General features: G+C 70.7%; 53 protein-coding genes (2 of these 53 only partly in view). 22 read left to right on the forward strand and 31 right to left on the reverse strand.

Translation table 11 applies throughout. From position 1 onward, the window contains the following. Nucleotides 1-455, forward strand: partial view of a SigE family RNA polymerase sigma factor gene (locus OWR29_RS21305; protein WP_267564796.1) — the 3' portion only. 46 nt of this gene lie to the left of the window's left edge; only the last 455 of its 501 coding nucleotides appear in the window; its start codon lies off the left edge, out of view; its stop codon occupies nt 453-455. Then, nucleotides 452-1,687, forward strand: a complete 1,236-nt coding sequence (locus OWR29_RS21310; protein ID WP_267564797.1) for a hypothetical protein — start codon at nt 452-454, stop codon at nt 1,685-1,687. The genes OWR29_RS21305 and OWR29_RS21310 overlap by 4 nt, the downstream gene beginning before the upstream one ends. Here the strand turns inward: OWR29_RS21310 and OWR29_RS21315 are convergent. After that, complete coding sequence (locus OWR29_RS21315) at nt 1,668-2,573, reverse strand: Gfo/Idh/MocA family protein (protein ID WP_267564798.1); 906 nt, start codon at nt 2,571-2,573, stop codon at nt 1,668-1,670. The two genes, OWR29_RS21310 and OWR29_RS21315, sit on opposite strands and share 20 nt — an antisense overlap. 70 nt (nt 2,574-2,643) lie before the next feature. Here OWR29_RS21315 and OWR29_RS21320 point away from each other — a divergent pair, with 70 nt between their 5' ends. Beyond that, nucleotides 2,644-3,009: a hypothetical protein gene (locus tag OWR29_RS21320; RefSeq protein WP_267564799.1), complete on the forward strand. Its 366-nt coding sequence runs from the start codon at nt 2,644-2,646 to the stop codon at nt 3,007-3,009. Further along, nucleotides 3,002-3,424, forward strand: a complete 423-nt coding sequence (locus OWR29_RS21325; protein WP_267564800.1) for a hypothetical protein — start codon at nt 3,002-3,004, stop codon at nt 3,422-3,424. The genes OWR29_RS21320 and OWR29_RS21325 overlap by 8 nt, the downstream gene beginning before the upstream one ends. 31 nt (nt 3,425-3,455) lie before the next feature. On the opposite strand, the gene OWR29_RS21330 is transcribed toward OWR29_RS21325, so the two are convergent. The 6 genes from OWR29_RS21330 to OWR29_RS21355 form a co-directional block, all read right to left on the reverse strand. Then, nucleotides 3,456-4,919 carry a glutathionylspermidine synthase family protein gene (locus tag OWR29_RS21330; RefSeq protein WP_267564801.1) on the reverse strand — a complete coding sequence of 488 codons (1,464 nt, stop codon included), beginning with the start codon at nt 4,917-4,919 and terminating at the stop codon, nt 3,456-3,458. Between the two features lie 2 nt (nt 4,920-4,921). Further along, entirely contained in the window at nt 4,922-5,326 is a 405-nt protein-coding gene (locus OWR29_RS21335; protein ID WP_267564802.1) for a hypothetical protein, read from the reverse strand. A 49-nt stretch (nt 5,327-5,375) separates the two neighbouring features. Then, nucleotides 5,376-6,140, reverse strand: a complete 765-nt coding sequence (gene fabG, locus OWR29_RS21340) for a 3-oxoacyl-ACP reductase FabG (RefSeq protein WP_267564803.1) — start codon at nt 6,138-6,140, stop codon at nt 5,376-5,378. 50 nt (nt 6,141-6,190) lie between these two features. Beyond that, nucleotides 6,191-7,837 carry an alpha-amylase family protein gene (locus tag OWR29_RS21345; RefSeq protein WP_267564804.1) on the reverse strand — a complete coding sequence of 549 codons (1,647 nt, stop codon included), beginning with the start codon at nt 7,835-7,837 and terminating at the stop codon, nt 6,191-6,193. Nucleotides 7,838-7,967: 130 nt separating this feature from the next. After that, entirely contained in the window at nt 7,968-8,894 is a 927-nt protein-coding gene (locus tag OWR29_RS21350; RefSeq protein WP_267564805.1) for a hypothetical protein, read from the reverse strand. Continuing rightward, nucleotides 8,891-9,223: a PadR family transcriptional regulator gene (locus OWR29_RS21355; RefSeq protein WP_267564806.1), complete on the reverse strand. Its 333-nt coding sequence runs from the start codon at nt 9,221-9,223 to the stop codon at nt 8,891-8,893. The genes OWR29_RS21350 and OWR29_RS21355 overlap by 4 nt, the downstream gene beginning before the upstream one ends. Before the next feature lie 129 nt (nt 9,224-9,352). Between OWR29_RS21355 and OWR29_RS21360 the strand changes: the two genes are divergently transcribed. After that, entirely contained in the window at nt 9,353-9,997 is a 645-nt protein-coding gene (locus OWR29_RS21360; RefSeq protein WP_267564807.1) for a DedA family protein, read from the forward strand. A gap of 24 nt (nt 9,998-10,021) precedes the next feature. Here the strand turns inward: OWR29_RS21360 and OWR29_RS21365 are convergent, their stop codons facing one another. The 3 genes from OWR29_RS21365 to OWR29_RS21375 form a co-directional block, all read right to left on the reverse strand. Further along, nucleotides 10,022-11,227 carry a carbohydrate-binding protein gene (locus OWR29_RS21365; RefSeq protein WP_267564808.1) on the reverse strand — a complete coding sequence of 402 codons (1,206 nt, stop codon included), beginning with the start codon at nt 11,225-11,227 and terminating at the stop codon, nt 10,022-10,024. Between the two features lie 29 nt (nt 11,228-11,256). Continuing rightward, nucleotides 11,257-12,537 (reverse strand): chitinase, encoded by a 1,281-nt coding sequence (locus OWR29_RS21370; protein WP_267564809.1) that lies wholly within the window; start codon nt 12,535-12,537, stop codon nt 11,257-11,259. Nucleotides 12,538-12,658: 121 nt separating this feature from the next. Next, on the reverse strand, nt 12,659-14,047 hold the full coding sequence (locus tag OWR29_RS21375; protein WP_438872632.1) for a carbohydrate-binding protein: 1,389 nt from the start codon (nt 14,045-14,047) through the stop codon (nt 12,659-12,661). A gap of 149 nt (nt 14,048-14,196) precedes the next feature. Between OWR29_RS21375 and OWR29_RS21380 the strand changes: the two genes are divergently transcribed. From OWR29_RS21380 to OWR29_RS21390, 3 genes are all read left to right on the forward strand, one after another. After that, on the forward strand, nt 14,197-15,360 hold the full coding sequence (locus OWR29_RS21380; RefSeq protein ID WP_267564811.1) for a carboxylate-amine ligase: 1,164 nt from the start codon (nt 14,197-14,199) through the stop codon (nt 15,358-15,360). Nucleotides 15,361-15,369: 9 nt separating this feature from the next. Next, nucleotides 15,370-16,740, forward strand: coding sequence for an FAD-dependent oxidoreductase (locus OWR29_RS21385; protein WP_267564813.1), 1,371 nt, complete (start codon nt 15,370-15,372; stop codon nt 16,738-16,740). A gap of 113 nt (nt 16,741-16,853) precedes the next feature. Continuing rightward, complete coding sequence (locus OWR29_RS21390; RefSeq protein WP_267564814.1) at nt 16,854-18,140, forward strand: polysaccharide deacetylase family protein; 1,287 nt, start codon at nt 16,854-16,856, stop codon at nt 18,138-18,140. Here OWR29_RS21390 and OWR29_RS21395 read toward each other — a convergent pair. Beyond that, nucleotides 18,118-18,930 carry an Fpg/Nei family DNA glycosylase gene (locus OWR29_RS21395; RefSeq protein ID WP_267564817.1) on the reverse strand — a complete coding sequence of 271 codons (813 nt, stop codon included), beginning with the start codon at nt 18,928-18,930 and terminating at the stop codon, nt 18,118-18,120. The genes OWR29_RS21390 and OWR29_RS21395 overlap by 23 nt on opposite strands. 58 nt (nt 18,931-18,988) lie before the next feature. Between OWR29_RS21395 and OWR29_RS21400 the strand changes: the two genes are divergently transcribed. Beyond that, nucleotides 18,989-20,371, forward strand: coding sequence for a chitinase (locus OWR29_RS21400; protein WP_267565110.1), 1,383 nt, complete (start codon nt 18,989-18,991; stop codon nt 20,369-20,371). Nucleotides 20,372-22,200: 1,829 nt separating this feature from the next. Here OWR29_RS21400 and OWR29_RS21405 read toward each other — a convergent pair. Beyond that, entirely contained in the window at nt 22,201-23,592 is a 1,392-nt protein-coding gene (locus OWR29_RS21405) for an MDR family MFS transporter (RefSeq protein WP_267564818.1), read from the reverse strand. Between the two features lie 57 nt (nt 23,593-23,649). Between OWR29_RS21405 and OWR29_RS21410 the strand changes: the two genes are divergently transcribed. The 3 genes from OWR29_RS21410 to OWR29_RS21420 are packed head-to-tail and all read left to right on the forward strand — an operon-like array spanning nt 23,650 to nt 26,184. Further along, complete coding sequence (locus OWR29_RS21410) at nt 23,650-24,234, forward strand: TetR/AcrR family transcriptional regulator (protein WP_267564819.1); 585 nt, start codon at nt 23,650-23,652, stop codon at nt 24,232-24,234. Nucleotides 24,235-24,259: 25 nt separating this feature from the next. Next, entirely contained in the window at nt 24,260-25,114 is an 855-nt protein-coding gene (locus tag OWR29_RS21415; RefSeq protein ID WP_267564821.1) for a patatin-like phospholipase family protein, read from the forward strand. After that, nucleotides 25,114-26,184 (forward strand): 1-acyl-sn-glycerol-3-phosphate acyltransferase, encoded by a 1,071-nt coding sequence (locus tag OWR29_RS21420; protein WP_267564823.1) that lies wholly within the window; start codon nt 25,114-25,116, stop codon nt 26,182-26,184. Before OWR29_RS21415 ends, OWR29_RS21420 begins: the two co-directional genes overlap by 1 nt. Here OWR29_RS21420 and OWR29_RS21425 read toward each other — a convergent pair. Continuing rightward, nucleotides 26,163-26,975: a hypothetical protein gene (locus OWR29_RS21425; protein WP_267564825.1), complete on the reverse strand. Its 813-nt coding sequence runs from the start codon at nt 26,973-26,975 to the stop codon at nt 26,163-26,165. The genes OWR29_RS21420 and OWR29_RS21425 overlap by 22 nt on opposite strands. Nucleotides 26,976-27,166: 191 nt before the next feature. Between OWR29_RS21425 and OWR29_RS21430 the strand changes: the two genes are divergently transcribed. Continuing rightward, nucleotides 27,167-28,318, forward strand: coding sequence for an FHA domain-containing protein (locus OWR29_RS21430; RefSeq protein ID WP_267564826.1), 1,152 nt, complete (start codon nt 27,167-27,169; stop codon nt 28,316-28,318). Here the strand turns inward: OWR29_RS21430 and rocD are convergent. The 17 genes from rocD to OWR29_RS21515 form a co-directional block, all read right to left on the reverse strand. Next, complete coding sequence (gene rocD, locus OWR29_RS21435; protein ID WP_267565112.1) at nt 28,315-29,514, reverse strand: ornithine--oxo-acid transaminase; 1,200 nt, start codon at nt 29,512-29,514, stop codon at nt 28,315-28,317. The two genes, OWR29_RS21430 and rocD, sit on opposite strands and share 4 nt — an antisense overlap. Nucleotides 29,515-29,525: 11 nt before the next feature. Further along, complete coding sequence (gene ddaH, locus OWR29_RS21440; RefSeq protein ID WP_267564828.1) at nt 29,526-30,332, reverse strand: dimethylargininase; 807 nt, start codon at nt 30,330-30,332, stop codon at nt 29,526-29,528. Between the two features lie 256 nt (nt 30,333-30,588). Further along, on the reverse strand, nt 30,589-31,215 hold the full coding sequence (locus OWR29_RS21445) for a hypothetical protein (RefSeq protein WP_267564830.1): 627 nt from the start codon (nt 31,213-31,215) through the stop codon (nt 30,589-30,591). A gap of 119 nt (nt 31,216-31,334) precedes the next feature. Beyond that, entirely contained in the window at nt 31,335-31,943 is a 609-nt protein-coding gene (locus tag OWR29_RS21450; RefSeq protein WP_267564831.1) for an ATP-dependent Clp protease proteolytic subunit, read from the reverse strand. A gap of 117 nt (nt 31,944-32,060) precedes the next feature. Then, the gene (locus OWR29_RS21455; RefSeq protein ID WP_267564832.1) at nt 32,061-32,705 is read right to left on the reverse strand and encodes a response regulator transcription factor; all 645 of its coding nucleotides are present in this window, start codon (nt 32,703-32,705) and stop codon (nt 32,061-32,063) included. 14 nt (nt 32,706-32,719) lie between these two features. After that, the gene (locus OWR29_RS21460; RefSeq protein ID WP_267564833.1) at nt 32,720-34,006 is read right to left on the reverse strand and encodes a sensor histidine kinase; all 1,287 of its coding nucleotides are present in this window, start codon (nt 34,004-34,006) and stop codon (nt 32,720-32,722) included. A gap of 10 nt (nt 34,007-34,016) precedes the next feature. Next, nucleotides 34,017-34,526 (reverse strand): hypothetical protein, encoded by a 510-nt coding sequence (locus OWR29_RS21465; protein WP_267564834.1) that lies wholly within the window; start codon nt 34,524-34,526, stop codon nt 34,017-34,019. 12 nt (nt 34,527-34,538) lie between these two features. Continuing rightward, entirely contained in the window at nt 34,539-34,787 is a 249-nt protein-coding gene (locus tag OWR29_RS21470) for a hypothetical protein (protein ID WP_267564836.1), read from the reverse strand. Beyond that, on the reverse strand, nt 34,784-35,509 hold the full coding sequence (locus tag OWR29_RS21475) for an ABC transporter ATP-binding protein (protein ID WP_267564837.1): 726 nt from the start codon (nt 35,507-35,509) through the stop codon (nt 34,784-34,786). The genes OWR29_RS21470 and OWR29_RS21475 overlap by 4 nt, the downstream gene beginning before the upstream one ends. 84 nt (nt 35,510-35,593) lie before the next feature. Further along, a complete protein-coding gene (locus tag OWR29_RS21480; protein WP_267564839.1) occupies nt 35,594-36,076 on the reverse strand; it encodes a hypothetical protein in 483 nt (160 codons plus the stop codon). Nucleotides 36,077-36,094: 18 nt separating this feature from the next. Continuing rightward, nucleotides 36,095-36,310, reverse strand: a complete 216-nt coding sequence (locus OWR29_RS21485) for a hypothetical protein (RefSeq protein ID WP_184955172.1) — start codon at nt 36,308-36,310, stop codon at nt 36,095-36,097. Between the two features lie 41 nt (nt 36,311-36,351). Continuing rightward, nucleotides 36,352-39,537, reverse strand: a complete 3,186-nt coding sequence (locus OWR29_RS21490; protein ID WP_267564842.1) for a cyclic nucleotide-binding protein — start codon at nt 39,535-39,537, stop codon at nt 36,352-36,354. 192 nt (nt 39,538-39,729) lie between these two features. Then, nucleotides 39,730-41,301, reverse strand: coding sequence for a S1C family serine protease (locus tag OWR29_RS21495; protein ID WP_267564844.1), 1,572 nt, complete (start codon nt 41,299-41,301; stop codon nt 39,730-39,732). 39 nt (nt 41,302-41,340) lie between these two features. Further along, a complete protein-coding gene (locus OWR29_RS21500) occupies nt 41,341-42,927 on the reverse strand; it encodes a sensor histidine kinase (protein ID WP_267564845.1) in 1,587 nt (528 codons plus the stop codon). 8 nt (nt 42,928-42,935) lie between these two features. Further along, a complete protein-coding gene (locus tag OWR29_RS21505; protein WP_221375767.1) occupies nt 42,936-43,649 on the reverse strand; it encodes a response regulator transcription factor in 714 nt (237 codons plus the stop codon). A gap of 68 nt (nt 43,650-43,717) precedes the next feature. Next, nucleotides 43,718-44,488, reverse strand: a complete 771-nt coding sequence (locus tag OWR29_RS21510) for a lysophospholipid acyltransferase family protein (protein WP_267564848.1) — start codon at nt 44,486-44,488, stop codon at nt 43,718-43,720. Further along, nucleotides 44,485-45,249 (reverse strand): GNAT family N-acetyltransferase, encoded by a 765-nt coding sequence (locus OWR29_RS21515; RefSeq protein WP_267564849.1) that lies wholly within the window; start codon nt 45,247-45,249, stop codon nt 44,485-44,487. Before OWR29_RS21515 ends, OWR29_RS21510 begins: the two co-directional genes overlap by 4 nt. A gap of 93 nt (nt 45,250-45,342) precedes the next feature. Between OWR29_RS21515 and OWR29_RS21520 the strand changes: the two genes are divergently transcribed. From OWR29_RS21520 to OWR29_RS21555, 8 genes are all read left to right on the forward strand, one after another. After that, the gene (locus tag OWR29_RS21520) at nt 45,343-45,999 is read left to right on the forward strand and encodes a hypothetical protein (RefSeq protein WP_267564850.1); all 657 of its coding nucleotides are present in this window, start codon (nt 45,343-45,345) and stop codon (nt 45,997-45,999) included. 41 nt (nt 46,000-46,040) lie between these two features. Then, nucleotides 46,041-46,961, forward strand: a complete 921-nt coding sequence (locus tag OWR29_RS21525; protein WP_267564851.1) for an ABC transporter ATP-binding protein — start codon at nt 46,041-46,043, stop codon at nt 46,959-46,961. Further along, nucleotides 46,958-47,782, forward strand: a complete 825-nt coding sequence (locus tag OWR29_RS21530; RefSeq protein WP_267564852.1) for an ABC transporter permease subunit — start codon at nt 46,958-46,960, stop codon at nt 47,780-47,782. Before OWR29_RS21525 ends, OWR29_RS21530 begins: the two co-directional genes overlap by 4 nt. An 88-nt stretch (nt 47,783-47,870) precedes the next feature. Continuing rightward, entirely contained in the window at nt 47,871-51,581 is a 3,711-nt protein-coding gene (locus OWR29_RS21535) for a multifunctional oxoglutarate decarboxylase/oxoglutarate dehydrogenase thiamine pyrophosphate-binding subunit/dihydrolipoyllysine-residue succinyltransferase subunit (RefSeq protein ID WP_267565114.1), read from the forward strand. A 58-nt stretch (nt 51,582-51,639) separates the two neighbouring features. Continuing rightward, nucleotides 51,640-51,816 (forward strand): DUF6104 family protein, encoded by a 177-nt coding sequence (locus OWR29_RS21540; RefSeq protein WP_251796793.1) that lies wholly within the window; start codon nt 51,640-51,642, stop codon nt 51,814-51,816. Beyond that, a complete protein-coding gene (locus tag OWR29_RS21545; protein ID WP_267564854.1) occupies nt 51,806-52,540 on the forward strand; it encodes an AAA family ATPase in 735 nt (244 codons plus the stop codon). Before OWR29_RS21540 ends, OWR29_RS21545 begins: the two co-directional genes overlap by 11 nt. Before the next feature lie 84 nt (nt 52,541-52,624). Continuing rightward, complete coding sequence (gene pta / locus OWR29_RS21550; RefSeq protein ID WP_267564855.1) at nt 52,625-54,700, forward strand: phosphate acetyltransferase; 2,076 nt, start codon at nt 52,625-52,627, stop codon at nt 54,698-54,700. Continuing rightward, the gene (locus tag OWR29_RS21555) at nt 54,697-55,812 is read left to right on the forward strand and encodes an acetate/propionate family kinase (protein ID WP_267564857.1); all 1,116 of its coding nucleotides are present in this window, start codon (nt 54,697-54,699) and stop codon (nt 55,810-55,812) included. Before pta ends, OWR29_RS21555 begins: the two co-directional genes overlap by 4 nt. A gap of 8 nt (nt 55,813-55,820) precedes the next feature. Here OWR29_RS21555 and OWR29_RS21560 read toward each other — a convergent pair whose 3' ends face one another. After that, complete coding sequence (locus OWR29_RS21560) at nt 55,821-55,985, reverse strand: hypothetical protein (RefSeq protein ID WP_267564858.1); 165 nt, start codon at nt 55,983-55,985, stop codon at nt 55,821-55,823. 178 nt (nt 55,986-56,163) lie between these two features. Here OWR29_RS21560 and OWR29_RS21565 point away from each other — a divergent pair, with 178 nt between their 5' ends. Next, nucleotides 56,164-56,882, forward strand: partial view of an alpha/beta hydrolase family protein gene (locus OWR29_RS21565; RefSeq protein ID WP_438872633.1) — the 5' portion only. It continues 202 nt past the right edge of the window; only the first 719 of its 921 coding nucleotides appear in the window; it begins with the start codon at nt 56,164-56,166; its stop codon lies off the right edge, out of view.

A 56,882-nucleotide genomic window follows, 5' to 3' on the forward strand; every position in this document is an offset into this window, starting at 1 on the left:
GGACACCGGCACTGCGGCGCATGGCCTTCCTGCTCGGCGGCGACGAGCACCAGGCCGACGACCTGGTGCAGGAGACGATCACCAAGCTATACGCGAAGTGGCCGCGGGTGTCGAAGGTCGAGAACGTCGACGCCTACGTGCACACCATGCTCGTCCGCGCCTTCCTCGACGAGAAACGCCGGGGCTGGTGGAAGGTGAGCCTGCGGGACGCGCCACCCGAGAGACCGGCCCCGGCGGAGCCCCCGTCGGAGGAGAAGGCGATCCTGCGGGCCGCCCTGAACCGGATTCCCGCCCGTCAGCAGGCCGTGCTGGTGCTGCGCTTCCTGTGCGACCGGTCGGTCGCCGAGGTGGCCCAGTTGCTCGGCTGCTCCGAAGGCACCGTGAAGAGCCAGACCTCGCACGGGCTGAACGCCCTGCGCCGGATCCTGGGCGACCGCGTCGGAGGTGTGCTGTGAACGACGACGAGTACGGATCTCAGTTGCTCAGCCCCCTGCGGGGCGAACCGGCCGGGCCGCCCGCCGTCGACGTGGTCCGGGCCATGCGCGAGGGCCGCCGGATGCGCCGCCGCCGCTGGTGGACCGGTGGCTCGGCCCTGGCCGCCCTGCTCGCCGCCGGGTTGACCGGTGGCTTGCTGGTGGCGAACCGGGAGCCGGAGCCGAGCCCGATCCGGCCCGCCGCCTGCACGGCCGCCGCCCTGCCGATCGGGAAGCACCGGGACGTCGAGGTGACCGGGGCCGACCCGAGCGGCGCCTGGATCGTCGGCACCTCTGCCTACAAAGAGGGCGGGCCCACCCCGACCTCGATCCTGGTGTGGCACAACGGCGAGCTGGTGACCGATCTGAAGCCGGCCGGGCTGCGCAAGGGCAGCGACGGGGTCCGGATGGCCGACGTCAACGCCTCCGGTGTGGCGGTCGGCGGCAACACCGACGGCTACCCCGACCCGTACGTCATCGAAGGGGGAAAGATCCGGAAGCTGGCCGGCGGTCCCGGCGAGGCCGATGCGATCAACGACGCCGGGGTGATCGTCGGCAAGGCCGGGCCGCCCAACCAGGAACGGCCGGTGCGATGGGCCTCGCCCGACGCCGATCCGGTGCCGCTCCCGCTGCAGGACGACCCCCTTTCCGTCCGATCGACGGTCACCGGCATCACGCCGGACGGCACCGTCTTCGGGACGATCAACTGGAAGGCGTACCTGTGGCGACCCGACGGCACCCACGGGTATCTCGAGACGCCGGCCGTCGAGGGCCGACGGGTCAACGGCTTCACGCCGATGGTGCAGCGGGAAGGCTGGCTCTACGGCGCTCTCCACACGGCCGCGCCCGGCTCGAAGACGCCACCGCTGCCGCCGAACGGCAGGGCCGAGGTCTATCGGTACGAGCTGACGACCGGCGCTTGGCAGAAGGTCACCGACGACTGGAAACAGGCGCAGCTCGCCGGCGCCGGCCCCGAAGGGGAGAACCCCCTGCAGGCCGAGCCGAAGATCTACGTCGGCCAGTCGGTGCTCGACCTGCCGCCGCTCGCGCCACCCGCACCGTTACCGGCCTCGGCACCGGCCGGCCTGTCCCCCGGTGGCAGCCGGGTCGATTTCCTCAGTGACGACGCCCGCGTCGCGGCGGGCACGGCGACGGACTTCAGGGGCAAACTCAGCGACCGGAGGTCCGTGCCGGTCATCTGGCGCTGTCGATAGCCACCGTACGACCCGAGGCGACCGCTTCCTGCGCGGCGACCAGGATGGCGGTCACCTCGGCGCCGAACTTCACGTCGAGCTCGACCGGCGGCCCTCCGGCGGCCGCGGCGATCAGCTGGTCGATGGCCACGCCGAGGGCGTCGGTGGGCGACCACGGCGCGTCCGGCACCGGGCGCACGCCGGCCCCGCCCGCGAACTGGGCGTCCTCGCGCTCGGCGGCCGTCGGCGCGTCCACCGAGAGGGTGAGGTTGCTGATCGTGCCGCTCGCGTGGCGCAGCAGCAGGTGGGTCATGTCGCGCGGGCCGGCCATCCCGGCCACCTCGGTCACCGGGCCCAGCACCGGCAGCACCAGCGCCAGGGCGTGCGGGCCGACGTCCCACAGGCCGCCGCTCTCTTTGCGCCAAGCCGACGCGCCGAACGGGTTGTCCTCGGTGAAGATCGAGCCGAGGTGGTCGACCCGGCCCTCGGTCCAGCCGCCGACCGCCGCCGCGTCGGCCACGAACTCGGCGATCTGCGGGAACAGGCGGCGGGTGAAGAAGACCACCGAGGCCAGGTTGCGCTCGGCCACGGCGTCGACGATCGCCGCCGCCTCCTCGTTGGTGAACGCGACCGGCTTGTCGAGCAGCAGGTGCTTGCCCTGCTGGGCGGCCTTCAGGGCCAGCGGCGCCTGCACGTTGGGCGGCAGGGCGACCGCTACGGCGTCCACATCGGCGAGCAGTTCGTCCTGATCGGCGTACGCGCGGACGTTGAACTCACCGGCAAGTTCGGCCGCCTTGTCGGGATTGCGGCCCCAGACCCCCACGAACTCGGCGTCGGGGTGGGCCGCCAGGGCCGGGGCGTGGGCCAGGTGCGCCCAGGGTCCAGTGCCGAACAGTCCGAAGCGCATTGGTGTCGCCTGCCTCTCTAGGGTCCAGCCGCAAGCTACCAGGGCTAGATCCATCAGTACGCTGTGCCGGGTGAACGGTCCTCTGTCGGTGGCGACCATCGTCGTCGCCCTTGTGCTGGCGGTCTGGTATCTGCTGCGCTCCGCTCTCAACCGCGCGCCGAGCCGCTACGACCTGCTGGCCGCGGCGGCGCTCACCGTGCTGGTGGCTGTCCTGCTGGCGGTCGCCGTCATCGGCCTGTTCGACGGCGAGCGGCCCAGCGACACCGTCACCTTCATCGGTTACCTCATCACGACCATCGCCTTCACCCCGGTCGCGGCCTATCTGGCCCGCTTGGAGCCGACCCGGTGGGGCAGCCTCATTCTCGGCGTCGCCTGCCTGGTGATTCCGGTTCTCGTGCTGCGCCTGCAGCAGATTGCGTCGGTGACCGGTGCCTGAAGCCTCCGCCCGCCCCCGCGACGCCGCCCTCGGTTCCGGTCTCGGCCGGGTGCTGCTGCTGGTGTACGGCGTTTTCGCGCTCTCGGCCAGCGCCCGGGCGCTCGTGCAGATCACCACCAAGTTCGGCGAGGCGCCGCTGGCCTACCTGCTGTCGGCCTTCGCCGGTCTGGTCTACATCTCGGCCACCGTCGGCCTGGCGATCGGCGGCGCCCGCGGCCGGCTGATCGCCCTGGTCAGCTGCTCGATCGAGCTGCTCGGGGTGCTCGTGGTGGGCATCCTGACCACGGCCGACGCCGGCGACTTCCCCGACGACACGGTGTGGTCGCACTTCGGCAGCGGCTACGGCTACGTGCCGCTGGTGCTGCCGTTCATCGGCCTGTGGTGGATCTGGCGCCACCGGCCGCGCCCCGCTTAGTCGTCGGCCTCTGGAGCAGCCGGCGGCGTGCTCAGTCGTCGGCTTCGATGGTGTGCGGCACGAAGAAGCTCATGTCGTTGGTGACCAGGCCCTTGGTGCCGAGGCCCTCGCGGATGCCCATGCCGGCCGGCTCGCCGTCGATCAGCCACGACCCGATCACGGGGTGCACCGTGCCCTCGAGCCCCTCGAAGGACGGGAGTTCGCTGAGCTCCTGCACGACGAAGCGCCCGTCCGACCCGTACTCGGAAGGGTTTTCGACGATCGTCTGCCCGTCGCGCACGAGCGTGACCGAACCGCCCTCGCGGCCCCAGATCGGCTTCTTGGCATAGCTCTTGAGCGAGGACGCCTTGGAGGACTCGGCGAAGTAGGCCGGGAGCAGGTATTTGCTGCGCTCCGGGTTGTCGCCGAACAGCATCCACAGCACCGGCAGCAGCGCCTTGTTGCCGAGCAGGGCGGCCTTGTAGGGCGGCTCGATCCACACCGTGCCGTGCTTGGTGGGGTCGGCCATGTTGCGGAAGAAGGCCTTGCCGCCCTCCTCAGTCCAGAACCACTCCCACGGATAGAGCATGAAGATGATGTCGATCGGCTCGGACTGGCTCTCCTTGCCGGGGGCGGGCACGAACACCACGCGGTCGCCGGCCACGTCCCAGCCGATCTGGCTCATGGCGATCAGCTCGACCGGGTAGCCCGCCTCCTCGGCCGTGGCCATCAGGTACGCGACGTTCATGCGGTCCTCGCCGGAGGTCTCCGACGTCTCGTACGCGAAAAAGATCTTGGGCTTTTCCGGGAGCCACGTGCGGGCCTCGCGCAGCCTGGCGATGTTGCGCCGCCACGCGCCGGGATCGCCCGGCTCGCCGGGAGCCGCGGGCCAGCCGACCAGGCGGTCGTGGATCGAGTTCCACTGCCGCCACGGGTGCTTGGTCAGGTTGGTCTGGTCGGCCCAGTGCCACTGGATGACCGCGCTCTCGACCAGCGAGGTCGGCGTCTGCGCGTTGAACTCGAGCAGCTTGGGGGTGCTGCCGGCGCCGTTGTACCAGAGGTCGAACCGGCCGTAGATGCTCGGCGAGTAGTCCGGCGCCTCCATCGGCAGGCGCATCTCGGGGTCTTTGTCGTAGTGCGTCCACGTCTCGGCGTCGCCGTCGAACCACGTGCGGATGATCTGCTCGTGGGCGAACTCGGGGATGCCGATCCGAGCCAGATAGCAGCTCTGCGGATTGCACACGGACGCGAAGTAGCCGTCCTTGCGGCCCTGCACGGTGTGGCGCGGGCACTGCCGGACCATCCAGTCGCCGGCCTCGAGGCACATCTCGAACAGGGCGGTGGTGGCCGTCTCGAGCTCTTCGATCTCGGCCGCGGTGAAGTCGTAGTACGGGCCTTCCTGCCAGTACGAGACCATCGTGCCGTCGGGCAGCTCGGTGTCGTTGTAGGTCAGCCCGAGGCTGTAGTTGGTGAGCTTCCAGCCGTCGCGGACCGGCCCGTGCGGAACTCGGCGCACGCTCAGCCGCCCGAGCTCTTGCTGGAACCGCGGGCCGCGCCGCCCTTGCCGACCACGCTGGTCTTCACCGTGCCGTTACCGATCTTGCCGGTGGCGGGCAGCCCGAAGGACTGCCGCGCGGCCCGGTCGTTGTACGCGAACTTGTTGCCCCCGGCCGGCAGCGTGTAACCGACCGGGTAGCCCGGCCGGTAGGCCGAGGAGTACCAGATGAAGAAGGGCAGGGCCCCGAGACCGGAACCGCCGTTGTTGTTGTCGTCGTCGCAGTAGTCCTCGTCGACAACGGTGCCGTTCGCATCGGCGCAGTAGAAGCCGGCGTCCTGGTAGTCGTCGTCGTTGTCGCACGCCGCCGCGCCACCCGCCGCAAGAAGCAAGAAAGTGCTGGTCAGCGACACACTACGCGAGCTCATGCGTCGGTTCATCATCATCCCTTTGTAGCGCGTCGCAGCAACTTCCGCCCTAGGCGCGGGGCCCCCCGGCAACATAGATGACCTGCCCCGAGACGAAACCGGCGCCCTCGCTGACGAGGAAGGATACGGTGTTCGCCACGTCCTCGGGGCGACCCGCCCGGCCCACGGGAATCTGAGCCACGGCGGCCTTCTCGAACTGGGCGAAATCCACCCCGACGCGGGCCGCGGTGGCCGCCGTCATGTCGGTGACGATGAAGCCGGGCGCCACCGCGTTGGCCGTGATGCCGAACCGGCCCAGCTCGATGGCCAGCGTCTTGGTGAAGCCCTGCAGACCGGCCTTGGCCGCCGCGTAGTTGGCCTGGCCGCGGTTGCCGAGGGCCGAGGTGCTGGAGAGGCTGACGATGCGCCCCCAGCCGGCGTCGACCATGTGTTTCTGCACGGCCCGGCTGAACAGGAAGGCGCCGCGCAGGTGGACCGCCATCACGGTCTCCCAGTCGTCGTCGGTCATCTTGAACAGCAGGTTGTCGCGCAGCACGCCGGCGTTGTTGACCAGCACGGTGGGCGCGCCCAGCTCGGCCGCGACCCGGTCGACAGCGGTGTTGACCTGGATCGGGTCGGAGACGTCGGCCCCGACGGCCAGCGCCGTCCCACCCGCGTCGTGGATGGCGGTCACCGTGTTGGCGCAGGCTCCCTCGTCGAGGTCGACGACGGCGACGGACATGCCGTCGGCGGCGAGCTGGCGAGCGGTGGCCTCACCGATGCCGCGGGCGGCTCCGGTGACGATGGCGACGCGGGTGGGAGCGGACTGGGACACTATCGGCCTCCGTCGATAAATTTGCACTGGGAGTGCACTTTAACCTGCGATCACGGGTTCCGGCACAGGCGGATCCACCGGTATCCGTAGCCGGCGACCTCAACCTTGTCCCATTTGCCGAGCTCGGGGTATTCCTGGTCGGCCAGGACGTCGTTGGGCTGATCCGCCTCGGCGGCCAGGGCGCTGAGATCGAGGGTCGCCGCCTCGGTACCCAGGTTGTGCACGAAGACCATCGTGCCGGTCTCGCCGTCGGCGCGGTGGACCAACACACTGGTCGGACCCGGAATATCGATGTGCGTGCAGCTGCCCGCCCCGACCTCGGGAGCTTCCCGGAGCGTACGGATCATGCGCTCGAACCAGGAGAGCAACGATTGCGGGTCGTGGCGCTGCAGCGTGACGTTGACCTTCTCCCAGCCGAAGTCGCCGCCTGAGATCACCGGGCGCACCAGGTCACCGGTCTTGGCGGACGAGAAACCGCCGTTGGCCGTGAGCGACCACTGCATGCCGGTGCGGATGGCGTGCCGGCCCTCCTGCGACAGGTCCTCGCCCATGCCAATTTCCTCGCCGTAGCGCAGGACCGGGGTGCCGCGCAGGCTGAACTGCAGGGCGTAGGCCAGCTCGAGGTGCCGCCGGTCGTTGCCGAGCATGGGCGCCAGCCGCCGCCGGATGCCCCGGCCGTACAGCTGCATGTTCTCGTCGGGGCCGAACTTGGCGAACACCTCGGCCCGCTGCTCGGCGGTGAGGCGGGACAGGTCGATCTCGTCGTGGTTGCGCAGGAAGGTGGCCCACTGACCGCCCAGCGGCAGCTTGGGGGTGTCACGGAGGCCGTCGATGATCGGTTCGGCGTCCTCGCGGGCCAGGGCCAGCACCAGGCGGGTGTTGAGCATGAAGTCGAACAGCATGTGGATGCGGCTGTTCGAGCCGCCGCCGTCGCCGAAGAACTTGGTCAGCTCGGCCGGCTCGACGTTCGCCTCGGCCAGCAGCACCGCGTCGCCCTTACGCCACTGCACCCACTGCCGCAGCTCGGTCAGGAAGTCGAGGTCTTTGGGAGAGTTGGGGTTGCCGGGCTGCGTCTCCTCGATGATGAAGGGGACGGCGTCCATGCGGAACCCGGCCACACCCAGCTGCAGCCAGAACGCGCAGATCTTCTTGATCTCTTCGCGGACCTCGGGGTTGGTGATGTTGAGATCCGGCTGGAATTTGTAGAACCGGTGGTAGTACCAGAGCTTGGCCGTGCGGTCGTAGGTCCAGGTCTCGTCCTGCTCGCCCGGGAAGACCATGCCCTGCTTACGGTCGGCCGGCTCAGTGTCGGACCAGACGTACCAGTCGCGGTACGGCGAGTCGGGCGACGACCGGGCCGACTGGAACCACGGGTGCTTGTCCGAGGTGTGGTTGACGACCAGGTCGATGATCACCTTGATGCCGAGGTTGCCCGCCTGGTGCAGCAGCTCGGCGAAGTCGCCCAGATTCCCGAACCGCGGGTCGACGTTGTAGAAGTCGGTCACGTCGTAGCCGTCGTCGCGGTCGGGCGACGGGTGGATCGGGTTGAGCCACAGGCAGGTGACGCCCAGCCGGGCCAGATAGTCGAGCCGGCCGATCATCCCTCGGATGTCACCGCACCCGTCCCCGTCGGAGTCGGCGAAGGTGTCGATGTCGGCGCAGTAGACAACGGCTTTCTGATACCACCGGTCAGTCATGCCCCTCTACTTCACCCTGACCCCGACGGGCCAAACCGCCCGGCCGCACGACCGGCATTCTGCCGCGCAGCCGGGGTTCCCGTCCGCCGTCACTTGACCGCCTGACCGCCCGCCGCGCGACCGCCTGCCGTCACGCGGCTGCGTGCCCGCCCTCGGCCAGCCGGCCGCGCCGGTCGAGCAGCGACGCGCCGATGAAGACGGCGGCCGGCGCCAGCCCGAGCACGGCCCACTGGACGGGGTTGATCATGTGGGTCGACTCGGGGTGGCCCATGTTGTAGACGATGAACTCGCCGAAGCCGAACTCGATCACCGGCACCGTCGCGACCACCGGCGCCGCCCAGCACAGCAGCCGGGTCCGCAGCCGGCGCTCCTGCCGGAAGATCGCCATCGCGGCCAGCACCACCGCGACCAGCACGATGATCCACTGCAGGTCGTAGGCCCCGGTCCGTAGCGGCGGAGCCAGCACGCCCTGCACCACCAGAACCGTGCTCGCGGCGACTATCCACTGCCAGCCCCGCGGCCGGGCCGTGCCGCGATCGGCGACCAGCCCGGCGATCAGCACCAGAGCCGCCGAGACGATCAGCCAGTAGGCGTACAGCACCGTGGCTGGCGTCTCCACATAGGATCGCGCCGGAACCAGGATCTCGCCGGCCAGCCCGGCCGAGGCGCCGGCCGCACCGAGCAGCCGCCACCCGAGCAGGGCGGCCGCCAGCGCGACACCCCAGGCCAGAACCCGCACCCAGCTCGTCACCTCGATGTACTGCGTGCCGACCTCGGCGTAGTGGCGCACCGTGACGTACAGCTCGCTCACGAGGCGGCGCAATGCGACGGCGAAGAGCAGCATCGCCCCGAAGATCTGCACCACCCGGGCCGCCCGGCTCTCGCCGGCCCACAGGCCGCGGAAATGGGCGGCAACCGCCCCGCGGGCGACGTCGAACGCCTGGGCCGGGCCCGGGCGCGGGTCGGCCATCAGGACGCCCAGCATCTCGTCGCCGTATTCCTGCCGGAAGTCGCGCGGATAGAGCGCGAGCAGGCGGCGGTAGCGGATCTCGGTCACGCGGTGGCTCCCCCGAAGTCGGCGCGGCGGGCGCGCAGGCGCCCCTCGGCGATGGTGGCCTGCTCACGCAGGCGGGCGGTCTCGGCTGCGAGGCTCTGCTCGCCGGCCCCCGTGAGCCGGTAGTAGCGCCGCAGGCGGGACTGGACGACCTCTTCCCGATCGACCTCGATCAGGCCCTCGCCCCGCAACCGGTCGAGTGCCGCATAGAGCGTGCCCGCCCGCAAGCGGACCCGCCCCCCGGTCATGCCCTCGACGTCTTCGATCACGGCATAGCCGTGCCGGGCCTCGCCGGCCAGCGCCGTGAGGATCAAGAAGGTCGGCTCGTTCACACCGGAAGCATATGCCGACCGTCGGTATATATCCAGCGCCGGCAGCCGCCGATTTCCCGGAGCGCGGACGCGAGGGGCACTGCGCTGCGGGTTCAGGTTCGTTTCAGGCGCGCCGGGTAGAAGAAAACGGTGGCTGCGACGGATCTGGCACAGGCAGGCGGACTGACGGGCTGGGTGGCCTCGGTCATCGAGTCGCTCGGTGAGGTGGGCGTCGGCCTGCTGGTGGCGCTCGAGAACATCGTGCCGCCCATCCCCAGCGAGATCGTGCTGTCGATGGCGGGCTACCTGGCCAGCGAGGGCCGCGTCAACCTGATCCTGGTCTTCGTCGCCGCCACGGCCGGCTCGGTGCTGGGCGCCCTGGCCCTCTACTGGTTGGGCTACGCGCTCGGTGAGGACCGGCTGCGCCGCTGGCTCGACCACATCCCCCTGGTCGACGCGGACGACCTCGACCAGGCCGACCGCTGGTTCGAGCGGCACGCCAAGGCGGCGGTGCTCTTCGGCCGCTGCGCCCCGGTCGTCCGCAGCCTGATCTCCATACCGGCCGGCGCCAACCACATGCCGCTGATCCAGTTCACCGTCTTCACCACGATCGGCAGCGGGGTGTGGAACGCGTTGTTCGTCGGCGGCGGCTACGCGCTCGGCTCGCGCTGGCAGAACGTCGAGAAGTACAGCCACTGGTTCGACTACGCCATCTACGCATTGCTGATCGTCGGCATCGGCAGCTGGGTCGTCAAGAAGGTGCGCAAACGGCGACGCGCGGCCGCTGGACGTTAGCGGCCGCGCGTCTTTCCAACAACGTCAGAAGCCGGCGCTGACCTTCGTGAAGGCCCAGTCGGCCTGCGCGATGCCGGAGCAGTCGGAGACCACGCCGCCACCAGCGCAGCCGCGGTCCCGGTTGACCGACCAGAAGGTGAAGCGGGACAGGCCCTTGCTCTTGGCGTAGTCGCGGATCCGGGTCCACGTCTCGACCGTGGTGAGCTCCTGCTGGTCCGACAGGCCGTTCATGCCCGAGATGCCGACGTGCGAGTACGCCTGGGCGTCGGTGTAGCCGAACGTCGTCTTGAGCAGGTTCTTCAGACCCTCGGTGGCGCCGACGGTCGAGCCGTACATGTCCGCGCCGCCGCCGAAGTCGAACGGCATCTGGGTGAAGATGTCGATGTTGGCGTTGAGCGCCTTGGCCTGCTGCACCAGCCGGGTGCCGTAGTAGTTCGGGCCGGTCGGCGAGGTGCCGAAGGTCAGGATCGTCTTCACCGACGGGTTCTTCTGCTTGACGATCTTCAGGGCGTTCAGCACGCGGTCCTGCACGACGGTGTTCTCGAACTCGTCGGAGTTCTCGATGTCGATGTCGATCGACTTGAGCTGGAACGCGTCGATGATCTTCTGGTACGCGCCGGCCAGCGCCTCGGGCGTCGAGCAGTTCGGGCCGAGCTTGTTGCCGCTCCACCCGCCGACCGACGGCACGATGTCGATGCCGGCCGCCCGGGCCTGGGCGATGTAGCCGGCGTGCACGCCGCCGGTCAGGCCGCTCTCGCCGTCCCAGGCCGGGTTGCAGCCGTTGCTGGCGAGCACAAAGGCGATGGTGAACGCCTTGACGCCGGTCGAGGCGAGCGTCGACGGCGCCGGCGGGTTGCCCCAGCCGGGGTAGACGTACGGCGCCGAGATCATCTTGGTGCCGGTCGACGGCGGGTTCGTCGGGGGCGTGGTCGGCGGCTTCGTGGTGGGCGAAGTCGTCGGGGGCGTGGTGCCACCGCCGCAGGCGCCGTCGTTCTTCCAGACGTCCCACTGTCCACTGTGTGTGGCCGGGGACTCGTTCTGCGTCCACCACTTGGCGCTGTAGTTGATGCCGTTCTGCGAGGCGGTGTTCCCGCCCACGTAGACGGCGCTGGAGCTCCAGGCGGGGGCACACGCGGCGGCGGCGCTCGAGGTGGCCATCGGCAGTACCGCGGCGGCCGTGCCGGCGGCGGCGACGGTGCCGAGGATGAGCAACTTCCTGCTCAACTTCACGGGGATGTCCTTCTTCACGGGGTGGGGGTTCAGGGGAGGGTGGCGAGGTGGGGCTTGACGGTGTTGGCGAAGCCGTTGCCGTTGGTGACGTCCCAGTTGATCGACCAGGTCATCGCGCCCCGGAGGCCCGGGTAGGTGGCCGGCGGCTTGAAGGAGCCGCAGTTGGTGCCGCGGGCCAGGCAGTCGAGCGCCTGGTTGACCACGGTCGGGGCGACGTAGCCACCGCCGGCGGCCCGGGTGCTGGCCGGCAGGCCGAGCGCGACCTGGTCGGGGCGCAGGCCGCCCTGGGTCTGGATGCAGGCCAGCGCGGTCAGGAAGTTCACGGTGCCCTGCGAGTAGGCGTTCATCTGGTCGCAGCCGAGCATCGCGCCCGAGTTGTAGAACTGGGTGAACACCACGGTCAGGATGTCCTTGATGCTCAGCGCGAGCGCGAAGTAGGACGACTGCGGGTTCTGCATGTCGATGGTCTGCGGGGCCATCGTGATGATGAGGTTCGCCCCCACCTTCGAGCGCAGGCTGCGCAGCGCCTGGGCCATGTAGGTGGCGTTGAGGCCGTTCTCCAGGTCGATGTCGACGCCGTCGAAGCCGTACGTGGTGATCAGGCGGTGCACCGAGTCGGCGAACGCGGTCGCGGCGGCGGCGCTGTTGACGGCGACCGTGCCCTTCTCACCGCCGACCGAGATGACGACCTTCTTGCCCCGCGAGTGCAGGGTGGCGATGTCGGCCTTGAACTGGGCGTCGGTGTACCCGCCGACCGCCGCGGCCAGGCCCGGGTCGAGGTTGAAGGTGACCGCGCCCTGGGTGGTGGTGGCGTCGGCGAAGGCGACCGCGATGAGGTCGTAGTTGTTCGGGACGGCGGCCAGCTTGAGGGGGGCGGCGCCGTTGTCGAAGTTCTGCCAGTAGCCGGTCAGGAAGTGCTTGGGCAGCTGGCCGTTCGACGGCGGGGTGGTGGGCGGCGTCGTCGGCGGGGTGGTCGGTGGAGTGGTGGGCGGTGTCGTCGGCGGCTTCGTGGGCGGGGTGGTCGGCGGCGTGGTCGGCGGGGTGGTCGGGCCGCTGCCGCAGGCGCCGTCGTTCTTCCAGACGTCCCACTGTCCACTGTGGGTGGCCGGGGACTCGTTCTGCGTCCACCACTTGGCGCTGTAATTGGTGCCGTTCTGCGACGCGGTGTTGCCGCCCACGTAGACCTGCGAGGCGCTCCAGGCCGGCGCGCAGGCCGCGGCGGCCGAGGCCGTGCTGGTGAAGTAGGTCGCCGCGCCACCGGCGACGAGCGCCGTGACGGTCGCCAGGATTACCGATCTGGATCGCCTCATGGCCATCCCCTCCACCCGAACCCAATGAGATGCATCAATCATTAGGACTGTTAACAGTAAAAGTCCAGAGGGCCGGACCTTAAACATCCTTAAAGGTCCGGCCCTGCGTACGCGGGTGGGGCTATCGACGGAACTGGATCCAGTTCACATTGACGAAGTCGGCCGACTGGCCGCTGGTGAAGGTCAGGTAGACCGTGTGCGTGCCGGTCACGTTCGAGACGTTGCCCGGGATCGACTGCCAGGTCTGCCAGCCACCCGTGCCGCCGAGCGCGAAGCTGCCGATCGGCGCGTTGCTGCGGCTGTCGACGCGCACCTCGATCAGGCCGCTCACGCCGGAGCCGGCGCCCGAGGCGACCCGGGCCACGAAGTCGCGCACGCCACCCGTACCGAAATTGACGTTATTGAATTGCAGCCAGTCGCCGTTGGCGATGTAACCGACGTCCTGACCGCCCTCGGAACACGTCTCGACCTGCACCCCGGCCGAGGAGTTGAACGACTCGGCCTCGATCCGCGAGTACGCGTCACGGGTGCCGCTGGGCGGCGGAGTCGTGGTCGGCGGGGTGGTCGGCGGCGTCGTGCCACCGCCCGAGCTCTGCCAGACGGCCACGTAGTCGACGAGCATGGGCACGCCGGGCTGGGTGGCCGAGGTGGGACCGCCACCGAACGCGGCCGGGAAACCGCCGCCGATCGCCACGTTGAGGATCACGAACATGCCGTGGTGGGTGGCGTTGTTCCAGGTGGTGGAGTCGACGGCGTTCGAGGTGAGGGTGAAGTAGTTGTTGCCGTCCAGGTACCAGCGCAGCTGCTCGGGCGAGGTGCTGCGGTCGTACTCGATCGCGTACGTGTGGAAGCCGGTCTTGCAGCCGCTGCAGGCCCGCTCGCCGCTGCCGATGCCGGTGGTCTCGTTGCACGGGCCACCCGGGTTGGTGCCGCAGTGCAGGGCGGCGAACACCGACTCGCGGCCGTTGATGTTCTCCATGATGTCCCACTCGCCGATGCCCGGCCAGTTCGTCGCGCCGACCGGACGGGCCGCCGCGCCGAGCGCCCAGAACGCCGGCCAGTACCCGGCGGCCGCGGCCCCGCTGACGTTGGGCTGCTGGATCCGCGCCTCGATGCGCACCTTGCCGCCGGTGGGCGCGGCGAAGTCGGTGCGCTGGGTCTCGACCCGGCCCGACGTCCAGTTGCCGGCCGAGTCGCGCAGCGGCTTGATCACCAGGTTGCCGCCGCCGTCCTGGTAGACGTTGTTCGTCGAGTCGGTCATGTACTCGACCTCGCCGGTGCCCCAGTTCGAGGCGCCGCCGGGGTAGCCGTGCCCGATGTCGTAGAGCCAGTTCGACCGGTTCAGCCCGGAGCCGGCGGCCCCGGTGAAGTCGTCGCTGAAGACCAGCGACATGCCGGACGGGGCGGGCGGAACGGCCGCGTTAGCGTTCAACGAGAACACCGCGGTGGCCGCGACGGCGAGCATCGCCGCAGCTGAGGCGAGCAAAGCCCGCATCCGTTTCCTGGACATGAGTGCGCCTTCCGTAGGGGGTGTGAGAGCGCTCTCACGGATTGCACGCTTGTTACAAAGTCGGTGTCAACATGGACGTACGTCAATTGCCCCTTCGTACCCAGGAACGGCACAGTTTCTGTGCGGCAACTACCGGGTAATCCGCGCGCATGGACAACGCGGGCTCGACCATCATTGACCCTGAGCTGGCCGAGAGAGCAGAGTCGAACGACCTGCACACGCTGGGCGTCGAAGAGGAATACCTGCTGGTGGACGCCGTCGAGCCACGCGCTGTCGAAGCCGTGGAAGAGGTGTTCGACCACCTGCCGGCCGAGATGCGCGACTCCGTGCAGCACGAATTCATGCGCAGCCAGATCGAGGTGGCCAGCCCGCCCCAGCTCGAACTCGGCGCATTGGCCAAGGCACTGCGCGAATTGCGCGCCGGGGTGGCCGACGCGGCCGAGGCGGCCGGCGCGCGGCTGCTGGCCATCGGCACCGGGCCGGCCGCGGGCGGGCGCATCCGCGTCGTCGACAATCCGCGTTACCACCGGATGCAGGAGCGCTTCGGCGACCTCTCCCCCGGCGCCGGCATGTGCGGCACCCATGTGCACGTGAGCATCCCCGACGACGAGACCGGCGTACAGGTGCTCAACCACCTGCGCCCCTGGCTGCCGATCTTTCAGGCCGCCACGGTGAATTCGCCGCTGTTCGAGGGGCGCGAGACCGGCTACGCGAGCTGGCGCTTCATGCTGTGGGAGCGCTGGCCCACCGTGGGCCCGGCGCCCTACCTGCGCTCGTTCCAGGACTACGAGACGATGATCGCCGACCTCGAGGCGAGCGGCGCGATGCTCGACGAGGGCATGCTCTACTGGTACGCCCGGCTGTCCGCCCGCTACCCCACGGTCGAGATCCGGATGGGCGACGTAATGCCCACCGCCGACGACGCGGTGCTGCTGGCCGCGCTGGCCCGGGCCCTGGTCGCCACGCTGGTCAACGAGGTGCGCGCGGGCGTCCCGGCCCCCGACGTGCCGCACCCGCTGCTGATGGCCGCGCACTGGCGGGCCGCGCACGACGGGCTCGAGGGCCTCAACATCGACATGGCCACCCGCGAGCCGCGCTCGGCGTGGAAGCTGATGCGCCAGCTCTTCGACTACGTGCGGCCCGAGCTCGAGCGCCACGGCGACCTCGAGATGGCCACCACCCTGCTGGGCAAGCTGCGCGCGCACGGCACCGGCGCCGCCCGGCAGAAGGCGATCCTGGCCCAGGGCGGCTCGGTGGCCGACGTCGTCGACCGTTTCGCCCGGCTCACTCGCGGGGAGTCGCCGGAAAAGTAGGCTGGGCGCGTGAAACTCGTCGTCATCGGCGGGGACGCCGCCGGCATGTCCGCCGCCTCGCAGGCCCGTAAGCGTCTGGGGCCGGACGAGCTGTCCATCGTCGTGTTCGAGCGGGGGCATTTCACCTCGTACTCGGCCTGCGGCATCCCGTACTGGATCGGCGGCGCCGTCGACGACCGGGACAAGCTCGTCGCCCGTACGCCCGAGGAGCACCGCAAGGCCGGCATCGACGTGCGGCTCGGGCACGAGGTGGTCGGCATCGACCTCGACCGCCGGGAAGTGCTCGCGCACAACCTCGACGACGGGGGCGAGGTGCGGCAGCCCTTCGACCACCTGGTGTACGCGGCGGGCGCCACCCCGGTCATGCCGGAGTGGGCCCGGGTGCGCGACGCGGGCGTCTTCGGCGTACAGACGCTCGGCGACGGCGAAGCCATCCACGCCTGGCTCGACCGGAAGCCGGAGCCGCGGAACGCGGTGGTCATCGGCGGCGGCTACATCGGCGTCGAGATGGCCGAGGCGATGGTGCTGCGCGGGCTCAAGGTGACGCTGCTCGACAAGGCGCCCCAGCCGATGGGCAAGACCGTCGACCCCGACATGGGCGCCCTCGTGCAGAAGTCGATGCGCGGGCTGGGCATCGAGGTCGTGACCGACGCCCACGTCGACGGGCTCGAGACCGAGGGCGGGCGGGTGCGGGCGGTGGTCACGCCGGACGGCACGCTGCCGGCCGACGTCGTGGTGCTGGGTCTGGGCGTACGACCGAACACCGCGCTCGCGAAAGAGGCCGGCCTGCCCGTGGGGTCGACCGGCGGCATCCGCACCGATCTGCGCATGCGGGTCGAGGGGCTGGAGGGCGTGTGGGCCGCCGGCGACTGCGTCGAGACCCAGCACCTGCTCACCGGCCGGCCCGTGCACGTGCCGCTCGGCACCCACGCCAACAAGCAGGGCCGGGTGGCCGGCATCAACATCGGCGGCGGCTACGCCACGTTCCCCGGCGTGATCGGCACCGCGGTCACCAAGGTGTGCGACCTCGAGGTGGCCCGCACCGGCCTGACCTCGAAGGAGGCGCACGCGGCGGGCTACTCGTTCGTCACCGCCACGGTCGACTCGACCAGCCGGGCCGGCTACTACCCCGGCGCCGAACTGATGACAGTCAAGCTGATCGCCGAGCGCCGCACCGGCCTGCTGCTGGGCGCGCAGATCGTCGGCCGCAACGAGGCGGCCAAGCGGATCGACGCCCTCGCGGTCGCCGCCTGGAACCGGATGACTGTGGAAGAGATGACGGCGCTCGATCTGAGCTACGCGCCGCCCTTCGCGCCGGTGTGGGACCCGGTTCTGATCGCTGCCCGAAAGGCCACCGAGGCGGTACACGCCAGCCTTTGACCGTATTTGTGTTTTCGGGGTGACACAGCGCGGCCAGCGGTTATCGCTGTGCGTAGCACTCCGGCCACCGATTCGGTCTCGCGCATGATCATGGGGCACGGTAGGAACGCAGCATGTCGCCGCAATCGCCCCGTATTCCGACGCAGGGTCACGCTTCGGCGATCTCCTCCACCGGGCGGCACCGGCGGCCCGAATCGCTGGCCGACGTCAGCGTGCGCAGCGGCCCCCGCGTCTCGATGACGTCGCTCGAGACGACTGTCCCGGCGCCCCGCGCCCCGCGTCATTCCCAGCCCGTGCGGGGAGGGCGGCATGCGGTAGCCCGGCCGACGCCCGGCACCCATCGCGCACCGGGCACGCTGCCGATCGAGTCCTGGATCCTGATGGGCAAGACGCGGCAGGGGGCCTTGCTGGCGTCGCTGGTCGCGATCGGCATCGTGCTGCTGGCCATGCCGGCCGAGCAGCGCCGCGACGGCTTCGACGCGGTGAACGCGGCCGCTCAGGCGGTGGCCGGCGTGCAGACCGAGAAGAAGGCGCCCCGCCCGGCCGCACCGCCGCCCGCCGCCGAATCCGCTGACTCCGGCGACTCCGATGGTTCCGCACGGGACGACGACGACAAGGCTCCGGCCGAGGACAAGGACGCCTCAGCTCCGGAAAAAGCGCAGCCCACGGCGAGTGCCCCGGCCACGCCCGAGGCCCCGGCGACCGAGGCCGCCGAGAAGCCCAAGCAGCCGGCCGCCGGCCCCGGCCAGTCGCTGCGCACCACCGGCAGCGAGGTGGTGGCACTGACCTTCGACGACGGCCCCGACCCGGTGCAGACCCCGAAGATCCTCCAACTGCTCGGCCAGTACGACGTGAAGGCCACCTTCTGCCTGGTCGGCGCCCAGGTCAAGCGGCACCCGGACATCGTCCGCCAGATCGTCGCCGAGGGGCACACGCTGTGCAACCACACCTGGGACCACAGCCTGACGATCGGTAAGGACGAGCCGGCCAAGATCAAGGCCGACCTCGACCGGACCAACGCCGCGATCCTGGCCGCCGTGCCCACCGCGAAGATCCCGTTCTTCCGGGCCCCCGGCGGCAACTTCACCGACCGCCTGGTCGGGGTGGCCGGCACCGCGGGGATGACCTCGCTCTACTGGCAGGTCGACCCGCGCGACTGGGACCACCCCGAGAAAGAGACCGAACCGCAGCACATCGCTCGGGTCGTCAAGGACGTGCGCGAGCAGGTGCGGCCGGGGTCGATCGTGCTGTCGCACGACTTCAACCAGCCGGCCACCATTGCCGCGTACGAGGAACTTCTGCCTTATCTGGCCGAGAAGTTCACCCTGGGCATTCCCTCGCCGGCGGAAGAGACCCCGACGCCGTCGGCTCCGCCCGCTACGCCGCCGGCTGACAGCTAGGACACCAGTAGAGGTTGCGCCCGGCCAGCGGGCCCCGCGCCACCTCGGTGCCACAGACCAGGCAGGGCTGCCCGGGACGGCGATAGACGTAGACCTCGCCGCCGTGCCGGTCGACACGCGGCGCCCGCTGCATGGCCTCGGGCGTGTGCCGGGTGTGCACGGTGTCGATGCGGCCGCGGGCCACGCCCTCTTTCATGAGCGCGCGCAGGTCGGTCCAGAGCTCGTCCCAGCACTCCGCGCTGATCGACCGTCCCGGGGTGGTCGGCGCCAGCCCGGCCCGGAACAACACCTCGTTGGCGTAGATCAGCCCGCACCCGGCCACGACCGACTGGTCGAGCAGCAGCGCGAAGAGGGTCTTGGTGCTTTTTCTTATCTTCCCGCCGGCGGCCTGGGCATCGGCGTCGTCGCGCAGCGGGTCGGCGCCCAGCCTGTCCCGCAGCATCTGCGCCTGGGCCGGGTCGAACACCTCGCACGCGGTCGGGCCGCGCAGGTCGAGCCAGTGCTGATCGGCCACGATCCGCATGCGCACCTGACCGATCGGCTCGGGCACCGGCGGCGTCCCGTCGGCGAATTTCCCGTACAGGCCGAGGTGCACGTGCACGCTGAGGTCGCCCTCGTAGTGGTGCAACAGATGTTTCCCGTACGCCTCGGTGTCGACCAACCGGCGCCCGTCGACCTCGGCCGCGCCGCCCGTGAACCGGCCTTGCGGACTGCTGACGCGCAGCCGCTGCCCGGCGAAGAGCTCGCGGTGGCGCCCCGCGAGCCGATGAATGGTGTGTCCCTCTGGCACGGTCAGCAACGGTACCTGGGCTATTTACAAATAAACTTAACAGTATTCATACTTGGCTATGCGCCGATCGATGATCTTCGCCATGGCCGTCGCGCTCGCGGCCGGTGGCGGCACTGTGTACCTCGCTTCCAGCGCCAGCGCAGCGGCCGCCTGCGCCCCGGCGTGGAGCTCGACCGCCGTCTACGTCAAGGACAACACGGCCTCGCAGAACGGCCACAACTACACCGCCAAGTGGTGGACCCAGAACGAGGCCCCGGCCACGCACAGCGCCCAGTGGGACGTCTGGATCGACAACGGCGTGTGCGGCGGCACCACACCTCCGCCGACAACCACCCCTCCTCCCACCACCACTCCCCCTCCTACGACTCCGCCGCCGACGACGCCCCCGCCTACCACTCAGCCTCCGAACACAAACCTGCCTAAGCGCGCGCTCATCGGCTACCTGCACTCGAGCTTCGCCAACGGCTCCGGCTACCTGCGGATGTCCGACGTGCCCAACAACTGGGACATCATCAACCTGGCCTTCGGCGAGCCGACCTCGGTGACCTCGGGCGACATCCAGTTCCGCCTGTGCCCCGCCACCGAATGCCCCGGCGTCGAGACCGAGGCCCAGTTCATCGCGGCCATCAAGGCCAAGCGTGATGCCGGCAAGAAGGTGCTGCTCTCCATCGGCGGCCAGAACGGCCAGGTACAACTGACCACGACGGCGGCCCGCGACAAGTTCGTCAGCTCGGTCAGCGCCATCATCGACAAGTACGGCCTCAACGGCGTCGACATCGACTTCGAAGGCCACTCGCTGTCGCTGAACACCGGCGACACCGACTTCAAGAACCCGACCACCCCGGTCATCGTCAACCTGATCGCCGCGCTGAAATCCCTGAAGGCCCGCTACGGCGCCGGTTTCGTGCTGACCATGGCCCCCGAGACGTTCTTCGTCCAGCTCGGCTACCAGTACTACGGCTCCGGCCCGTGGGGCGGCCAGGACCCGCGCGCCGGCTCCTACCTGCCGGTCATCCACGCGCTGCGCAACGACATCACCGTGCTGCACGTCCAGGACTACAACTCGGGCTCCATCATGGGCCTGGACAACCAGTACCACTCGATGGGCGGCGCCGACTTCCACATCGCCATGACTGACATGCTGCTGGCCGGCTTCCCGGTAGCGGGCAACACGGCCAACGTCTTCCCCGGCCTGCGCGAAGACCAGGTAGCCTTCGGCGCCCCGTCATCAGTGAGCGCAGGCAACGGCTATGTAGCCCCGTCGGCCATCCAGCAGGCCGTCAACTGCCTGATCCGCAACACCAACTGCGGCTCGTACACCCTGCGAAGCGGAACCAACCCGAACTTCCGCGGCCTGATGACCTGGTCAATCAACTGGGACAAGTTCTACAACTACGAGTTCCAAAACCAAAACGGCGCGTACCTGAAGGGAATAGCGTAAAGCCTTCCCGCCATCCAAAAGATCAAGATGCAAGGCCGAATGTCGTTTGCGGTAGCGGTGGTTGCAGCCCCACCGTTACCGCAATTCAAAGTCCAAAGATCAAAGGCCAGATGTCGTAGCAGGGTGGTGGGTACAGACCGTCGCTCCCGCCGAGGGCCCGGGCGGGGTGAGCTGGCCGCTGGCGCGTCCAGAACGCTCACCCCACCCGGGCGACCTGCGTAAGTGGTTGCGCTCAACCCCAAAGCCAGCCGCCACGCCGCCTCCGGATCCCACCCAGCCCTCAGATTGATCGCTCGAGCGGCAGACCAGCCGGCCGTCGCGCCGATCCTCGAACCCAGCGACGCCCCGCCCGCTTCACAGATGCACACCGACCCTGCTCCGGCCAACGCGCTTCAGCCCCACAGCCGGTCGCGTGGCTCACCGATGAGGACCGTCGGGCAGCGGTTGCCGCAGGCGCCAGCCCAACCCGCCGGTTGCACTATCTCGCCAACACCAACGCTGTCGGCGACGCGTGGAAACTGACTCCTAGCGACCTGAAGCCCAAGCGTCGTCAGGAGGTCAGCTTTCCAGCCGCCGTTGGCAAGCGCGTCCACGCGAAGCTGTGCGTTCGCGCAATACCCGTCACTCGTGCACCCGACGCCATCGTGACCCGCGCGAAGCTGCGCATCCGTTCAACCTCAACCACACTCGCGCAGCCAACGCCAACGCCCCCGCGCGAAGCTGCGCATTCGTGCAACCTCAGCCATATGCGCGCACCCGACGCCAATGCGTGCCAAGCGAAGATGCGCGTTCGTGCAACCTCGACCACACTCACGCAGCCAACGCCGACGCCAATGCCCGCGCGAAGCTGCGCACCCGTGCAACCCCGACCGCACTCGCGTAACCGCTGCCACCGCTCCCCCGCGAAGCGGCGCATTCGTGCAACCTCAGCCATATGCGCGCACCCGACGCCAATGCGTGCCAAGCGAAGATCCGCGTTCGAGCAACCTCGACCACACTCACGCAGCCAACGCCGACGCCAATGCCCGCGCGAAGCTGCGCACCCGTGCAACCCCGACCGCACCCGCGCAACCGCTGCCACCGCTCCCCCGCGAAGCGGCGCATTCGTGCAACCTTCCCCCGTATCCGCGCACCCGACGCCAACCCGCGCCGAAGCGAAGATGCGCATCCGTGCAACCTCGACCACACTCACGCAGCCAACGCCAACGCCCGCGCGAAACTGAGTATCCGTGCAATTCCGACCGCACTCGCGCAACCGCTCCCGCGCGAAGCTGCGCATCCGTGCAACTCAGGACCACACTCGCGCAACCAACGCCAACGCCCCCGCGCGAAGCTGCGCATTCGTGCAACCCCCACCGCAGTCGCGCAACCCACGCCCAACGCCATGCGTGAAGGTGGGCATTTGTGCAAGCCTCCGCCTTATCCGCGCGCCCGACGCCAACCCTTACCGCAACGAAGCTGCGCATCTGTGCAACCCCGACCACGCTCGCGCAACCGACGCCAACCACGATCGTGCAGTTAGAGCCGAACGCCTCTGCGCGAAGCTGCGCATTCGTGCAACGCCGACGTTGGACGCGTGCCTTACGAGAAGCGGTCGCGTGAAGTTGTGCGTTCGTGCGGTATCGATCGCACCCGTCGGTCAACGTTGAGCGGCGAGTGCAGGAGTCGCGCGCATGTTCGTGCAACACCGGACGTTCCGGGGCCGCTTGGCCGCCATCGACACGGCCACGCAAGAGCGGCGGCGAGTCGGCGATCTGGGTCGGCTTGCAGGTTCGAGCGACCGGTCCGGGCCGCGTGCTCGGCCGAGAGAAACCGGATAAGCGCACGCCTCAGGCGGCTGTCCTTACTGGACTCGGCGTGGCTGGGCTTGGCGCCTCGGGCGCCGGCTGGCGGGTGGGTAGGGCGAACGCCAGCAAAACGGCCAAGGCGGTGAAGCCGGTCGTCCACCAGAAGGCGGCGTGGAAGCTGGTGGTGGCGAGGATGACGGCCAGCAAAGCCACGCCGACCGAGCCGCCTATCTGCTGGGCTATGCGGGTGACGATGCTGGCGTGCGGCACCTGGTCGTGGGCCAGGCCCTGGAACGCCACAGTCATCAAAGGGATCATGACCAGGCCCAGGCCCAAACCGCGGAAGAAAAGCGCCACCAGCAAGCCCCACATCGGGGTGGCCACACCGGCGAAGGCGAAAGGCACAGTGGCCACGCCGACCAGCGCGAAGCCCAGGATCGACACCCAGCGGGCGCCGCTGCGTTCCAGCAGGCGGGTGGCGACGCTCCGGCTCAGCAAAGAGCCGACTCCCTGCGGAATCAGCAGCAGGCCGGCTCCTAGGGCGTCTTCGCCGCGTACCTCTTGCCAGTAGAGGGGCAACAGCAGCATTGCGCCGTACAGGGAGGCGCCGGAGAGGAACATGAGCGCAGTCGCGGCCCAGGTGGGACGGGAGCGCAACACCTCCAGGTCGACCAGGGCCGAACCGCGGCGGCGTACGGCCCACAGCGTGAACGCGAGCAGCAGCAAGGCGCCCCCGCTCATGGGAACAATGACGTCAGCGCGCGCGAAACCGCCCGTACCGGAAACGTTTGAGAGACCCCACAGCAGCGCTACCAACGCGGGCGACAGCAGCAGCAGGCCGACGAGATCGAGCTTGACCCGGCGACCGGGCTGCTCGGCCGGGATCAGCCGCCAGGCGAGGAACAGGCCGGCCAGGCAGAGCGGCACATTGACGAGGAACAGCCAGCGCCAGTCACCCGCTCCCAGGATCAGGCCGCCGATCACCGGTCCCAGGATGGGGCCGACGGCGGCCGGCAACGCGACCACTGACATGAGCCGGGCCCGGTCGGCCGGCTTGGCCGCCTGCATGACCATAGTGGACATCAGCGGCAGCATCGCGCCGCCGCCTACGCCTTGCACGGCGCGGAACGCGATGAGGCTGGACGCGTCCCAGGCCAGCGAGCAGAGCACCGAGCCGAGCAGGAACAGGCCGAGCGCCGCCATCCACAGGCGCTTGGCGCCGAGCCGGCTCTGCAGCCAGCCGACGACCGGGATCACAACGCCGAGGGCCAGCAGGTACGCGGTGGCCACCCACTGGATGGTGCTGACGTCGGCGTGCAGGTCGGCCGCCAGTTCGTGCAGCGCCACGCTGACGATCGTGGAGTCGAGGATGACCGTTATGCCACCCACGAGCACCGCGATCGAGGTGCGCAAAGCCGTGCGATCGAGGGACATTGGAACCGCCTTAAGATACGGAGCTGTATCTAACGTTGCCTACGATAAGATACACGGGTGCATCTTGAAAAGACCCGCCGTCGTGGGAGCGAGCTCGAGGACGCGATCCTCGACGCCGCCTGGCAGGTGCTGATCGAGCTCGGCTACGCCGGTTTCACGTACGAGGCAATTGCCGCCCGTGCGGGCACCAGCCGGCCCGTCCTCTACCGGCGCTGGCCGCAACGCGACGACCTGCTGCTGGCCACCCTGACCCGGTTCTGGTGGTCGAAGCCGGTCGAACTACCCGATACCGGCAGTCTGCGCGACGACGTGATCGGCTTCCTGCGCAATGCCAACTCGGCTCGCGCGCACATCCTCACCATGATCAGCGTGCAGCTCATGGACTACTTCCGAGCCTCGGGCACGAACTTCAGCGAGCTGCGCGACAAGCTCCGCGTGCAGAACCGGCCCAACAGCCTGGAGACGATGCTCACCCGAGCCGTCGAACGCGGCGAGCTGCCGGACCGGCCGCGGCCCGACCGGGTGGTCAGCCTGCCGTTCGATCTGCTGCGGCACGAGATGCTGATGACGATGCGCCCGGTGCCCGACGACGTGATCACCGGGATCGTCGACGAGGTCTGGTTGCCGCTGCTGAACAGCTGACGACGGCCCGTGCCACGATTACGTCATGGTCAACGGTCCGGTGGCGTTCGTGCTCGGCGGTGGCGGCGTTCTGGGCGCCGTCGAGGTGGGCATGCTGCGTGCCCTGTTCCGAGCCGGGTTCCGGCCCGATGTCGTGGTCGGCACGTCGATCGGGGCGGTCAACGGGGCCCTGGTCGCGTCGGACCCGAACGAGGCGGTGACCGATCGGCTCGTACGGCTGTGGACCTCGCCCGAGGCGGCCACCGTCTACGGCGATTCACTCGGTCGCCAGTTGCGCCGGTTCGCCGCTCGCACCCATCTGCACTCGCCGCTGCCGCTGCGGCGGCTGCTCGAGAGCGAACTGGGCGAGACGTCGACGTTCGCCGACCTCAAGATCCCGTTCCACTGCTGCGCGGCCAGCATCGAGCGGGCGGCCGAGCACTGGTTCGACAGCGGCCCCCTGGTCGACGCCGTTCTCGCGTCGTCGGCGGTGCCCGGGCTGCTGCCCCCGATGGAGATCGCCGGCGAGCACTATGTGGACGGTGGGATCGTCAACTCGATCCCGATCGGCGAGGCCGTGCGCATCGGGGCCAAGCTGGTCTTCGTCCTGCAGGTGGGCCGGGTCGAGCGCCCGCTGGCCGTTCCCCGCCGGCCGTGGGAGGTGGCCCAGGTGGCCTTCGAGATCGCCCGGCGGCACCGGTTCGCCCGCGAGCTTGCATCGCTGCCCGACGATGTACGGGTGCATGTGCTTCCCACCGGCGGCGGCGAGAGCCGGGACGACAGTCCCTGGGCCTACCGTGACATGGCCGCCGTGGGCCGCCGGATCAGCCGGGCCTACACCGCCTCCCGCCGCTACCTGGCGGCCAACGTGTTGTCCCAGCCCGGGCCGGACGCCGCCTGATGCCGCTGCCGCCGATCTGGGTGCGCCGCCTGGTCATCGCGCCCGTCGTCGTGGTGCTGGCCGTCGCCCTGGTCACCACCCTGCCGATCTGGCTGGTGCTGGCACTGATCACGTCGCCGCTGGTGCCAGGCCACCTGCGCGTGCCCCGGCTCGTGCTGGCGGGCATCCTCTATCTGCTGTGGGACGCGGCGGCGCTGATCGTGCTGGCGGTGCTGTGGGTCGCCTCCGGCTTCGGCCGCAACATCCGCAGCCCGGGCTTCCAGCGCGCGCACTACGTGGTGACCGGCCGCTTCCTGGCCATCCTGTTCTGGTTCGCCAAGTGGGCTCTGCACCTGACCGTCGACGTGGTCGGCACCGACCCCGACACGGCCCTGCCCGGCCGCCCCGAGATCGTGGTGAGCCGGCACGCCGGGCCGGGCGACTCGTTCATCCTGATCCACGCACTGACCAACTGGTTCCAGCGCGAGCCGCGGATCGTCCTCAAGGCCACCCTGCAGTGGGATCCGGCGGTCGACGTGCTGCTCAACCGCCTGCCCAACCGGTTCATCACGCCCGGGCGCACCGGCACCGAGACGCTCGAGCAGCAGATCGGCGAGACGGCCACCGGCCTCGACGACAACGACGCGTTCGTCATCTTCCCCGAGGGCGGCAACTTCACGCCGCGCCGCCGCACCAGCGCGATCGCCCGGCTCAAGGCGCGCGGCCTGGCCGACGCCGCCCAGCGGGCCGAGAATCTGCGCCACCTGCTGCCGCCCAAGCCGGGCGGGTTGTTCGCGGCGATCGACGCGGCGCCCGACGCCGGTGTGATCTTCGTGGCTCACACCGGCCTCGACCGCATGATCACCGTGGCCGACGTCTGGCAGGAGCTGCCGATGGACAAGCGGCTGGTGATGAAGTTCTGGAGCGTCCCGCCGGAAGAGATCCCGGCCGGTGAGGAGGAGCGGGTCGCCTGGCTGTACGACTGGTGGGCCCGCATCGACTCGTGGATCGAGGAGAACCGCCCGGCGTTCCGCCCGCTCAGCACCGACTGGACCGCCCGGCGCAAGGATCAGCTGCCGAGCGAGCTGTAGAGGCTGTCGGGGGCCTCGGTGATCTCGGCGGCCGACGGCTTGGTGACGGTCACCGGGGCGCCGTAGTCGCTGTAGAGCACCTTCAGCGGCTGCGCGGCCTGCCCGTTGACGGCCGGGATCTCGATGGTCAGCTCGGACAGCCGGCCCTGGTCGTCGGTGGTGGCGGTGAACGGCACCCGCTGGGCCTGCGCGCCGGACTCGTCGATGGTCACCTGCGAGACGCCGGCCAGGCCGACCGCCTTGGTCAGGTCGAGAGTTCCCGCGTACGCGTTGGGCCCGGTCGACCGTACGTCGGTGGCCGAACTCAGCAGCTTCGAGGTGTTCACCGGGTCGAGCTGGCCGGGCCGGAGCCCGACGTTGGCCCCCTCGGGCAGCCGGGCGACGTCGACGTGGGTCCACGTGCCCGCCTTGGTGAAGCCGGGCACCTGCAGGTAGAGGTCCTGCCCGGACAGCAGGGTCTTGATGTTGAGCTCGGCGTTGGGGCCGGACGCGTTGAGCTCGGCCGTGCCGGCGCTCTGGGCCGGGTCGACCGCGCCGGTCAGCTTGAAGCCGGAACCCGAGGTGGCGGTCATCTTGAAGCTGGTGGTGCCGAGCTGGGAGGTCGCCTTAGTGAGGGCGTCGACCGCGGCCGGGTCGGCCGGGGCCAGGGAGGCCGACGCACTGGCCGTGGGCGCACCCGAGGCCGGCGCCGAGGCCGAACCGGACGGCGAAGTGGAGTCGCAGCCGGCCAGCGCAATCGCGGCCGTGGCCATCGTCGCGATGCCCAGCCCCGCGAGCCGTGGTGTCCGCATGTCCGTCCCTTCAGCCCGGCCGGCCCGTCGATGGACCGGCTCTTGTGACCCCCGTCAATTCCCGATGGCCGGGAAACGCAAACGGACACGACGGACAACCGGGCCGTCACGCAGGGGTGTGATGACCGCCTCCGCAGCGCGCACGGCATGATTGCCGTTGCACAGACATCCATCGGCCATCGGGAGGACCCGTGAGATTCGAGGTCAGCAAGGTCCTCGACGCCATCGAGGCGCGCCTCAGCACCGACCCGGCGCTCGCCCGCGCGGTGGTCGACTTGTCGGAGATCGTGCGGTATGCGGACCTCGACGGGGGCCGTCCGGCCAGTTCGGTCCGCCTCGGTCTGGTCATCGACGCCCTCGGCCGGCGCGTCGCGGAAGAGAACGTGCCGGTCTTCGTGGTGGCCCCACGCGGCCTGCTGTCGGACACCGACCTCACCTCGAACGAGCGAATGGTCATCCGCCGCTGGGCCGACGACGGCAAGGTCGAGGTCGTTCCCCAGCTAGACGACCGCGTCTTCGAGGTGGCCGAACTGCTGGGTCTGCCCGTGCTCACCCGCACCCGCGGCGACAGCGACCGGCACCCCTGGGTGAACGAGCCCGGCCGCCTGCTGGCCGCGGTGGCCGGCGAGGGCGGCACCCCGGTGCTGATGGCCCGGGTCGGCCGGGGCGAGCCGCCGCAGCAGGCCGACCGGTCCCCGCTGGGCGAACGCCTGCTGGCCCGGGTGTGGAGCTGCCCCGAGCCCAACTGCACCAGCTTCGGCTCCGGCGGCGACCCGGACAGCCCGTTCGCCGACATGCGCACCTACACCAGCCCGGTGTCCCAGCCGCCGCCCTCGCTGCGCGGTGGCGTGCCGACCTGTCCGCGCCACGGCGCCCAGCTGCGCGACGCCGGCCCGCGGGCGGCGGTCGAGGTGCTCTCCGTCCGCATCGACGGCGTGATCCGCCGCCGGTTCACGGTCTCGACCGACGAGCCGGTGGTGGTCGGCCGCGCCCCCGAGGGTGGCAAGGGCGTCATGCTCGGCCAGTGGCTGACCGACGACGCCCGCAAGTGGATCAGCCGCGGGCACGTGCAGTTCACGCTGCGCACCGACGGCAACCTGACCGTGCAGGACATCAGCACCAACGGCAGCGGCGTGCGCCCGGGTGGCACGGTCAACGACGACGAGCGGGTCGCCCTGCGCCGGCAAGAGAGCCGCACCCTGGCCCCCGAGGACGTGGTCGAGCTGTACGGCGGCGTCCAGGTGGGCCGCTCGAAGATGTGGGCCACCGGCGGCGTCGTCCAACCCGAGTCGGTGATGGCCGAGGCGCCGACGATGGCCCTGCGCAAGTTCGAGCGGGGCTAAGCGGCGAGGATCGCCGCCAGCTGGTCGACCGCGTGGTCGATCTCCTCACGGGTGACGACCAGCGGCGGGGCCAGGCGGATCGTCGAGCCGTGGGTGTCCTTGGCCAGGACGCCACGCTCGGCGAGCCGCTCGCAGGCCTGCCGGCCGGTGTGCAGCGCCGGGTCGATGTCGACGCCGGCCCACAGCCCGCGCCCGCGCACCGCCACCACGCCGTGGCCGATCAGCCCGTTCAGCCGGGCGTGCAGGTGCTCGCCCAGCTCGGCCGATCGGCGCTGGAACTCGCCGGTGGCCAGCAGGCGCACCACCTCGCCGCCGACCGCGCAGGCCAGCGGGTTGCCGCCGAAGGTCGAGCCGTGCTCGCCCGGCTTGAGCACACCCAGCACGTCCCGGTTCGCGGCCACGGCCGAGACCGGCACGATGCCGCCGCCCAGCGCCTTGCCCAGCACGTACATGTCGGGGACGACGCCCTCGTGTTCGATGGCGAAGGTGCGGCCCGTACGGCCCAGACCCGACTGGATCTCGTCGGCGATCATCAGCACGTTGTGCTCGTCGCACAGCGCCCGCACGGCGGCGAAGTAGCCGGCCGGCGGCACGAGCACACCGGCCTCGCCCTGGATGGGTTCCATCAGCACGGCCACGGTGTTCGGCGTGATCGCCGCCCGCAGCGCGGGCTCATCGCCGTACGGGACGACCTTGAACCCCGGCGTGTACGGGCCGAAGTCCGCCTTGGCCTCGGGGTCGGTCGAGAAGCTGACGATCGTGGTCGTCCGGCCGTGGAAGTTGTCCGCCGCCACGACGATCTCGGCCTGCCCGTCCGGCACGCCCTTGACCTGGTAGCCCCACTTGCGGGACACCTTGATCGCGGTCTCGACGGCCTCGGCGCCGGTGTTCATCGGCAGCACCAGGTCTTTGCCGCACAGCTCGGCCAGCGACCGGCAGAACTCGGCGAACTGGTCGTGCACGAAGGCCCGGCTGGTCAGCGTGATCTTGTCGAGCTGGGCGTGCGCGGCGGCGATCAGCCCGGGGTGCCGGTGCCCGAAGTTCAGGGCCGAGTAGCCGGCCAGGAAATCGAGGTAGCGGCGGCCGTCGACGTCGGTGACCCAGGCGCCCTCGCCCTCGGTGATCACGACGGGCAGCGGGTGGTAGTTGTGCGCGGTGTAGCGCTCGGCCTCGGCCAGCTCGGCCGGGGTACGCATCTCCACGGTTGTCACGATCGCACCTCCAACGTGCAGCACTTGGGTCCGCCGCCGGCCTTGCGCAGCTCGGAGACGTCGACCCCGACCGTCCGGTAGCCCGCATTCTGCAACTCGGCGGCCAGATGCGGGGCTTGAACAGGCAGAACCACCGTACGACCGTCGCTCACCGCGTTGAGGCCGAGCACCGCCGCGTCCTCCTCGTTGGCGATCACCGCATGCGGGAAGAGCTGCTTGAGCACGGCCTGGGAGCCGGGCGAGAACGCCGACGGCAGGTAGGCCACGTTGGTCTCGTCGAGCACGCACAGCGCGGTGTCGAGGTGGTAGTAGGCCGGGTCGACCAGCTGCAGCGAGATCACCGGGCGGCGCAGCACCTCCTGCGTCTCGGCGTGCGAGGCGTGCGCGGTGCGGAAGCCGGTGCCGGCCAGCAGCACGTCGCCCGCGAGCAGGATGTCGCCCTCGCCCTCGTTGGTGTGCTTGGGCTCGGTCACGGCGAAGCCGCGCTCGCGGAACCAGGCCGCGTAGGCCGGGGCCTCGTCGGCCCGCTCGGCGTCGCGGAACTGCACGGCCAGCACTCGGCCGTCGACGACGGTGGCGCCGTTGGCCGCGAAGACCATGTCGGGCAGGCCCGGCAGCGGCTCGATCAGCTCGACCGTATGACCCAGGTCGAGGTAGGTCTGCCGCAGGTTCTCCCACTGGCGGACGGCGAGCGCGTTGTCGTAGGGCGCCGTGGGATCCATCCACGGGTTGATGCGATAGGTCACCGCGAAGTGGGTGGGCCGGCACATGAGGTAGCGGCGCGGCGAAGCCTTGGTCGTCATGGCAGAAACGCTAGGCGGGCCCCACCGGCGAATGCCGTAGTTCAACCCTGCAAGCTGCTTTCGATCATTGCGTGCTCGGGCGCCGCGGCGGAGATTCGTTGCAAGACGCCTCGAGGGTGGCCTGAACCAGGCCACCCTCGAGATCGAATCGGTGCCGGCGAACCGCCGGGCGTTTCCGGGGCGGAACTGGTGAGCGCCAGTCCCGGTTCCGATCGGTGCTTCCGGCGCATCGCCGTCGGCGAATGTCTGATACCCGTCAGAAGCGGTCGATAAACCGTGCGTCAAGCCACTCGCGAACCGTGTTTACCGGCTGGGTGTCGGTGCCCAGCCAGTTGAGCGATCCGGTCAGGGCGAGCACGCCGAGCACGATCGCGCCCAGCGAGAAGATCATGCCGAGCAGGGCATCGGTCTTGCCCGCGACGTGGCGCTTGCCGGTGGCGTGGATGCCGCTCAGCGAGAGGATCAGGGCCACGCCGGCGACGCCGATGCCGTAACCCATCAGCGGGCCGGACAGCACGAGCAGCACGGACGCCACACCGAGGATGAGGCCGAGGGTGGCGAGCAGGCTGGCCCGCGGCTTGGGGCCGGTCGCGACCGGGGTGTCCACGGTGGCGGTGCCGCTCGGCTTCTCCGGCTTGAGGCCGGCCGGCGGCTCCGGCTTGAAACCGGCCGGCGGCGGAGGCGGCGGGTCGGTGCGGCCCGCGTGCTTGGGCGCGGGCGGCAGGTCGGTCAGCGTGTCGGGTTCGTCGCGGCGGGCGCGTACGGGACGCACCTCGGTCGTGTTGTCCTCGCGCGGCCGGGTGACCGAGCTGGTCGTGGCCGGGCGCTCGGGAGTCTCCGTGGTATCGCTCGTGGACTGGCGGGAGAACGTCGGGAGCCTCACGTCAGCACCTCCTTGACAGATTCGGGGGATGCCCTCGTGTACCCCGAACCGCCGGAAACGACACAACGGGCGCACAGGAAGACCCTGTGCGCCCGTTCGGCGTGCGACGAAAGCGCTGGTCAGACCAGCGACGTCGTGTTCGTGACCTGGTTGGCCTTGCTGATCACGTGGTCGACCAGGCCGTACTCGCGGGCCTGCTCGGCGGTGAACCAGCGGTCACGGTCGGAGTCGGCCTCGATCTCCTCGGGCGTGTGGCCCGAGTGGAAGGCGATCCGCTCGTTCATCACGTTCTTGATGTGCAGCATGCTCTCGGCCTGGATGGCGATGTCGGCCGCGGTGCCGCCGATGCCGCCGGAGAGCTGGTGCATCATGATCCGCGCGTGCGGCAGCGCGTACCGCTTGCCGGGCGTGCCCGCGCAGAGCAGGAACTGCCCCATCGAGGCGGCCATGCCCATCGCGATCGTCGCCACGTCGTTCTTGATGTACTGCATCGTGTCGTACACCGCCATGCCGGCGCTGATCGAGCCGCCGGGCGAGTTGATGTAGAGCGCGATGTCCTTCTCGCTGTCGGCCGAGGCCAGCAGCAGCATCTGGGCGCAGATGCGGTTCGTCACCTCGTCGTTGACCTCACTGCCGAGGAAGATGATCCGCTCACGGAGCAGCCGCTCGAACACCTGGTCATCGAAGGATGCGCCACCGCCCCGCATCGTCAACTCGTCAAAACTCATGACAACACCCTCTCGCATCCGCCGCCGGAGGTGTCACCCGACCGGCCGTTCGACGTCACCAAGTCTTCCCGGCCAAGCCCCGCGCGCCCAGCGATTCCCCTCTAGGCGAACCCGGCGTCACCCGCTGACGTGCCGCAGGACGGCCAGGACCCGGCGGTTGTCGGTGTCCGAGGCGGGCAGGCCGAGCTTGGCGAAGATGCTCGCCACGTGCTTCTCCACCACTCCGGGCGTGATGACCAGGGCCGCCGCGATGCCGGCGTTGGACCGCCCCTCGGCCATCAGCGCCAGCACCTCGCGCTCGCGCGGGGTCAGCGCGGCCAGCCCGGTCGTGTGCGAGCCGGCCCGCATCAGGTGGCCGACCACCTCGGGATCCAGCGCGGTGCCGCCCGAGGCCACCCGGGTCAGCGCGTCAACGAAGTCGGCCACGTCGGCCACCCTGTCCTTGAGCAGGTAGCCCACCCCGGTCGGCCGGTCGGCCAGCAGCCGGGTCGCGTAGCGGGTCTCGACGTACTGCGAGAACACCAGCACCCCGACCCCGGGGTGGTCGCGCCGGATGTCGATGGCGGCCCGCAGCCCCTCGTCCGTGTGCGTCGGGGGCATCCGGATATCGACGACCGCCACGTCCGGCCGGAAGGCAGCCACCGCCGACCGCAACTCATCGGCGTCGGCCACCGCCGCGCACACCTCGAAGCCCCGGTCGGTCAGCAGCCGGACCAGCCCCTCGCGCATCATCGCGGCGTCCTCCGCGATCACCACCCGCATGTCGTCGCCTCCGTCTACACGTGTGTGGGCAGGTCGATCTCGACCCGGGTCGGGCCGCCGGCCGGGCTGTGGACGCTCATCCGGCCGTCCACCACGGCCAGACGGCGGGCCAGGCCGGACAGCCCGGGACCGTCCGGGTCGGCCCCGCCCACGCCGTCGTCCTCGACCGTGAGTCGCAAGGTCTCCTCCGACTGCGCGACCCCGAGCGCGATCCGCGAGGCCCGGCTGTGCTTGGCCGCGTTCGCCAGCAGCTCGGCCGCGCAGAAGTAGGCGATGGTCTCGATCGCCGGCGCCGGCCGGCCGGGCAGGCCGACCCGGACCGTCGCCGGGATGGCGCTGCTGGTGGCCAGCGTGGCCAGGGCGTCGGCGAGACCGTTGTCGAGCACCGGCGGGTGGATCCCGCGCACCAGGTCGCGCAGGTCGGCCAAGGCGTCCTTGGCTCCCCGGTGGGCCAGCGCGACCAGCTCGCGGGCCTGGGCTAGATCGGGTGCGGGGCCGTCGGCGCCCAGTTTCTCGGTCGCCAGGCCGAGGTTGAGGGCCAGCGTGGCCAGCCGCACCTGGGCCCCGTCGTGCAGATCACGCTCGAGCCGGCGCATCATCGTGGCCGCGTCGTCGATCGCCTGCGCGCGGCTGACCTGCAGTTCGCGTACGCGTTGGGCGAGCCGCCGAGGGCCGAGGAGCCCGCGCATGGCTGCCACGTCCCAGCTCGTACCCACCCGCATCAGCCAGGGCGCAACCAGCAGCATCGCCCAGCCGGCGGCCGCGATCAGAAACGTGCCGGCGAACGTCCGCGTGCTGATCAGGCCGAACGGCGTCAGCGCGTGCACCGGCCCCAGGGTCGTGCCGGGCGGGTGGTTGCGGAACAGCGGCCACCACACCGGATAGCTGAGGTTGACCACGCCGAAGACGTAGCAGAAGGCGCCGTAGCCCTGGGGAACGGCCAGAGGCACCTTGAGCAGCGAATACCCGAGGGCCCGCCAGCCGGGCCGGTCCACGTCGACCTGCTCGTCCAGCAACCGGCGGGCCAGCCGGCGGTGCACCTCCGCGATCGCCCGCCCGATCGGCTTGGCCAGCACGACCAGCAGCGCGACGGTGAGCGGGAGGAGGACCAGGAACACCGGCGCGACCACCGGGGCGGGCCGATCGTCGGACATGGCCCCGGTCGCCCACAGTATGAGGGCAGCCACCCCCGGCAGGATCGCCGGCAGGGCCAGGATCGCGACCGCGCTGAGCACACCGGCGACACAGAACGCCAGCCGGCGCAGGGCTTGCGCGGTGAACGGGGCGCGCAGCACGGTCATCGGCTCATTCTCACGCGTCGCGGGTGCGCAGGAGCACCCCGCCGACCACGACCGCCACCGCCGCGTAGCCGCACATCAGCAGCACGCTGACCGCGCCGGAGAACAGTCCGGGGCCCGGCGTGATCACCGCGACCGAGTTGAGCAGCATCAGCAGCGGCACGAAGCGGCCGATCGCCACCCCGCCCTCGCCGAACAGCCCGGCCACGATCGTCGGGACGAACATGAGGGCGAACAGCGTGCCGATGGCCGCGCCCGAGTGCCGCAGCATCGTGCCCAGGCCGACCCCGATCAGCGCCGTGGCGCCCAGATACACGCCGGTCAGCAGCACCGCCCGCAGGTTCGCCCACTCCCCCAGCGGGGCCGGCGGGATGGCGGTGCCGCCGATCGTGAGCTGCCCGCCCAGATAGCCGGCAAAGCTCGCGAGCAGGCCGGTGGCGAGCGCCGCCCCGCCGCACACCGCGGTCTTGGCCGCCAGCACCGTCCGGCGCCGCGGGACGGCGGCCAGCGTCGAGCGGATCATCCCGGTGCCGTACTAGCCGGTCACCATCAGCACGCCCAGCGCGCCCAGCAGCAACTGGGCCAGGATGGCGCCGCTCAGGCTGTTGTTGAGGATCTGGGCGGTGGTGGCGACCGGCGTGTGCGAGCGGTAGCCGAGGCCGACCCCGATCCCGGACGCGGTCATCGAGGCCACCGCCGCGATCGCCAGCCACCACGTCGACCGGACGCTGCGCAGCTTGATCCATTCCATCCGGGCCGCCTGCCGGAACCCGTAGCCGTTCATGACGCCTCCGTGCCGCGATAGTCGGTGACCTGCGAGGTGAGCCGGAAGAACGCGTCCTCCAGGTTGTCGTCGGCCGCGGCCAGCTCGGCCACGGTCGTCTCGGCCAGCAGCCGGCCGCGGCCGATGACCACCAGCCGGTGCGCGGTCAGCGCCATCTCGGCGATCAGGTGGCTCGAGACGAACACCGTCCGCCCCTCGGCGGCCAGGCCGCGCAGCAGGTCTCGGATCCAGCGGATGCCCTCCGGGTCCAGCCCGTTGACCGGCTCGTCGAGCAGCAGAACGCCCGGATCGCCGAGCAGGGCCACCGCGACGCCGAGCCGTTGACGCATGCCGAGCGAGTAGGTGCCGGCCCGCCGCGACGCCGCCTCGGTCAGCCCGACGGTGCGCAGCACCTGCTCGACGCGCGTACCGGGAATGTCGTTGCTCGCGGCCAGGGCGGTCAGATGCGCGCGGCCGCTGCGGCCCGGGTGGAACGCCCCGGCGTCCAGCAGCGCGCCGACCGTCCGCAAAGGCCATTCCAGTTCCCGGTACGGCACCCCGTCGATCAGGGCAGCGCCGTGATCAGGAGCGTCCAGTCCCAGGATCATCCGCATCGTCGTCGACTTGCCCGACCCGTTCGGCCCGAGGAAGCCGGTCACCACCCCCGGCTGGACCCGGACGCTCAGCCCGTCCACGGCCACCCGGTCGCCGTACCGTTTGGTCAGCTCTCGTAGTTCCATCATGGAACTGACGCTAGGCAGCCCGCCCGCTACTCAGAAGCCGGAAAGCACCCGACTCGGCCTGGGGATTTTCCACCCCCTTGAAGGTCAGCTCGACTCGCCCAGCCACTCGGCCCGGTCGAGAAACCCGTCGCCGTCGTCGTCGAACATGCGCTTCTCGAAGACGCCGTCGCGGTCCTTGTCGTAGTCGGCGTAGTCGACCCGGTTGTCCAGGTCGAGGTCGGTGCCGACGAAGTCGACCGAGCCGTCGCCGTTCACGTCGACCAGGATGTCGACGCCGCCGTCGCCGCGGCCCAGATAGGTCGCGTCGTCGAGGGTGCCGTCGCCGTCGGCGTCCACCTCATTGTCGTAGCCCTCGGGCGGGGCCAGGGCGATCGCCGCCTGCGCGACCGAGGCGCCGACCGTGACGTCGGGCAGGCCGTCGAGGTCGGGGCGGTCGCCGAAGCCGGTCAGCACGTCACCGGGAGCGTCCTCGGTGACGTCCTCGGCGGTGCGCCCGGCGACCATGCCGGCCACCGTGCCGAATTCCGACCACACGCCCAGATCGTTCTCGCCGTCGTGTCGAGCCATGCACTGACGGTACGGTGCTCAGTCCAGTTCCGGCATCGCCACCGCGTGTGGCCGGGGCCGGCAGGTGCCGCACTGCACCGCGTCGTCGACCACCAGCGCCTCCGCCCGTCGCCTGGTCTCGGACCGGCTGACCTGCAACAGGTACGGACCGAAGCGGGCGTGCTCGGCACAGACGCCGCGGCCGCAGAAGCGGCAGCTCGCCCGGGCCGACTCGGCGCAGAACCAGCAGAGCATCGAACCTCCTGACGAAGGGGGGCGACTCCCGCCCCCCGGCGTCAGTCGTCGCTGGTCGGGCTCGACTCCGGGTTGCCGGGCGGCGGCGTCTCTTCCGGCTCGGTGGTGGCCGGCGGGGGCGGGGCCGTCGTCGGGTCGGGGGTGGGGGCCTTGGTGGTGGTCGGCGGGGTCGGCGCCGGGCGCGTCGTCGTCGGCGCCGTGGTCGGCCGGGTGAAGGTGGGCGGCGGTGCGGTCGTCGGCCGGGTGGTGGTCGTCCGGGTCGGCTCGTCGGCCGGCTCGTCGTCGGTCGGATCAGCTGTCTGTGACGGCGTGACTACACTATCGCTCGTCGGCGCGGTGGCGCTCGGGACGATCGACGGATTGATCGATGCCGGATCGGACGGTAAGAGCTCCTCCGGCTCCGGGCTGCTCGAGGCGGGCGCCTCCACCGGCACGCCGTCAGCGCAGGCCAGCTGGCCGCCGGCGGCCTGGCTGGGCGTGCCGTCGACGGCGACCGTGCCGCGCGCGACGGCGAGGGTTTCCGGCTCGACCGAATACCAGGCGGCGCCGCTGTTGGTGACCCGGCCGCCGCTGCGGTCCACAGTGAGCGCCAGCGGCTTGTACGCGCCGCTCGTGCTGCCCGTGCCGGCGAGCAAGCGCCCGCTCTGCAGCGAGAGAGTGGCCTTGGGACTCTGATCGCGGCCGCCGCCGGTGCTGAGGGTGCCGATGCCGACCCGGGTGTTCGCGCACAGCAACGCCGTCGCGCCGCCCGGGAAGGTCAGCGTGGCCGACGCGCGGGACGGCACCTCGATCGTCTCGCCCTGGTCGAGGTAGCGCCGGGCGCCCGCGTCGAGGTTCTGCCGCGAGCCGTTCAGGGTGGCGTTGATCCGGCCGTCGTCGATCGCCAGCAGCACCCGGTCGGCCGGCATCTCGGCCCAGGCCGGGCCGGGCCGGAAGGACAGGCCGGTGAGGAACAGGGCTGCGGTCAGCACGACCACGGTGAGCCAGGTCAGCCCGCGCTCGAACCGCTTGTCGGCCTCGGGGTTGCCGTCGCCGCCGGGCGGGCCGGGCGGCAGGTTGAGCGGCGGATAGGTGCCGCCACCGGGTGAGCCGGGCCGCAACGAGCCCTTGGCCGTGACGACGGGCATCGGCGAGCCGGGCCGGTGGGTGGCGCCGACCAGGGGCGGCAGGTCGGAGGCGTCGGGCACGACCCACAGCCGCACGGGCGTGATGGTCTGCGCGACCATGCCGGGGCTGCCGTCGCCGACCGGGCCGACCAGCGTGCCCCGCCGCAGCTCGACGCCGTCGGGCAGGGCGATCACGCCGGACTCGACGACCACCGCATGGGTGGGCCCGGGCAGGATGACCGGCGCGCCCGGGTCGAGGTCGACCGGGTGAGCCGATGCGATCAGGGCCAGCCGCTGGTCGGCCGCGAGACCGGCCAGCGCCGGGGTGTCGGCGAACAGCGCCTCGGCTTCGGCCCGGTCGTGCGGGGGCGGCCCGGGTAGCGGACCGACCACGGTGGCCACGGTCGCCGTCGGGATCGACAGCAGCGTGGTGCCGGCGGTGTGCCAGTCGAGCTGGGTGGAGCGGCCGGTGATCGCGTTGACCAGGCCGACGACCGCGCCGGGTCCGACGTGGTGGCGGATCGTGCCGGGCGGGTCGCCGGGCCGGCGCGCCTCGAGGGCGCCCTCGACCACCACGAAGACGGCCTGCTGGGCGCCGCCCGCGCTGACGATCTGACGGCCGGTCGGCGGGTGCACCCAGCGCGCCCGCGAGGCGAGGCCCTGCAGCGCCGGCTCGGGCAGGCCGCCCAGTTCCGAGGCGCGCAGCGCGGCCAGCCGGCGCGGGCTGTCGGCCTCGCGGTCGTTCTCGGCCCGGCGCAGCCGCGAGGTGGCCCACCAGCGGGTGAACCGGCCGAGCAGGAAGTACACGACGGGCGCGGCCAGGCCGAGCACGATGACCAGCAGCAGCAGGATGCCGAGCGGGCCGTCGTGCCACAGTCCGGTGGCCAGGCCGGAGAGCCGGTCTTCCCAGAGCCGGACGGCCACGTTGAGGCCGACGGCGAGCCAGCACACGGCCAGGAAGCCGTAGAGCGCGATCAGCCGGCCCTCGCGGTCGAGAGCGCCCCAGCGCGGCGGGCGGCCCCGCAGGCGTCCCCCGACCCAGGCCAGGGCCCGGTTGCGCACCTGCGGCACCTCGAGCCAGTTCATCAGCAGGTACTGCCCGTCGAGCGGCAGCAGCGGGCTGAGATGCACGAACGCGCTCAGATAGCAGAGGAAGGCCAGCTTGAAGGCCAGGTCGGCGGCCGAGGGCAGGGCCAGGCCGGCCAGCTGGGCCACACCGCCGAGCAGCAGCGCGCTCAGCGGCCCGGCCGCCGAGACCAGCATGCGCGCGCGCCGGCCGGCCATCCAGACGTCGCTCGTGTCCACGAAGAGCGAGGGCAGGCCGAACCAGACGAGGAAGCCGGCGGCCGGCACCTCCCGGCCGGAGTGTTTGGCCGCCATGGCCCGGGCGTACTCGCGCACGCCGACCACGACCAGGTTGAGCAGCACGAGAGTGAGGGCGCCGATCAGGTACGAGTCACCCGTCAGGAACAGCGAGCGGCTGCCCCGCGACCAGGTGACCGCGAACAGCCCCAGCCCGGCCACGCCGAGCAGGGCGGTGACGATCGCGGCGGCCTTGTTGAAGAACAGCCGCCCGCCGGCCCGGTAGAGCGCGGTGACCAGTCCGTCCACGTTGACCAGCAGCATGCGGCGGCCACGGGCGGCGGCCAGCAGCGAGTTGCCGACCCTTTCCGGCAGCGGGCGCCGGCCCAGCTCCTGCAGCGGGCGGAAGGCGTCCATCGGCAGCTCGTCGAGCATGCGGTTGCCGGCCAGGTCGGCCACCACCCGGCGCACCTGATCGGGGGCGAGCCGGCCGGCGATGCGGGCGAACTCGGCGACCAGCCGGGCCACCGTGTGCTCGCCGTCCATCAGCAGCGCCAGATCCCACTCCTCGGGGGTGAGGCGCAGGTAGCTGCTGCGCTCACCGTCGTCGGGCGAGCGCAGCATGATGTAGTCGCCGCCGCGGGCGTCGGTGAGCTGGACGTACTCCACCCCGGCGCGCAGCACGGGCCGCGCGCTGGCCGGGTTGAGACGGTCGACGACCGCGCCCCAGAGCCCGGGGTCGGCGGGGCCGGACGGTTCGCCGGGGGCGCGGCCGGCCAGAGCCTCCCAGACGTTCATCTGGGTCTCGACGTACGTCAACTGGTGCCTCTCAGTGCCGGGGGGAGCGCCGATGCGAATGGCAGATTAGGCGCTCGGCCAGCCCGATGGCGAGCCCCCCACACCGTTTTGGGCGGTTTTGTGACGGAGTCGGAGAATGACGCCGGACAAACGTACGGCGGGTGGCGTGACAACCCCCTTGTCACGCCACCCGCCGCAGCGGAGGGGAAAGCTCTACTTGGCCTCGGTCAACGTCACCGTGATCTGCTTCTTCTCGCCACCACGGGTGTAGTCGAGGGTCATCTTCTGCCCGACCGTGCCGGACTGGACGGCCGCCACCAGATCGTCGGAGTCGCTGATGGTCTTGCCGTCGGCCGAGGTGATCACGTCGCCCTGCTGGAGCCCGGCCGTGGCGGCCGCGCTGCCCGAGGTGACGCTGCTGACCAGCGCGCCGCCGTTCTCGGCCTCGGTCACGCTGACGCCCAGCGCCGGGTGGCTGACCTTCTTGCCGGCCATCAGGTCGTCGGCCACCTGCTTGGCCTTGTCGCTCGGGATCGCGAAGCCCAGGCCGATGTTGCCGGTGCTGCCCGACGTGGCGATGGCCGAGTTGATGCCGATGACTTCGCCGTTCGTGTTGACCAGGGCGCCGCCGGAGTTGCCGGGGTTGATCGGCGCGTCGGTCTGCAGCAGGCCCGACATCGTGGTCGAGGAGCCCTGTTGCTGCTGCTGGTTGTTGCCGAACGGGCTCTGCTGCTCGCCTTCGCCGCTGGACTGGATGGTGCGGTCCTTCGCGCTGATGATGCCGGCGGTGACCGAACCCTCGAGGCCGAGCGGGCTGCCGATGGCCAGAACCGTGTCGCCCACCTGCATCTTGGCGCTGCTGCCGAAGGTGGCCGCCTTGAGGTCGGACAGGCCTGACGTCTTGATCACGGCCAGGTCGGTGCGCGGGTCGGTGCCGACGATGGAGGCGTTGGCCTTCTTGCCGTCGGCGAAGATCACGGTGACCGTGTCGCCCTGGGCCGTGGCCACCACGTGGTTGTTGGTCACGATGTAGCCGTCGGTCGAGATGACCACGCCCGAGCCCTCACCGCTGCCGGTGGTGATCGAGACGACGCTGTCCTGCACGGCCGAGGCGATCTGGGCCAGCGACGAGCGGTCGACCACCCGGGTGACCGACGAGTTGCCGGTCTGCACCGAGGGCGACCCGCCGTCGTTGTCGAAGGCGAGCGCCGTGGCCGCGCCGATGCCGCCCGCGCCCAGCGCGATCAGCACCGCCGCCGCGCCGGCGACGAAGATCTTGCGGCCGCGGCCGTTGCCGCGGGGCTGCTGCTGGTCGACCGGCGCGGCCCAGGCCGGCTGGCCCTCACCGGCGGCCCAGGTCTGGCCCTCGCCGGGGAACTGCTGCGTCTGGGTCTGCGTCGCGCCGGGGGCCCAGGCGGCGCCGGTGGCGTAACCGGCCTGCTGACCGTACGGCTGCTGGTGGAAGCCGCCGGGCGACTGCTGCTGGCCGTAGCCGGGGTGCGGCTGCTGCGGGTAGCCGGCGGGCTGCTGCCACGGCGACTGCTGCTGCCACTGGGGGGCGCCCGAGTGCGGGACGCCGGACTGGGGGGCAGCGGACTGCGGAACGCCCGAATGGGGGGCGCTCGAAGCCGGCGGCCCCCAGTGAGGAGCCTGCGGCGGGGCGGGCTGCGGGGCCGGCGGGACTGCCGGCTGCGCGGCGGTCGGCTCCTCAGACTGTCCCCGCTGCGGGCTGCTGCTCTCGGAGGAGGCGTCCGCGGTGCGCGGGTCGGTCTCGTTCTCGTTCATGTACCCCACCTTGCCCCGTTGGCCTCGTACCGACCTGTGCTAGTCCTGGATGTTTTCTGAAAACCCTTTGTCGGGATTTAGCGTAGGCAAAGTCACCCGGAACGTCGCTCCCTGTCCGGGTTCGCTGATCACCTCGGCGGTTCCTTGGTGCGACCTGACAATCGCGGCCACGATGGCCAGCCCCAGCCCGGTGCCGGTGGCGGCCCGGTCGGTGTGCCGGGTGCGGGCCTCGTCGGCGCGGTAGAACCGTTCGAAGACGTGTGCCCGCTGCTTCTCGGACAGCCCGGGCCCGGTGTCGGCGACCTCGACCACCGCCCGGTCGCCCGGCTCGGCGTACAGCCGCAGGGTCACCGTCGCCTCGGGCGGGGTGTGCACGAGCGCGTTGGTCATCAGGTTGCCGATCACCTGGCGCAGCCGGCCGTCGTCGCCCCAGGCCACCAGCTGTTCCGGCTGGTCGCGCACCTCGAGCTCGATCGTGCGCTCGGGCGCCATGGCCTCGGCCGCCTGCACGGCGTCCAGCGCCAGCACGGGCAGCTCGACCGGGCCCAGGTTGAGCGGGCGCTCGCGGTCGAGCCGGGCCAGCAGCAGCAGGTCTTCGACGAGCAGGCCCATGCGGGCGGCCTCGTCCTCGATGCGGCGCACCAGGCGGGCCACGTCGTCCGGGTTGGTGACGGCGCCCTGCCGGTAGAGCTCGGCGAAGCCCCGGATGGTCGTCAACGGCGTCCGAAGCTCATGCGACGCGTCCGCCACGAACTGCCGCATCTTGCCCTCGGAGCGCACCGCCCGCGCCTCGGAGGCCTGCGCCGCGTCGGCCGCCTCGACCGCCGACGCCTCGGCCGCCCGGGCCGCCGCCTCGCTCTGGGCGCGCGCGCTGAAGGCCGCCTCGATCTGGGCCAGCATGGCGTTGAGGGCCTTGGCCAGGCGGCCCAGCTCGGTGGTGGGCTCGCCCTCGCGCGCCTCCGGGTCGGGCACACGCTGGGTCAGGTCGCCGGCCGCGATCGCCGCCGCCGTGCGCTCGATCTGCAGCAGCGGGAGCAGGCTCTGCCGCACGATGGCGGCCCCGATCGAGGCCAGCGCGATCAGCACGCCGACCCCGACCAGCAGGTCGACCCAGACCATCTGGTTGACCGCCAGGCCGATCACCGACAGCTTCTCGGCGACCTGGATGACCTGGGTGTTCTGGTCGACGACGACCACCACCCGCCAGTGCACGTTGCCGCTGGGCGAGCGCACCGTGTACGGCTCGCCCAGCACGGCGTTGACCTCGTCGAGGCCCTTGACCAGCGGGGGCAGGTCCTCCGGCTTGAGCGAGGTGTCGCCCACCGTCGGCTTGTCGGAGCGGACGCCCCAGACCGACGAGGTCGAGACGTAGAAGTCGCTGGGCACCGGGATCTGCGAGCCGTAGCGGGCCTGGGCGATCGTCTCGGCGTAGATGCGCAGCGACGTGTCGAGCCGGTCGAGCAGGTAGTTGTGCAACGCGTACGTGCTGGCCGCGCTGATCGCGGTGAGCGCGGCGAACACCAGGACCAGGACCGACGCCACCAGCTTGATGCGCAGGGAGACCTTGCGCAGGCTGGGTTGCGGCGGGATCGAGTTACGGACCCGCTCGGTGAGCGTCGCGGACACGGCCGGGCTCAGACGGCGGGTTTGCGCAGCACGTAGCCGACCCCGCGGAGGGTGTGGATCAGGCGCGGCTGCACGTTGTCGACCTTCCGGCGCAGGTACGAGATGTAGGACTCGACGATGTTGTCGTCGCCGCGGAAGTCGTACTTCCACACGTGGTCGAGGATCTGCGCCTTCGAGAGCACCCGGTTGGCGTTCAGCATGAGGTAGCGCAGCAGCTTGAACTCGGTCGGCGAGAGCTGGACGCGCTGACCGGCCCGGTAGACCTCGTGCGTCTCCTCGTCGAGCTCGAGGTCGGCGAAGACCAGGCGGGACGGCTCCTCGTCGCCCTGGGTGGTGCGGCGCAGCACGGCCCGGATGCGAGCGGTCAGCTCCTCGAGGCTGAACGGCTTGGTCACGTAGTCGTCGCCGCCCAGGGTCAGGCCCCGGATCTTGTCGTCGGTGCCGTCGCGGGCGGTCAGGAAGACCACGGGGGTGCGCTGGCCGCCCTCGCGCATGAGCCGGATGACCTCGAAGCCGTCGAGGTCGGGCAGCATCACGTCGAGGACGACGAGGTCAGGAGTGGTGTTCTTCGCCGCGCTGACCGCCGCGCTGCCGCTCGTCGCGGTGCTCACGTCGAAGCCGGCGAAGCGAAGACTGGCGGAGAGCAGCTCGAGGATGTTCGCGTCGTCCTCGACGACGAGCAGTTTCGCCTCGCTCTGCTTGGGCTGGGTCTGGGCGGCCATGCCACCCATTGTTTATCAGCGCGCTGTTCCTTGCCTGCACGCTGCCTGAAAGTTTTCTGTAAGAACCTTCAAGCGGCCAGGCGGTAGCCGGCGACCCCCATCGAGGCCTGGGCGGCGCGGGCGAGCAGGCGGCGGTCGGCGCCGGGCTCGGGGCGCAGCGCGGGCGCGGTCACCAGGGTCACCGTCAGCGACCGGAGCGCGGCCACCCGGCGGATCGAATCGAAGAGCGTGTCGTCGCCGATGAAGGCGGCGTCAGTCGAGTCGTACCGGATCGAGGCCGGCACCACGGGGGCGCCCGCGTCCACCGCCGCCTGGAACAACGCCGGACGGAAGCGACCCTGGTTCGTGCCGCAGAAGGTCGTGCCCTCGGGGAAGGCCGCCACCGTGCGGCCCGAGCGCAGCGCCGCGGCCACCTCGGCCACCGTCGACGGCAGCGCCTTGGGCCGGGACCGGTCGATGAAGATCGCGCCGGACAGCCCGGCCAGCGGCCCGATGCCCGGCCAGGCGCCGACCTCGCCCTTGGCCACCAGGCTCATCGGCGACGAGGCCATCAGCACCAGGATGTCGAGCCACGACACGTGGTTGGCCACCAGCAGACTGCCCGGACGCAGTTCCGGGCCCCGCCGGACGACGCGGATGCCGAGCACGGCCAGCATCGTGCGGGCCAGGCCGCGCAGGGCCAGACCCCGCAGCAGCGGCGCGAGCAGCAGACCGCCGACGAGCACGACCGCCAGCCCCATCATGCGCAGCGTGGGAACACCCGGGAAGGCGTGGCGGCCGGCCGTCTCGCGGCAGTGCGGGCCGCAGCCCGAGACCGGCTGCCAGAGCCCGGCGATCATCGGGTGGCTCCCAGGAAGTGCCGGCGGTAGCGCGGGTCGAGCCGGTCCATCGAGAACAGCACGTAGAAGTCGGCGCAGTTGAAGTCCGGGTCGTAGGCAGGCTGCCCGCAGACCCAGCTGCCCAGCCGCAGGTAACCCTTGAGCAGGGCTGGGGGCTGCGTCTTGGGGTCACCGACGAGCTCGGTCTCGGCCAGCCAGTTGCGGCGCGGCTGCACCCGCATCGCGGGCGGCGCCATGTGCTTGGCCTGCACCCGGGCCCACACGCCGGCCGCGGTCACGCCGCCGTCGTCGAGCGGCACCGAGGCGCAGCCGCCGAGCCAGCGCAGGTTGTTCAGGTGCATGTAGCGGGCGATGCCGGCCCACATCAGGTTGATCACCGAGCCGGTGCGGTGGTCGGGGTGCACGCACGAGCGCCCGGTCTCGACCAGCTGATCGCGCAGGGGGCGCAGCGGGCTCAGGTCGAACTCGGTGTCGCCGTACCGGCGGCCCGCCCGCTCGGCGGCCTTGGGGGCCAGCATGCGGTAGGTGCCGACCACGTCGCCGGTCGCGTCGTCGCGCACGATCAGGTGGTCGCAGAAGTCGTCGAAGTCGTCGGCGTCGCGCCCGTCGGGGGTGGCGCCGGGCAACGAGGCGCCGAGTTCACCGGCGAAGACGTCGTGCCGCAACCGTTGCGCGGCGGCGACCTGACTCTGGTCCTCGGCGATGAGCAGCGTGTAGCCGCTGGTCCCGGTGGGGGCGGCGGCAGTCAGCAGAACAGCCATGTGATGTGTGTAAGGGCGACAACTGCCGATGGAATGTCGCGCCAGGTGGGGATTCATGGCCGTGAAATGAACGGCTTGTGCGAATCTTCGGGCATGCGTTTAGCGAAGCGTTTCAACGGGCCGCCATCGACCGGCAACGGCGGGTGGTCGGCCGGGGTCTTCGCCGTCGCGGCGGGGGCCGAGGTGGGCGGGCCGGCGCTCGAGGTCACCCTGCGGGTGCCGCCCCCGCTCGAGACCGAGCTGACCTTCGCCGACGGCTCGGTGCAGGACGGCGAGACGTTGGTGGCGACGGTCGCGGAGGCGGCGGGTCCCATCCCGTACGTCACCCCGGTGTCTCAGCCGGAAGCGGAGCGGGCCGCCGAGCGGTACCCCGGCTTCACCCGGCACCCATTTCCCACCTGCTACGTGTGCGGCCCCGACCGCACGGACGGGCTGCGCATTTTCTCGGGGCCGCTGGCCGATGGGCGTACGGCCGCGCCCTGGACCGTCCCGGCCGAGGTGGAGCTGCCGATGGTGTGGGCCGCCCTCGATTGTCCCGGTGGCTGGACCGCTCTGCAGAACGGCCGCACCTACGTTCTCGGCCGCATCGCCGTCACCGCCGACGCGCTGCCCGAACCCGGCTCCACCTGCGTGATCTTGGGCGAGGCGACCGAGTTCTCCGGGCGTAAGGCCATGGTGCTCTCGACGATCTACGGACCGGACGGCTCGCCGTTGTCCACCGCCAGGGCAACGTGGATCGCCACAACCTAGTACCTTGTGCCTTCACCGAAACGGGGGAAGGAGCCGCGTCGATGAGCGCGCCCGGCACCGACGAGATCGTGGTCGATCACCTGACCAAGCAGTACAAAAAGCTGCGAGCCGTTGACGACCTTTCCTTCCGGGTACGGTCCGGCCGGGTCACCGGCTTCCTCGGCCCCAACGGCGCGGGCAAGACCACGACCCTGCGCATGCTGCTCGGCCTGGTCACCCCGACCGCCGGCACGGCCACCTTCGGCAACCAGAAATACGTCGACCTGCCCGACCCGGTCCGCGAGGTCGGCGCCGTGCTCGAGGCGTCGAGCGCCCACCGCGGCCGCACCGGCCGCAACCACCTGCGCATGATCTGCCGCGCGGCGGGCCTGCCCGACACCCGGGCCGACGAGACGCTCGAGATGGTCGGCCTCACCCCGGCCGCCAACCGCAAGTTCAAGGGCTACTCGCTGGGCATGAAGCAGCGGCTGGGCATCGCCGCCGCCATGCTCGGCGATCCTAAGGTGCTGATCCTCGACGAGCCGGCCAACGGCCTCGACCCCGAGGGCATCCGCTGGATGCGTGACCTGCTCAAGGCGCTGGCCGGCCAGGGCCGTACGGTGCTGGTCTCGAGCCACCTGTTGGGCGAGATGCAGCTGCTGGCGGACGACGTGGTGATCGTCGCGGCCGGCAAGCTGATCCGGCAGGGCCCGGTCGCCGAGGTGCTGGGCGACATGAGCGGCGGCGTCCAGGTGCGGGTGCGCACCCCGCAGGTTCCGGAGCTGACCGCCGCGCTCTCCGAGCTCGACGCGACCGTCACCCCGAGCGAGGACGGCAGCCTGGTGGTGCACGGCGTCGAGGCGGCCGCGATCGGGCACGCCGCCTTCACCGCCCGGGTCGAGCTGCACGAGCTGGCCACCGAACGCGGCGATCTCGAACAGGTCTTCCTGCAGCTCACGGCCGGAAAGGCGGGCATCCGATGAGTCTGGTCAACGCCGAGCTGTTCAAGGTCCGCACCACCTCGCTGTGGTGGATCATGGGGATCATCCTGCTTCCCCTGTACGCCGCGAGCCTGCTCGTGAACTGGGCCAACTCCAGCGCCGGGGCGCCCCCGCCGGACGCCGGGGTGTCCGACACCCAGAGCCAGGCCATCGAGGCCGCGCTCGAGCCGATCAACGTGGCCACCAACCTCTACACCAGCGGCCAGTTCTTCGGCATCTTGATCGTGCTGTTGCTCTCGGCGATCATCGTGACCAGTGAGTTCTTCCACCTCACGGCGACCACGACCTTCCTGACCACGCCGCGGCGCGAGTCGGTCATCCTGGCCAAGTTCGGCGCCGCCATCGTCATCGGCCTGGCCGTCTGGCTGATCACCACGGTGCTCAACCTGATCTTCGTGCCGCCGATCATGAGCAATCTCGATCTCGGCAGCCAGCTCGGCGAGCCCGCGGTGTGGCGCGCGATCGGGCTCAACGCCCTGGCCTTCGTCCTCTGGGGCGTCCTCGGGGTGGGCGCCGGCGTGCTGATCCGCAGCCAGATCGCGGCGACGCTGATCCTGGCCATCACGTACGTGATCGGCTCGGCCGCCGTGACCCTGATCTTCTTCCTGCTCAGCGAGTACGTGGCCGAGTGGATCAGCAACCTGCAGGTGCTCGTCCCGACCAGCGCCTCGCAGCTGATGATCTCGGGCACCGACCTGCCCGGCTCGCCGCCGCGCTGGGTCGGGGCGGTCGTCCTGGTCGGGTACGCGATCGTCACCGGCTTCCTCGGCACCTGGTTGACCAAGCGACGCGATATCAGCTGACGCCCGTCCGATCTCCTCTTCCACACGGCGTAGCCTGGTTGCTGTCCCATGTGACGCCGATCAAAAGGTGAAAGAGGCGAACACGGAAGTGTCGACCCAGCAGACTTCGCACGAGAACCCACTCGCGGATTTCGGTCCCAACGAGTGGATAGTCGACGAGATGTACCAGCGCTACCTGGCCGACCCCACAAGCGTCGACCCGGCCTGGCACGATTTCTTCGCCGATTACAAGCCCGCGATGGCCACGGGATCGATCGTGACGCCGGACGAGGCGACGGCCGCCAACGCGACCGCCTCCGCCGCCCGGGCCGGCACGGACGCACCGGCCGCAGCCACCGTGGCGCCCGTGAAGCCGACTGTTCCCGCCGCTGAGTCCGCACCGAAGCCCGCCCCCAAGCCGGCACCGAAGCCCGCCGCCTCTGCGGGCAACGGGAAGGCCCCCGAGGGCGCCAAGGTCACCACGCTGCGCGGCGTCGCCGCCCGCATCGTGCAGAACATGGACGCCTCGCTCGAGGTGCCCACGGCCACCTCGGTGCGCGCCGTCCCGGCCAAGCTCATGGTCGACAACCGCATCGTCATCAACAACCACCTCGCCCGCGGCCGCGGCGGCAAGGTCAGCTTCACCCACCTGATCGGCTGGGCGCTGGTGCAGGCGGTCGTGAAGCACCCCGAGATGAACAACTCGTTCGCCGAGGTCGACGGCAAGCCCGCGCTCGTGCAGCCCGAGCACGTCAACCTCGGCATCGCCATCGACCTCGCCAAGAAGGACGGCTCGCGCGCGCTGGTCGTGCCGTCGATCAAGAACTGCGAGACGATGGACTTCCGCAAGTTCTGGCAGGCGTACGAAGACGTCGTCCGGCGCGCTCGCCGCAACGAGCTGACCATGGACGACTACGCGGGCACGACGATCTCGCTGACCAACCCGGGCGGCATCGGCACCGTCCACTCGATCCCGCGGCTCATGGCCGGCCAGAGCGCGATCATCGGCGTCGGCGCCATGGAATACCCGGCGCCGTACTCCGGCATGAGCGACGAGACGCTGTCCGAGCACGGCATCAGCAAGGTCACCACGCTGACCAGCACCTACGACCACCGGGTCATCCAGGGCGCGCAGTCCGGCGAGTTCCTCAAGGCGATGCACGAGTTCCTGCTCGGCGAGCACGACTTCTACGACGAGATCTTCACGTCGCTGCGCATCCCGTACGAGCCGGTCCGCTGGGTGCGCGACGTCGCGCGTACCTCGGAAGGCCAGATCGACAAGGCGGCCCGGGTCGTCGAGCTGATCCACGCCTACCGCGTGCGCGGCCACCTGATGGCCGACACCGACCCGCTCGAGTTCGAGATCCGCCGCCACCCCGACCTCGACGTGCTGCAGCACGGCCTCACCCTGTGGGACCTCGACCGCACGTTCCCGGTCGGCGGCTTCGCCGGCAAGCAGCGCATGAAGCTGCGCGAGGTGCTGGGCGTCCTGCGCGACACGTACTGCCGCCGCGTCGGCATCGAGTACATGCACATCCAGGGCCCGGAAGAGCGCCGCTGGATCCAGGACCGCATCGAGATCAAGTACACGAAGCCCGACTCGGACGAGCAGAAGCACATCCTCAACCGGCTGAACGCGGCCGAGGCGTTCGAGACCTTCCTGCAGACCAAGTACGTCGGCCAGAAGCGCTTCTCGCTCGAGGGCGGCGAGTCGCTGATTCCGCTGCTCGACGCCGTGCTCGAGTCGTCGGCTGAGGCCGGGCTGGACGAGATGGTCATCGGCATGGCCCACCGCGGCCGGCTCAACGTGCTGGCGAACATCGTGGCCAAGCCGTACGAGAAGATCTTCAACGAGTTCGAGGGTCAGATGGACCCGAAGTCGGCCCACGGCTCCGGCGACGTCAAGTACCACCTGGGCCAGACCGGCAAGTACACGACGCCCGACGGCGAGCACGCCACCACCGTCAGCGTGGTGGCCAACCCGTCCCACCTCGAGGCGGTCGACCCGGTGCTCGAGGGCATCGTCCGGGCCAAGCAGGACCGCCTCGACCTCGGCCTGCACGGCTACACGGTGCTCCCGGTGCTGGTGCACGGCGACGCCGCGTTCGCCGGTCAGGGCGTGGTGGCCGAGACGCTCAACCTCTCGCAGCTGCGCGGCTACCGCACCGGCGGCACGGTCCACGTGATCGTCAACAACCAGGTCGGCTTCACCACCGCCCCGGAATACAGCCGCTCCTCGATGTACTCGACCGACGTCGCCCGCATGATCCAGGCGCCGATCTTCCACGTGAACGGCGACGACCCCGAGGCCGTCGTGCGGGTGGCCAAGCTGGCCTTCGAATACCGCCAGGCGTTCAACAAGGACGTGGTGATCGACCTGGTCTGCTACCGCCGCCGCGGGCACAACGAGGGCGACGACCCGTCGATGACCAACCCCCGGATGTACGAGATCATCGACACCAAGCGGTCGGTGCGCAAGCTGTACACCGAAGAGCTGATCGGCCGGGGCGACATCACCGTCGACGACGCTCAGGAGCAGCTGCGTGACTACCAGTCCCAGCTCGAGCAGGTCTTCAAGGCCACCCGGGACGCGGCCGGCACGCCGCCGCGCCCGCGCGTGATCAGCGAGGAGCCCGAGCCCGAGGTCGAGACCGCGGTCGACGCGGCCGCCGTGCGCGCGGTCGGTCAGGCCCACGTCGAGCTGCCCGAGGGCTTCACCCCGCACAAGCGGGTGCAACAGCTGCTCGAGCGGCGGGCCAAGATGTCGGCCGAGGGCGGCATCGACTGGGGCTTCGGCGAACTGGTCGCGTTCGGCACGCTGCTGCAGCAGGGTGTCACCGTCCGGCTCGCCGGTCAGGACTCGCGCCGCGGCACGTTCGTCTCGCGGCATGCGTCGGTCGTCGACGCCAAGACCGGCAAGGACTTCCTTCCGCTGTCTACGCTGGCCACCGGCACTGCCCGCTTCTTCGTCCACGACTCGCTGCTCAGCGAGTACGCGGCGATGGGCTTCGAGTACGGCTACTCGGTCGAGAACCCCGAGGCGCTGGTGCTGTGGGAGGCGCAGTTCGGCGACTTCGTCAACGGCGCCCAGTCGATCGTCGACGAGTTCATCTCGTCCGGCGAGGTGAAGTGGGGCCAGCAGTCGTCGCTGGTGCTGCTGCTGCCGCACGGCCAGGAGGGTCAGGGTCCCGACCACTCCTCCGGCCGGCCCGAGCGGTTCCTGCAGCTGTGCGCGCAGGACAACATGCGCGTGGCCAACACGACCACTCCGGCCAACTACTTCCACCTGCTGCGGCGTCAGGCCCTGTCGACCAAGCGCAAGCCGCTGATCGTCTTCTCGCCCAAGTCGCTGCTGCGCCACAAGCTGGCCGTGTCGTCGGTCGCCGACTTCACCGAGGGCACGTTCCAGCCGGTCATCGGCGACGCCGGCATCAACGGCAAGGCGCTCGACGCGAACAACGTCAAGCGGGTGCTGCTCTGCTCGGGCAAGGTCTACTACGACCTGTTCCAGGCCCGCGCCGAGCGGGGCATCACCGACACCGCGATCGTCCGGATGGAGCAGATCTACCCGCTGCCGGTGAACGAGCTCAAGGCGATCCTGGGCCAGTTCCCCAACGCCGAAGACTTCGTCTGGGTGCAGGAGGAGCCGGCCAACCAGGGCGCCTGGTCGTTCGTCGCGCTCAACCTGCTCGAGCACCTTGAGGGTGTCCGGCTGCGGCGCATCTCGCGTCCCGCTGCCGCCGCGCCCGCGGTCGGCTCGGCCAAGATGCACGAGGCCGAGCAGGCCGCGCTGATCGAGGCCGCGCTGCCGCGCCCGTAACCACGCAGGTGAAGGGGGCGCTCCGCTGCGGCGGGGCGCCCCCTTCTACTATCCGGTCATGTACTTCACCGACCGTGGCATCGAGGAACTGGTCGACCGGCGTGGCGAGGAAACAGTCACGCTCGAATGGCTGGGCGCCCAGCTGCGCACCTTCGTCGACCAGAACCCCGAGTTCGAGACCCCGATCGAGCGCTTCGCGACGTGGCTGGCCCGCGACGACGAGGATGAGGAGTAGCGGCGCCGAGTCGCGCCCGATCCGCCGGGTCGAACTCGACGCCGCCGCCGAGGTCGACCGCTCGGCCTGGTGGGCGCGGATCCCGGCCGTACGGGCGGTGCTCGAGCACGGCCTGAACATCCCGCCCGGCGTCACGTTCCTGGTCGGCGAGAACGGCTCCGGCAAGTCGACGCTGATCGAGGCCCTGGCCGCCGCCCACGGCCTGAACCCCGAGGGCGGCTCCCGCGGCGCCATGCATTCCACGAGGGCCACCGAATCCCCGCTCGGATCCGCCCTGCGCGTGATCCGCACCCCCGGCCGCCGGGTCAACGCGTACTTCCTGAGGGCCGAAACCACGCACGGCCTCTACACGTACCTGGAAAGCCTGCCCGGCGACAATCCCGACCGCTTCCTGCACGAGCAGAGCCACGGCGAAGGCTTCCTGGAACTCCTGGAGCGCAAATTCCGCGGCCACGGCTTCTACCTGATGGACGAGCCCGAGGCGCCGCTGTCCTTCACCTCGACGCTGAGTCTGCTGACCCGCCTGGAGGACCTGCGCGCCAACGGCTCCCAGGTCGTGGTGGCCACGCACTCCCCGCTGCTGACCGCCCTGCCCGGCGCCACCATCCTCGAACTGGGCCCCCACGGCATCCGCCGCACCACCTGGCCCGACCTCGACATCGTCACCAACTGGCGAAGCTTCCTCGCAGCACCGGAAGCCTTCCTCCGCCATCTGGGCGTTTAGCTCCTTGGTTCCGCGGAGCCGTTGTCATCCACAGTTAGGACTTTCGGCCCGGTGGCGCTGCTGTTGCGCGGGTAGGTTGAAGCCGTGGCACGTAGCGTCTATGTGGCCGGCCTGGGGCCGGGTGTCGGCAAGGGCACCGTCGCGCTCGGGCTGGTGGAATTGTTGTCGCGGCAGGTGGCGCGGATCGGGGTGTTCCGGCCGCTGGTGGCCGGCGACGGCGACGATTCGCTGCTCACCCTGCTGACCAAGCGGTATCCGGTGGTCGCGCCGTACGCGGAGTCGTACGGGGTCACCCTGGCCGAGGCGAGCGCGCTGGTCGCCGACGGCAAGTGGGAAGAGTTGATCTCGCGGATCGTCGAGCGTTATCGCGAGGTCGAGCGGCAGGCCGGGTCGGTGGTGGTGATCGGCAGCGACTTCGCGCCGGCCGCCAAGGAACGTGACGAGATGCCGCGTGAGCTGGGGTTCAACGCCCGGCTGGCCACCGAGTTCGGCAGCGTCGTCGTGCCCGTGATCAGCGGTGAGGGGCGCGGCGCCGAATCGCTCGTGGCTTCGGCTCGCAGCGCGTACCACTCGCTGGTCGACCTGGACGCGACGGTGATCGCCATGATCGCCAACCGGGTGCCGGCGGGGCTCGGGGCGCTGCCGGTTGATGCCCTGCCGGTGCCGATGTGGTCGATCCCCGAGGTGCCCACGCTGGCCGCGCCCACGGTGGCCGAGGTGGCCGACGCGCTGGACGCGACCATCGTCTCCGGCGGTGAGGGCGCCCTCGACCGGGACGTGCTCGACTACGTGGTCGGCGCGGCCCACGTGCCCACCGTGCTCGACCACCTGACCGACGGCGCCCTGATGATCACGCCCGGCGACCGGGCCGACCTGCTGCTGGCGGCCAGCGCCGCGCACGCCGCGGGCAACATCACCCTGGCCGGGCTGGTGCTGACCCTGGGCGAGCCGCCCGACCCGCGCATCGTCCGCGTCATCGAACGCCTCAACACCGGCCTGGCCATGCTGGTCGTCGGCAGCGACAGCTACCACACCATCGCGGCCGCCACCCACATCCAGGCCGGGCTCGGCACCGGCACGCCCCGCAAGGTCGAGGCGGCGCTGGGCGCGTTCGAAGAGAACGTGGACACCGCGGCGCTGACCCGGGTGCTCGACGTGGCCCGATCGAGCCGGGTCACGCCGCTGATGTTCGAGAACGACCTGATCGACCGGGCCCGGGCCGAACGCCGCCACCTGGTGCTGCCCGAGGGCACCGACGAGCGGATCCTGCGCGCCACCGAGACCCTGCTGCGGCGCGGCGTCGCCGACCTCACGCTGCTGGGCGACCCCGACGAGATCGGCCGCCGGGCCCGTGAGCTGGGCGTCGAGATCGGAGCGGCCCGCCTGGTCGACCCGGCCACCAGCGAGCTGCGGGACGGCTTCGCCGAGCGGTACGCCGAGCTGCGCAAGAAGCGGGGCGTCTCGCTCGACCTGGCGTACGACGTGGTTCGCGACGTCAACTACTTCGGGACGCTGATGGTGGCCCAGGGGCTGGCCGACGGCATGGTGTCGGGGGCCAACCACACCACGGCGGCCACCATCCGGCCCGCGTTCGAGATCATCAAGACCGTGCCGGACGTGTCGGTGGCGTCCAGTGTGTTCTTCATGCTGCTGGCCGACCGGGTGCTGGTCTACGGCGACTGCGCGGTCAACCCCGACCCCGACGCGGCCCAGCTGGCCGACATCGCGCTGTCGTCGGCGCGGACGGCGGCGGCGTTCGGCATCGAGCCGCGGGTGGCCATGCTGTCGTACTCGACGGGCAGTTCGGGGGCGGGCGCCGACGTCGAAAAGGTCGCTGCGGCCACCGCACTCGTACGGGAAAGGCAGCCCGATCTGCCGGTCGAGGGGCCCATCCAGTACGACGCGGCCGTCGACCCCGCGGTGGCCGCCACCAAGCTGCCCGGCAGCACGGTGGCCGGCCAGGCGACTGTCCTGATCTTCCCAGACCTCAACACGGGCAACAACACCTACAAGGCGGTTCAGCGGTCGGCCGGCGCGGTCGCGGTCGGCCCGGTCATGCAGGGTCTGCGGCGGCCGGTCAACGACCTGTCCCGCGGGGCGACGGTGAAGGACATTGTGAACACGGTGGCGATCACGGCGATCCAGGCGGCGGCGCGATGAGCCGGGTGCTCGTTCTCAACAGCGGCTCGTCCTCGGTCAAGTACCGGCTCTTCGACGGCTCTTCCACCATCGCGAAAGGCCTGGTGGAGCGCATCGGCGAGAGCGGCGGCGAGGTGGCCGACCACCGGGCCGCGCTGCAGGGGATCATGGACGAGACCGACCTGTCCGGCCTGGTTGCGGTGGGTCACCGGGTGGTGCACGGCGGTCCCGACTTCACCGGCCCGACGGTCATCGACGACGACGTGGTGGCCCGGGTCGAGGCTTTGGTGCCGCTGGCGCCGCTGCACAATCCGGCCGCGCTGACGGGTATCGAGGTGGCGCGCAAGCTGCTGCCCGACGTGCCTCAGGTCGCCGTCTTCGATACGGCCTTCCACGCCACGATCCCGCCCGAGGGCGTGACCTGGGCGATCGACCGGTCGCTGGCCGAGCGCTGGCAGATCCGGCGCTACGGGTTCCACGGCACTTCCCATGCGTACGTCTCCCGTCGCACCGCCCACGTGCTGGGGCGCGACCCGGCATCCACCAACGTGATCACACTGCACCTGGGCAACGGCGCCAGCGCGTGTGCCGTCGAGGGCGGTCGCAGCGTCGCCACCTCGATGGGCATGTCCCCGCTGCCGGGCCTGGTGATGGGCACACGTAGCGGCGACATCGACCCGACGGTGATCTTCCACCTGCACCGGGTGGCCGGGCTGCCACTGGACGAGATCGAGAACTCGCTGACCCGGCACGGCGGGCTGCTCGGCCTGTCCGGCGACAATGATTTGCGTACGGTCCTCGAGCGGCGCGCGGCGGGCGATGCGGACGCAACGCTGGCCTTCGACGTCTACTGCCGCCGCATCCGCGAATACGTGGGCGCCTACCTGGCCGTGCTGGGCCGGGTCGACGCCATCACGTTCACCGCAGGCGTCGGCGAGAACGCGCCCGCCGTGCGAGCCGCCTCACTGGCCGGCCTGGAGCCGCTGGACATCGAGGTCGACCCGGAGCGCAACGAGCGCCGGGAAGAGATCATCTCTCCGCCCGGCGCCCGCATTCCCGTCTGTGTGATCCCCACCGACGAGGAGTTGGAGATTGCCGGCCAGTCCCGGACGGCGTTGTCTCTCCCCGACTGACTCGAAGCTCAGAGAGCCAGCCAGACGACCAGGGCGATCACGACGACGGCAGCCACGACGCCGCCGATGATCAGCGGGGTCTTGGAGGCCGTCGCCGGCTCCTGCGGGGTGTTGTGAGTGAAGGCCCGGAACGCTTCGGTGTTGCCGCTCGGGTCGACGCTGTTGTCAGACATGGGCAAGACCATAGCGAAACGACGCCCGCCGGGCTGACCCGCCTGAGCCCCTACCAGGACAAACGCGATCACCTTGTCGATTTCACCCGTTCGTGGAAGCGCCTTCTCCCGACGCTGGCGGACGCTGGACCGATCGGCCTTTCCCTGGTCTTTCGAAGACCGACGCACAATGGGACGGGTGCATCGTCGTCGCCTCGCCCCCGTTCTCGCCGTCGCTTCGGCCTTGTCGGCGTCGCTCGCCGCGTGTTCGAGCGAGCCCCCGGCGGCTTCCGCCCCGGCCACCCTGCCGCCGACCGCGAGCCCGGCCGCGCCGCCCTCGGCCGCCGGCTCGCCCACTGCCGCGCCCCTTCCGGGAGCCGCACCCGACCAGGCGTTCGCCGTGGAGACCCGCACGCTGCGGCTGACCCGCGGCGCCGACCGGCCCCTGCCCACCACCGTGTGGCTGCCGCAGGGCGACGGCCCGTTTCCGCTGATCCTGTTCAGCCACGGCCTGGGCGGGAAGCCCTCCGACTACCGCGAGCTGCTGACCACCTGGGCCCGCGCCGGCTTCGTGGTCGCCGCGCCCGCGTATCCGCACACCTCCGCCTCGGCGGCCGAGTTCAACGTGCTCGACGTGATCAACCAGCCCTCCGACGCCAGCTACGTGATCACCGAGACACTGGCCAAGCTGGGCGGCGCCGTCGACAAGTCGCGCATCGCCGCGGCCGGCCACTCCGCCGGCGGCGTGACCACCCTGGGCCTGTTCAGCGGCAACCGCGACACGCGTCTGCGGGCCGGTGTGGTGCTGGCCGGCCGCCAGATCCTGCCCCAGCCGTTCACCGGATCCGAAGCGCCGATGCTCTTCGTGCACGGCCGGAAGGACGCCACCGTCGCGTACGCCGATGGCCAGGCCGCCTA

This window comes from Paractinoplanes pyxinae (genome assembly GCF_026626335.1).
GTDB lineage: Bacteria > Actinomycetota > Actinomycetes > Mycobacteriales > Micromonosporaceae > Actinoplanes > Actinoplanes pyxinae.

Excerpts from the sequence above, each read along its gene's own strand:
- OWR29_RS21315 (WP_267564798.1), bottom strand. The coding sequence starts at position 2,573 with ATGCGCTTCGGACTGTTCGGCACTGGACCCTGGGCGCACCTGGCCCAC.
- OWR29_RS21335 (WP_267564802.1), bottom strand. The coding sequence starts at position 5,326 with ATGAGCTCGCGTAGTGTGTCGCTGACCAGCACTTTCTTGCTTCTTGCG.
- OWR29_RS21345 (WP_267564804.1), bottom strand. The coding sequence starts at position 7,837 with ATGACTGACCGGTGGTATCAGAAAGCCGTTGTCTACTGCGCCGACATC.
- OWR29_RS21370 (WP_267564809.1), bottom strand. The coding sequence starts at position 12,537 with ATGAGGCGATCCAGATCGGTAATCCTGGCGACCGTCACGGCGCTCGTC.
- OWR29_RS21375 (WP_438872632.1), bottom strand. The coding sequence starts at position 14,047 with ATGTCCAGGAAACGGATGCGGGCTTTGCTCGCCTCAGCTGCGGCGATG.
- OWR29_RS21380 (WP_267564811.1), top strand. The coding sequence starts at position 14,197 with ATGGACAACGCGGGCTCGACCATCATTGACCCTGAGCTGGCCGAGAGA.
- OWR29_RS21390 (WP_267564814.1), top strand. The coding sequence starts at position 16,854 with ATGTCGCCGCAATCGCCCCGTATTCCGACGCAGGGTCACGCTTCGGCG.
- OWR29_RS21400 (WP_267565110.1), top strand. The coding sequence starts at position 18,989 with ATGCGCCGATCGATGATCTTCGCCATGGCCGTCGCGCTCGCGGCCGGT.
- OWR29_RS21405 (WP_267564818.1), bottom strand. The coding sequence starts at position 23,592 with ATGTCCCTCGATCGCACGGCTTTGCGCACCTCGATCGCGGTGCTCGTG.
- OWR29_RS21415 (WP_267564821.1), top strand. The coding sequence starts at position 24,260 with ATGGTCAACGGTCCGGTGGCGTTCGTGCTCGGCGGTGGCGGCGTTCTG.
- OWR29_RS21420 (WP_267564823.1), top strand. The coding sequence starts at position 25,114 with ATGCCGCTGCCGCCGATCTGGGTGCGCCGCCTGGTCATCGCGCCCGTC.
- OWR29_RS21425 (WP_267564825.1), bottom strand. The coding sequence starts at position 26,975 with ATGCGGACACCACGGCTCGCGGGGCTGGGCATCGCGACGATGGCCACG.
- rocD (WP_267565112.1), bottom strand. The coding sequence starts at position 29,514 with ATGCGTACCCCGGCCGAGCTGGCCGAGGCCGAGCGCTACACCGCGCAC.
- ddaH (WP_267564828.1), bottom strand. The coding sequence starts at position 30,332 with ATGACGACCAAGGCTTCGCCGCGCCGCTACCTCATGTGCCGGCCCACC.
- OWR29_RS21450 (WP_267564831.1), bottom strand. The coding sequence starts at position 31,943 with ATGAGTTTTGACGAGTTGACGATGCGGGGCGGTGGCGCATCCTTCGAT.
- OWR29_RS21455 (WP_267564832.1), bottom strand. The coding sequence starts at position 32,705 with ATGCGGGTGGTGATCGCGGAGGACGCCGCGATGATGCGCGAGGGGCTG.
- OWR29_RS21460 (WP_267564833.1), bottom strand. The coding sequence starts at position 34,006 with ATGACCGTGCTGCGCGCCCCGTTCACCGCGCAAGCCCTGCGCCGGCTG.
- OWR29_RS21465 (WP_267564834.1), bottom strand. The coding sequence starts at position 34,526 with ATGATCCGCTCGACGCTGGCCGCCGTCCCGCGGCGCCGGACGGTGCTG.
- OWR29_RS21470 (WP_267564836.1), bottom strand. The coding sequence starts at position 34,787 with ATGAACGGCTACGGGTTCCGGCAGGCGGCCCGGATGGAATGGATCAAG.
- OWR29_RS21475 (WP_267564837.1), bottom strand. The coding sequence starts at position 35,509 with ATGATGGAACTACGAGAGCTGACCAAACGGTACGGCGACCGGGTGGCC.
- OWR29_RS21480 (WP_267564839.1), bottom strand. The coding sequence starts at position 36,076 with ATGGCTCGACACGACGGCGAGAACGATCTGGGCGTGTGGTCGGAATTC.
- OWR29_RS21485 (WP_184955172.1), bottom strand. The coding sequence starts at position 36,310 with ATGCTCTGCTGGTTCTGCGCCGAGTCGGCCCGGGCGAGCTGCCGCTTC.
- OWR29_RS21495 (WP_267564844.1), bottom strand. The coding sequence starts at position 41,301 with ATGAACGAGAACGAGACCGACCCGCGCACCGCGGACGCCTCCTCCGAG.
- OWR29_RS21505 (WP_221375767.1), bottom strand. The coding sequence starts at position 43,649 with ATGGCCGCCCAGACCCAGCCCAAGCAGAGCGAGGCGAAACTGCTCGTC.
- OWR29_RS21510 (WP_267564848.1), bottom strand. The coding sequence starts at position 44,488 with ATGATCGCCGGGCTCTGGCAGCCGGTCTCGGGCTGCGGCCCGCACTGC.
- OWR29_RS21515 (WP_267564849.1), bottom strand. The coding sequence starts at position 45,249 with ATGGCTGTTCTGCTGACTGCCGCCGCCCCCACCGGGACCAGCGGCTAC.
- OWR29_RS21520 (WP_267564850.1), top strand. The coding sequence starts at position 45,343 with ATGCGTTTAGCGAAGCGTTTCAACGGGCCGCCATCGACCGGCAACGGC.
- OWR29_RS21525 (WP_267564851.1), top strand. The coding sequence starts at position 46,041 with ATGAGCGCGCCCGGCACCGACGAGATCGTGGTCGATCACCTGACCAAG.
- OWR29_RS21530 (WP_267564852.1), top strand. The coding sequence starts at position 46,958 with ATGAGTCTGGTCAACGCCGAGCTGTTCAAGGTCCGCACCACCTCGCTG.
- OWR29_RS21540 (WP_251796793.1), top strand. The coding sequence starts at position 51,640 with ATGTACTTCACCGACCGTGGCATCGAGGAACTGGTCGACCGGCGTGGC.
- OWR29_RS21545 (WP_267564854.1), top strand. The coding sequence starts at position 51,806 with ATGAGGAGTAGCGGCGCCGAGTCGCGCCCGATCCGCCGGGTCGAACTC.
- OWR29_RS21555 (WP_267564857.1), top strand. The coding sequence starts at position 54,697 with ATGAGCCGGGTGCTCGTTCTCAACAGCGGCTCGTCCTCGGTCAAGTAC.
- OWR29_RS21560 (WP_267564858.1), bottom strand. The coding sequence starts at position 55,985 with ATGTCTGACAACAGCGTCGACCCGAGCGGCAACACCGAAGCGTTCCGG.